Annotated in this window: 42 protein-coding genes and 1 pseudogene; 29 read left to right on the forward strand and 14 right to left on the reverse strand. The window is 69.8% G+C overall.

Annotation, left to right across the window (positions count from 1 at the left end):
- Window positions 1–586: 586 nt before the first annotated feature.
- The 6 genes from ACTWQO_RS42980 to ACTWQO_RS43005 all read left to right on the forward strand — a co-directional run bounded on the left by ACTWQO_RS42980 (window position 587) and on the right by ACTWQO_RS43005 (window position 6,884).
- Window positions 587–2,212 carry a peptide ABC transporter substrate-binding protein gene (locus tag ACTWQO_RS42980; protein WP_443242821.1) on the forward strand — a complete coding sequence of 542 codons (1,626 nt, stop codon included), beginning with the start codon at window positions 587–589 and terminating at the stop codon, window positions 2,210–2,212.
- A gap of 140 nt (window positions 2,213–2,352) precedes the next feature.
- Window positions 2,353–3,285 carry an ABC transporter permease gene (locus ACTWQO_RS42985; protein ID WP_328438703.1) on the forward strand — a complete coding sequence of 311 codons (933 nt, stop codon included), beginning with the start codon at window positions 2,353–2,355 and terminating at the stop codon, window positions 3,283–3,285.
- Window positions 3,278–4,228 carry an ABC transporter permease gene (locus ACTWQO_RS42990; RefSeq protein WP_443242822.1) on the forward strand — a complete coding sequence of 317 codons (951 nt, stop codon included), beginning with the start codon at window positions 3,278–3,280 and terminating at the stop codon, window positions 4,226–4,228. The genes ACTWQO_RS42985 and ACTWQO_RS42990 overlap by 8 nt, the downstream gene beginning before the upstream one ends.
- An 11-nt stretch (window positions 4,229–4,239) precedes the next feature.
- Window positions 4,240–5,289, forward strand: coding sequence for an ABC transporter ATP-binding protein (locus tag ACTWQO_RS42995; RefSeq protein WP_443242823.1), 1,050 nt, complete (start codon window positions 4,240–4,242; stop codon window positions 5,287–5,289).
- A complete protein-coding gene (locus tag ACTWQO_RS43000; protein WP_443242824.1) occupies window positions 5,282–6,430 on the forward strand; it encodes an ABC transporter ATP-binding protein in 1,149 nt (382 codons plus the stop codon). The genes ACTWQO_RS42995 and ACTWQO_RS43000 overlap by 8 nt, the downstream gene beginning before the upstream one ends.
- A 70-nt stretch (window positions 6,431–6,500) precedes the next feature.
- Window positions 6,501–6,884: a VOC family protein gene (locus tag ACTWQO_RS43005; RefSeq protein WP_443242825.1), complete on the forward strand. Its 384-nt coding sequence runs from the start codon at window positions 6,501–6,503 to the stop codon at window positions 6,882–6,884.
- On the opposite strand, the gene ACTWQO_RS43010 is transcribed toward ACTWQO_RS43005, so the two are convergent.
- Genes ACTWQO_RS43010 through ACTWQO_RS43035 form a run of 6 tightly spaced genes read right to left on the reverse strand, consistent with a single transcriptional unit; the run spans window position 6,877 to window position 12,751 of the window.
- The gene (locus ACTWQO_RS43010) at window positions 6,877–7,866 is read right to left on the reverse strand and encodes an oligopeptide/dipeptide ABC transporter ATP-binding protein (protein WP_443242826.1); all 990 of its coding nucleotides are present in this window, start codon (window positions 7,864–7,866) and stop codon (window positions 6,877–6,879) included. The genes ACTWQO_RS43005 and ACTWQO_RS43010 overlap by 8 nt on opposite strands.
- A complete protein-coding gene (locus ACTWQO_RS43015; protein ID WP_443242827.1) occupies window positions 7,863–8,948 on the reverse strand; it encodes an ABC transporter ATP-binding protein in 1,086 nt (361 codons plus the stop codon). Before ACTWQO_RS43015 ends, ACTWQO_RS43010 begins: the two co-directional genes overlap by 4 nt.
- Window positions 8,945–9,088 (reverse strand): hypothetical protein, encoded by a 144-nt coding sequence (locus ACTWQO_RS43020; protein WP_443242828.1) that lies wholly within the window; start codon window positions 9,086–9,088, stop codon window positions 8,945–8,947. The genes ACTWQO_RS43015 and ACTWQO_RS43020 overlap by 4 nt, the downstream gene beginning before the upstream one ends.
- A complete protein-coding gene (locus tag ACTWQO_RS43025; protein ID WP_443242829.1) occupies window positions 9,085–9,978 on the reverse strand; it encodes an ABC transporter permease in 894 nt (297 codons plus the stop codon). The genes ACTWQO_RS43020 and ACTWQO_RS43025 overlap by 4 nt, the downstream gene beginning before the upstream one ends.
- Window positions 9,975–11,003 (reverse strand): ABC transporter permease, encoded by a 1,029-nt coding sequence (locus ACTWQO_RS43030; RefSeq protein WP_443242830.1) that lies wholly within the window; start codon window positions 11,001–11,003, stop codon window positions 9,975–9,977. Before ACTWQO_RS43030 ends, ACTWQO_RS43025 begins: the two co-directional genes overlap by 4 nt.
- Window positions 11,004–11,008: 5 nt before the next feature.
- Entirely contained in the window at window positions 11,009–12,751 is a 1,743-nt protein-coding gene (locus ACTWQO_RS43035; protein WP_443242853.1) for an ABC transporter substrate-binding protein, read from the reverse strand.
- A 363-nt stretch (window positions 12,752–13,114) separates the two neighbouring features.
- Between ACTWQO_RS43035 and ACTWQO_RS43040 the strand changes: the two genes are divergently transcribed.
- From ACTWQO_RS43040 to ACTWQO_RS43060, 5 genes are read left to right on the forward strand one after another with little or no spacing between them, the layout of a single operon-like run.
- Window positions 13,115–14,746: a peptide ABC transporter substrate-binding protein gene (locus ACTWQO_RS43040; protein ID WP_443242831.1), complete on the forward strand. Its 1,632-nt coding sequence runs from the start codon at window positions 13,115–13,117 to the stop codon at window positions 14,744–14,746.
- A 6-nt stretch (window positions 14,747–14,752) separates the two neighbouring features.
- The gene (locus ACTWQO_RS43045; protein ID WP_443242832.1) at window positions 14,753–15,676 is read left to right on the forward strand and encodes an ABC transporter permease; all 924 of its coding nucleotides are present in this window, start codon (window positions 14,753–14,755) and stop codon (window positions 15,674–15,676) included.
- Entirely contained in the window at window positions 15,669–16,646 is a 978-nt protein-coding gene (locus ACTWQO_RS43050; protein WP_328438693.1) for an ABC transporter permease, read from the forward strand. The genes ACTWQO_RS43045 and ACTWQO_RS43050 overlap by 8 nt, the downstream gene beginning before the upstream one ends.
- Window positions 16,647–16,652: 6 nt before the next feature.
- The gene (locus ACTWQO_RS43055) at window positions 16,653–17,627 is read left to right on the forward strand and encodes an ABC transporter ATP-binding protein (protein WP_443242833.1); all 975 of its coding nucleotides are present in this window, start codon (window positions 16,653–16,655) and stop codon (window positions 17,625–17,627) included.
- On the forward strand, window positions 17,620–18,651 hold the full coding sequence (locus ACTWQO_RS43060; protein WP_443242834.1) for an ABC transporter ATP-binding protein: 1,032 nt from the start codon (window positions 17,620–17,622) through the stop codon (window positions 18,649–18,651). The genes ACTWQO_RS43055 and ACTWQO_RS43060 overlap by 8 nt, the downstream gene beginning before the upstream one ends.
- 119 nt (window positions 18,652–18,770) lie before the next feature.
- On the opposite strand, the gene ACTWQO_RS43065 is transcribed toward ACTWQO_RS43060, so the two are convergent.
- Window positions 18,771–20,927: a prolyl oligopeptidase family serine peptidase gene (locus ACTWQO_RS43065; RefSeq protein ID WP_443242835.1), complete on the reverse strand. Its 2,157-nt coding sequence runs from the start codon at window positions 20,925–20,927 to the stop codon at window positions 18,771–18,773.
- Between the two features lie 156 nt (window positions 20,928–21,083).
- Between ACTWQO_RS43065 and ACTWQO_RS43070 the strand changes: the two genes are divergently transcribed.
- From ACTWQO_RS43070 to ACTWQO_RS43105, 8 genes are all read left to right on the forward strand, one after another.
- The gene (locus ACTWQO_RS43070) at window positions 21,084–21,278 is read left to right on the forward strand and encodes a hypothetical protein (protein ID WP_443242836.1); all 195 of its coding nucleotides are present in this window, start codon (window positions 21,084–21,086) and stop codon (window positions 21,276–21,278) included.
- 23 nt (window positions 21,279–21,301) lie between these two features.
- Complete coding sequence (mshB, locus tag ACTWQO_RS43075) at window positions 21,302–22,150, forward strand: N-acetyl-1-D-myo-inositol-2-amino-2-deoxy-alpha-D-glucopyranoside deacetylase (protein WP_443242837.1); 849 nt, start codon at window positions 21,302–21,304, stop codon at window positions 22,148–22,150.
- Complete coding sequence (locus ACTWQO_RS43080) at window positions 22,147–22,563, forward strand: DUF6113 family protein (RefSeq protein WP_443242838.1); 417 nt, start codon at window positions 22,147–22,149, stop codon at window positions 22,561–22,563. Before mshB ends, ACTWQO_RS43080 begins: the two co-directional genes overlap by 4 nt.
- Window positions 22,564–22,725: 162 nt before the next feature.
- Complete coding sequence (locus tag ACTWQO_RS43085; protein ID WP_443242839.1) at window positions 22,726–25,218, forward strand: hypothetical protein; 2,493 nt, start codon at window positions 22,726–22,728, stop codon at window positions 25,216–25,218.
- Window positions 25,219–25,312: 94 nt separating this feature from the next.
- On the forward strand, window positions 25,313–26,224 hold the full coding sequence (locus ACTWQO_RS43090) for an ABC transporter ATP-binding protein (RefSeq protein ID WP_443242840.1): 912 nt from the start codon (window positions 25,313–25,315) through the stop codon (window positions 26,222–26,224).
- Entirely contained in the window at window positions 26,221–26,961 is a 741-nt protein-coding gene (locus ACTWQO_RS43095) for an ABC transporter permease (RefSeq protein ID WP_443242841.1), read from the forward strand. Before ACTWQO_RS43090 ends, ACTWQO_RS43095 begins: the two co-directional genes overlap by 4 nt.
- A complete protein-coding gene (locus ACTWQO_RS43100; RefSeq protein WP_443242842.1) occupies window positions 26,958–28,121 on the forward strand; it encodes a sensor histidine kinase in 1,164 nt (387 codons plus the stop codon). The genes ACTWQO_RS43095 and ACTWQO_RS43100 overlap by 4 nt, the downstream gene beginning before the upstream one ends.
- A complete protein-coding gene (locus tag ACTWQO_RS43105; protein WP_443242843.1) occupies window positions 28,118–28,732 on the forward strand; it encodes a response regulator transcription factor in 615 nt (204 codons plus the stop codon). The genes ACTWQO_RS43100 and ACTWQO_RS43105 overlap by 4 nt, the downstream gene beginning before the upstream one ends.
- Before the next feature lie 84 nt (window positions 28,733–28,816).
- Here the strand turns inward: ACTWQO_RS43105 and ACTWQO_RS43110 are convergent, their stop codons facing one another.
- Window positions 28,817–29,668 carry a transglutaminase family protein gene (locus tag ACTWQO_RS43110; RefSeq protein ID WP_443242844.1) on the reverse strand — a complete coding sequence of 284 codons (852 nt, stop codon included), beginning with the start codon at window positions 29,666–29,668 and terminating at the stop codon, window positions 28,817–28,819.
- Window positions 29,669–29,685: 17 nt separating this feature from the next.
- Complete coding sequence (locus ACTWQO_RS43115; protein WP_443242845.1) at window positions 29,686–30,735, reverse strand: GNAT family N-acetyltransferase; 1,050 nt, start codon at window positions 30,733–30,735, stop codon at window positions 29,686–29,688.
- 140 nt (window positions 30,736–30,875) lie between these two features.
- Between ACTWQO_RS43115 and fdxA the strand changes: the two genes are divergently transcribed.
- Together fdxA and ACTWQO_RS43125 are read left to right on the forward strand one after the other, a co-directional pair.
- Entirely contained in the window at window positions 30,876–31,196 is a 321-nt protein-coding gene (gene fdxA / locus ACTWQO_RS43120; protein ID WP_030929316.1) for a ferredoxin, read from the forward strand.
- 120 nt (window positions 31,197–31,316) lie between these two features.
- Window positions 31,317–32,411 (forward strand): bifunctional succinyldiaminopimelate transaminase/glutamate-prephenate aminotransferase, encoded by a 1,095-nt coding sequence (locus ACTWQO_RS43125; RefSeq protein WP_443242846.1) that lies wholly within the window; start codon window positions 31,317–31,319, stop codon window positions 32,409–32,411.
- A gap of 181 nt (window positions 32,412–32,592) precedes the next feature.
- Here the strand turns inward: ACTWQO_RS43125 and ACTWQO_RS43130 are convergent, their stop codons facing one another.
- Window positions 32,593–33,042, reverse strand: coding sequence for an ATP-binding protein (locus tag ACTWQO_RS43130; protein ID WP_443242847.1), 450 nt, complete (start codon window positions 33,040–33,042; stop codon window positions 32,593–32,595).
- 353 nt (window positions 33,043–33,395) lie between these two features.
- On the reverse strand, window positions 33,396–34,385 hold the full coding sequence (locus ACTWQO_RS43135; protein ID WP_443242848.1) for a heavy metal transporter: 990 nt from the start codon (window positions 34,383–34,385) through the stop codon (window positions 33,396–33,398).
- A gap of 84 nt (window positions 34,386–34,469) precedes the next feature.
- On the opposite strand from ACTWQO_RS43135, the gene dapE reads away from it, so the two are divergent.
- The gene (dapE, locus tag ACTWQO_RS43140; RefSeq protein WP_443242849.1) at window positions 34,470–35,549 is read left to right on the forward strand and encodes a succinyl-diaminopimelate desuccinylase; all 1,080 of its coding nucleotides are present in this window, start codon (window positions 34,470–34,472) and stop codon (window positions 35,547–35,549) included.
- 100 nt (window positions 35,550–35,649) lie between these two features.
- The gene (locus ACTWQO_RS43145) at window positions 35,650–36,408 is read left to right on the forward strand and encodes an LOG family protein (protein WP_362951824.1); all 759 of its coding nucleotides are present in this window, start codon (window positions 35,650–35,652) and stop codon (window positions 36,406–36,408) included.
- Between the two features lie 158 nt (window positions 36,409–36,566).
- Here ACTWQO_RS43145 and folP read toward each other — a convergent pair whose 3' ends face one another.
- On the reverse strand, window positions 36,567–37,427 hold the full coding sequence (gene folP / locus ACTWQO_RS43150) for a dihydropteroate synthase (protein ID WP_443242850.1): 861 nt from the start codon (window positions 37,425–37,427) through the stop codon (window positions 36,567–36,569).
- Window positions 37,428–37,565: 138 nt separating this feature from the next.
- Here folP and ACTWQO_RS43155 point away from each other — a divergent pair, with 138 nt between their 5' ends.
- Together ACTWQO_RS43155 and ACTWQO_RS43160 are read left to right on the forward strand one after the other, a co-directional pair.
- Window positions 37,566–37,913, forward strand: coding sequence for a DivIVA domain-containing protein (locus ACTWQO_RS43155; protein WP_362951826.1), 348 nt, complete (start codon window positions 37,566–37,568; stop codon window positions 37,911–37,913).
- Window positions 37,910–38,497 (forward strand): DNA-3-methyladenine glycosylase I, encoded by a 588-nt coding sequence (locus ACTWQO_RS43160; protein WP_443242851.1) that lies wholly within the window; start codon window positions 37,910–37,912, stop codon window positions 38,495–38,497. Before ACTWQO_RS43155 ends, ACTWQO_RS43160 begins: the two co-directional genes overlap by 4 nt.
- A gap of 69 nt (window positions 38,498–38,566) precedes the next feature.
- On the opposite strand, the gene ACTWQO_RS43165 is transcribed toward ACTWQO_RS43160, so the two are convergent.
- The gene (locus ACTWQO_RS43165) at window positions 38,567–39,370 is read right to left on the reverse strand and encodes an enoyl-CoA hydratase/isomerase family protein (protein ID WP_362951828.1); all 804 of its coding nucleotides are present in this window, start codon (window positions 39,368–39,370) and stop codon (window positions 38,567–38,569) included.
- 381 nt (window positions 39,371–39,751) lie between these two features.
- On the opposite strand from ACTWQO_RS43165, the gene ACTWQO_RS43170 reads away from it, so the two are divergent.
- Window positions 39,752–39,919: a DUF3117 domain-containing protein gene (locus ACTWQO_RS43170; RefSeq protein ID WP_003966491.1), complete on the forward strand. Its 168-nt coding sequence runs from the start codon at window positions 39,752–39,754 to the stop codon at window positions 39,917–39,919.
- 99 nt (window positions 39,920–40,018) lie between these two features.
- Here ACTWQO_RS43170 and ACTWQO_RS43175 read toward each other — a convergent pair whose 3' ends face one another.
- Complete coding sequence (locus ACTWQO_RS43175) at window positions 40,019–40,717, reverse strand: O-methyltransferase (protein WP_443242854.1); 699 nt, start codon at window positions 40,715–40,717, stop codon at window positions 40,019–40,021.
- 235 nt (window positions 40,718–40,952) lie between these two features.
- Between ACTWQO_RS43175 and sigE the strand changes: the two genes are divergently transcribed.
- The 3 genes and pseudogenes from sigE to ACTWQO_RS43190 form a co-directional block, all read left to right on the forward strand.
- Window positions 40,953–41,654 (forward strand): RNA polymerase sigma factor SigE, encoded by a 702-nt coding sequence (gene sigE / locus ACTWQO_RS43180; RefSeq protein WP_210577209.1) that lies wholly within the window; start codon window positions 40,953–40,955, stop codon window positions 41,652–41,654.
- A complete protein-coding gene (locus tag ACTWQO_RS43185; RefSeq protein ID WP_443242852.1) occupies window positions 41,651–42,646 on the forward strand; it encodes an anti-sigma factor family protein in 996 nt (331 codons plus the stop codon). Before sigE ends, ACTWQO_RS43185 begins: the two co-directional genes overlap by 4 nt.
- Before the next feature lie 134 nt (window positions 42,647–42,780).
- A pseudogene (locus tag ACTWQO_RS43190) lies at window positions 42,781–43,165 on the forward strand (hypothetical protein); the annotation flags it as partial.

Raw genomic sequence — 43,165 nt, forward strand, 5'->3', positions numbered from 1 at the left:
ACAACCGCACGGGTCCCCTTCTTTGTGGAGGGGCCCCGTCGCGGCTGCGTAGACACAGAGAGCACAGACATAGAGAGAAGGCGAAGGCATAGGGAAAACCCTCGTCTTCGCTCAGGAAGCTCACAGGCCGCACGAAACGGATTACCCTGCTGCCGACGCGCCCTTCTCTCGTCCTGACGTCTCGTCAAGGACCGCGCGTCCGGGCCTCGCGGGCATGCCGATGGCACCCCGCGCATGGATCACCGTAACCGCAACTGGTTTTCTCCTCCGGATCGTCCGGTATACGGACGCCTGCGACCGATAGATGTGTAACAAGTCCGTTTCGCAGGGATCTTTCGGCAAACCCTTTGTCCGGATTTTGGAAGATGTACGCACGAGGTGTGATCGAACCGAGACCTTGAGGGTGTGGTTCGGCCATCGGCCCATGGCAGATAGTTAGGCGCGTAGAGCTCGGACTAACGGGTCACGCGCTGCAGCGGCGCCGACTCACGAGCGTGGGGGCACCTGACTATTTCCGGCACCGGTGACGGTGGCGTGTCGTGTGCTCCCCCTTGCGGTGAACCAATGGACTCATGAGGAGGAACCCATGCGTGGTGCCAAGAGCGCCAAGTGGGTCGCGATAGCCGCGGTTGTGGCGCTGGCCGCGACCGCCTGTGGTGGCAGTGACGGCGACAGCGGCGACGACAGCAACGCCGCCATCGATCCGAACGGCAAGTTCTCGATCGAGGTCGGCGAGCCGCAGAACCCGCTGCAGCCGGCCAACACCATGGAGTCCAACGGCAGCATCGTCACCAAGGCGCTGTTCACCGGGCTCGTGGACTACGACTCCACCGGCAAGATCGAAATGATGAACGCCCAGTCGGTGGACTCCACCGACAACAAGACGTTCACGGTCAAGCTGAAGCCCGGCTGGAAGTTCCACGACGGCACCCCGGTGACCGCCGAGTCCTACGTCAAGGCGTGGAACTGGGCCGCCGCCCCGGCGAACAAGCAGACCAACAGCTTCTGGTTCTCCGACATCGACGGCTATGCCGACGTCGCGCCCGAGAAGGGCAAGGCGAAGGCCACGGAGATGAAGGGCCTGAAGGTCGTCGACGACAACACCTTCACCATCACGCTCACCTCCCCGCTGCCCTACTTCGTCTACAAGCTGGGCTACGAGGTCTTCTCGCCGCTGCCCGAGTCCTTCTTCAAGGACCCGAAGGCCGCGGGCGAGAAGCCGGTCGGCAACGGCCCCTACAAGTTCGTCAGCTGGGACCACAAGAAGCAGATCGAGGTCGCCCGCAACGACGACTACCAGGGTCCGAACAAGGCCAAGAACGGTGGTGTGATCTTCAAGAACTACACCAACCTGGAAACGGCCTACGAGGACCTGAAGTCCGGCAACGTCGACGTCCTGCGTCAGCTCGCCCCCCGCGACCTGCCCGTGTACAAGCAGGACCTCGGCGACCGCGCCGTCGACCAGGCCTACTCCGCGGTCCAGACGATCGCCCCGGCCTTCTACACCAAGCAGTGGAAGGGCATCGACCCGAAGGTCATCCAGGGCCTGTCGATGGCGATCGACCGCAAGACCATCACCACCACCGTGCTCCAGGGCACCCGCGAGCCCGCCACCGGCTGGGTCGCCAAGGGCGTCCTCGGCTACCAGCCGAGCCTGGGCACCGACATCTTCAACTACGACCCGGCCAAGGCCAAGGCGCTCATCAAGGAGGGCGGCGGCGTTCCGGGCAACAAGATCTCCATCCAGTTCAACGCGGACGGCGGTCACAAGGAGTGGGTGGAGGCCGTCTGCGGCTCCATCACCAAGGCCGTCGGCGTCGCCTGCACCGGCGACTCCAAGGCGGACTTCCAGGCCGACCTCGACGCGCGTGACGCGCAGGAGGTCAAGTCGATGTACCGCTCCGGCTGGGTGCTCGACTACCCGTTCAACGCGAACTTCCTGCGCGACCTGTTCGGCACCAACTCGTCCGGCAACCAGAGCGGCTTCTCCAACCCGGAGATCGACAAGCTGATCAAGGAAGCCGACGCCGCCAAGTCGCAGGACGAGTCGGAGAAGCTGTACCAGGAGCTCGAGAAGAAGCTCCCCGAGTACATGCCGAGCATTCCGCTCTGGTACTACAAGGTCAACGCGGGCTACTCGGAGAAGGTCACCGGCGTCAAGTACGCCCAGGACGGCGACCCGATCCTGACCGGTGTTCAGGTCAAGAAGTAACCGCAACGGACCGTTGTCCCGGGCGTGGCTGATTCCGCCCGGGGAACGGCAGCGGCCGGGGGGCCCTTTCCACCCGCATCTTCAGGTGATGCGCGGGGAAAGGGCCCGTCGGCTGCCGCCGTCACTGACATGGAGGCACGATGGGGCGCTACGTCGCACGACGACTGCTCCAGATGATCCCGGTGTTCATCGGGACAACTCTGCTGATCTTCCTCATGGTCTACGCCCTGCCCGGTGACCCCGTGCGCGGGCTCTTCGGCGACAAGGCCGGCAGCCCGCAGGTCATCGCGGCGCTGAGACATGAGTACGGCCTGGACCAGCCGATCCTGGTGCAGTACTGGAATTACATGAAGGACATGATCCTGCATGGCGACTTCGGCACGCAGATCGCCAGCGGACGGCCCGTCACGGACGTACTGGGCGATGCCTTCCCGGTGACCTTCCGCCTCGCCTCGCTGGCCTTCGCCATCGAGGTCGTCCTGGGTATCGCCCTGGGCGTGGCCGCGGGTCTGCGCGCCGGGCGGTTCACCGACAACGCGGTCCTCGCGGTCGCCCTGCTGTTCATCTCGATCCCGGTCTTCGTGCTCGGTTTCATCTGCAAGCTGGTCTTCGCCGAGCAGCTGGGGTGGCTGGAGCCGAACGTCAACGACTCCTCGGACTACGGTCAGTTGCTGATGCCGGCCATTGTGCTGGCGACCGCGTCACTGGCGTATGTGACGCGGCTGACCCGGACCTCGATCGCCGAGAACCGGCGCGCCGACTACGTCCGCACCGCGATCGCCAAGGGTCTGCCCAAGAGCCGTGTGGTGGGCGTCCACCTCATGCGCAACTCGATGATCCCCGTGATCACCTACCTGGGTACCGACATCGGTGCGCTGATGGGCGGCGCGGTCGTCACCGAGGGCCTGTTCAACATCCAGGGCGTCGGTCTCACGATCTATCAGTCGATCGTGCGCCGCGAGGGAACCACCCTGGTCGGCCTGGTGACAGTCCTGGTGCTCATCTATCTCCTCGCCAACCTGCTCGTCGACCTGCTCTACGCGGTCCTTGACCCGAGGATTCGCTATGCCTGATGTGACCAAGACCGACGTCAAGGCCGGTGCGGTGAATCCAGCGGACTCCGCGTATCCGGATCTGACAGCAGAGTCCAAACCGGAGAAGACCCGCAGCCTGTGGGGCGACGCCTGGGCCGACCTGCGCCGCAGCTGGATCTTCATCATCTCCAGCGTGCTGATCTTCATCCTGCTGCTGATCACCTTCTTCCCGGGATGGTTCACCAGCGCGCAGCCGTACCTCGGTGACCTGTCCAAGCACTACCTGCAAAAGCCCAAGCTGGGTGAGGTCGGTTCGCAGGACTGGCTCGGCTACGACCAGCAGGGCCGCAGCGTGTACGCCCGTGTCATCTACGGCACCCGGGCCTCCATAGCCGTCGGCTTCGGCACCACCCTGGTCGTCACGCTGGTGGGCGGCACGGTCGGCATGATCGCCGGTTACTTCGGCGGCGTCGTCGACTCGATCCTGTCGCGCCTGACGGATGTGTTCTTCGGTATTCCGTTCCTGCTCGGCACCATGGTCTTCCTCAACTCCTTCGCGGAGCGCACGACCTGGATCGTCATCGGCGCACTGGGCTTCTTCGGCTGGACGCAGATCTCCCGGGTGATGCGCGGTGCGGTGATCACCACCAAGCAGTCCGACTACGTGCAGGCGGCCAAGGCCCTCGGCGCGAGCACCCCGCGGATCATGTTCCGGCACATCCTGCCGAACACCCTCGCCCCGGTGATCGTCGTCGCCACCATCTCGCTCGGCGTCTACATCACGGCCGAGGCCACACTGTCGTTCCTGGGCCTCGGTCTCAGCGGCGTCTCGTGGGGCAACGACATCTCCGACGGCGGCAACCAGATCCGCGTGGCCCAGTGGATCATGCTCTACCCGTCGATCATGCTCAGCATCACGGTGCTGGCGTTCATCATGCTCGGTGAGGCCGTACGCAACGCCCTCGACCCGAAGATGCGCTGAGGGAGGCGTACGTGACCGTCATCGAAGAAACAGCCGTGCCCTCGCCCCGCGACGGCGACGGCTCCCCGTTGCTCGAAGTGCGTGACCTGCACGTCGAGTTCCACACCCGCGAGGGCCTGGCCAAGGCCGTCAACGGCGTCAACTACAGCGTCAGCGCGGGCGAGACGCTCGCCGTGCTCGGCGAGTCCGGCTCCGGCAAGTCCGTGACCGCGCAGGCGATCATGGGCATCCTCGACATGCCCCCGGCGCGGATCCCGAAGGGCGAGATCCTCTTCCGCGGCCAGGACATGCTGACCATGTCGGGCGAGGAGCGCCGCAAGATCCGCGGACAGAAGATCGCCATGATCTTCCAGGACGCGCTCAGCTCGCTGAACCCGGTGCTCAGCGTCGGCTACCAGCTCGGCGAGATGTTCCGCGTCCACCAGGGCCTGTCCAAGAAGGCCGCCAAGGCCAAGGCGATCGAGCTGATGGACCGGGTGAAGATCCCGGCCGCCGCGGCGCGAGTGGGCGACTACCCGCACCAGTTCTCCGGCGGTATGCGCCAGCGCATCATGATCGCCATGGCGCTGGCCCTGGAGCCGGACCTGATCATCGCCGACGAGCCGACCACGGCCCTCGACGTGACCGTCCAGGCCCAGGTCATGGATCTGCTCGCGGAGTTGCAGCGCGAGTACAACATGGGTCTGATCCTGATCACCCACGACCTCGGCGTGGTCGCCGACGTCGCGGACAAGATCGCCGTGATGTACGCGGGCCGCATCGTGGAGCGCGCGCCGGTCCACGAGCTGTACAAGCGCCCCGCGCACCCGTACACGCGGGGTCTGCTGGACTCGATTCCGCGCCTGGACCAGAAGGGCCAGGAGCTCTACGCGATCAAGGGTCTGCCGCCCAACCTGCTGCGCATTCCGTCCGGTTGCGCCTTCAACCCGCGCTGCCCCAAGGCGACGGACCTGTGCCGTACGGAGATCCCGGACCTCAAGCCGGTCACCGAGCAGGACGGCACCGAACTGGTGGGCCGCGGTTCGGCCTGCCACTTCTGGAAGGAGACGATCCATGGCTGAGATCGGCAAGAACGACGAGCCGCAGGACGCCACGCCGAACGTCTCCGAGGTGGAGACCGTGGCCGCCGACACCGAGTCGGAGGCCGTCGCGGCCATCGAGGCCCCGGTCGAACGCGGTGAGCCGATCCTCCAGGTGCGCAACCTGGTGAAGCACTTCCCGCTCACCCAGGGCATCCTGTTCAAGCGGCAGATCGGCGCCGTCAAGGCCGTCGACGGCATCTCCTTCGACCTGTACCAGGGCGAGACCCTGGGCATCGTGGGCGAGTCCGGCTGCGGCAAGTCCACCGTCGCCAAGCTCCTGATGAACCTGGAGAAGGCGACCGCCGGCGAGATCTTCTACAAGGGCCAGGACATCACCAAGCTGTCCGGCCGCGCGCTGAAGGCGGTCCGCCGGAACATCCAGATGGTGTTCCAGGACCCGTACACCTCGCTCAACCCGCGGATGACGGTCGGCGACATCATCGGTGAGCCCTTCGACATCCACCCCGAGGTGGCCCCGAAGGGCGACCGGCGCAAGCGGGTCCAGGACCTGCTGGACGTCGTGGGCCTGAACCCGGAATACATCAACCGCTACCCGCACCAGTTCTCGGGCGGCCAGCGCCAGCGCATCGGCATCGCCCGTGGCCTGGCCCTCAACCCCGAGATCATCATCTGCGACGAGCCGGTGTCGGCCCTCGACGTGTCGGTCCAGGCGCAGGTCATCAACCTGATGGAGCGCTTGCAGGACGAGTTCAACCTCTCCTACATCTTCATCGCGCACGACCTGTCGATCGTCCGGCACATCTCGGACCGGGTCGGGGTGATGTACCTCGGGAAGATGGCCGAGATCGGCACGGACGAGCAGATCTACGACCACCCGACGCACCCCTACACCCAGGCGCTGCTCTCCGCGGTCCCCGTCCCGGACCCGGACGCCCGCGACCACCGCGACCGGATCATCCTGACCGGCGACGTCCCGTCCCCGGCCAACCCGCCCTCCGGTTGCCGCTTCCGCACCCGCTGCTGGAAGGCGCAGGACAAGTGCGCCGAGGAGGTCCCCCTCCTCGCCGTCCCCGAGCGGTTCCGCACCGAGGACACCCCGGCCGCCCACGAGTCGGCCTGCCACTTCGCCGAGGAGAAGGACGTCGTCCACGCGGCGTGACCCACCTCCACACCGGTTCCCGGCACCGCATCCAGGGTGCCGGGAACCGGCATTTTCACGGGAGAGGCGGATGCTCCATCACATCGAGCTGTGGGTACCCGACCTGCCGCGCGCGGCACGAGAGTGGGGCTGGCTGCTCGGCGGGCTCGGCTACCACCTGTACCAGGAATGGGAGCACGGTCGCAGCTGGCGGCACGGGGCGACGTATCTCGTCGTCGAGCAGTCGTCGGCCATGACCGATGGTGCACACGACAGGATGCGTCCGGGGCTCAACCACCTCGCGTTCCACTCCGGAAGCCATGAGCAGGTCGACGCGCTCGTGGCCGAAGCCCCCGCCCACGGCTGGGCGCCCCTCTTCGCGGACCGCTACCCGTATGCGGGCGGTCCGGAGCACTACGCGGCCTACCTTGCCAACACGGACGGGTTCGAGGTCGAGTTGGTGGCCGTCAGGTAGCGACCCGCGCCCGTGCCCAATGACACGCCACCTGCGCGCCGCCACTCCCGTCGAGAACCTCCAGATCCCGCGTCCGGCACGCGTCCGCGACGCCCGCCACCTCCGCCTCGCCGCCGGCCAGGATCTGGCAGCGGGCGTGGAAGCGGCAGCCGGAGGGGATGCGGGAGGGGTCGGGGGGCTCGCCGGTCAGGACCACCGGGGTGCCGGGGGACTCGGGGACGACGGACAGCAGGGCCTGGGTGTACGGGTGTCGGGGCGCCGTCAGGACATCCTCGACCGCGCCCGTCTCCACGATCCGGCCCAGGTACATCACCGCGACCCGGTCGGCGATGTTCCACGCCAGGCCGAGGTCGTGGGTCACCACCAGCGCCGCCAGGCCCAGTTCGTCGCGGAGCCGTAGCAGCAGGGCGAGGATCTCGCCGCGGACGGAGGCGTCGAGGGAGGCCACCGGCTCGTCCGCGATGATCAGTTCGGGGTTGAGGACCAGCGCTCCGGCGATCACCACGCGTTGCCGCTGGCCGCCGGACAATTCGTGCGGGTAGCGCAGGAAGAAGCGCTCGGGTGGGCGCAGTCCGGCCCGGGAGAGGGCCTGCGTCACCGCCTCGCGCTCGTCACCGTCGTAGCCATGGATCCGCAGGCCCTCGGCCACCGCGTCGTACACGGTGTGCCGTGGGTTCAGCGAGCCGGACGGGTCCTGGAGCACCAACTGCACGCGCCGGCGGTAGGACTTGAGCGCCCGGGAGGTGTACGACAGCGGCTCACCGGCGAAGCCGACGCGCCCCGCCGTCGGAGTCACCAGCCCGAGCAGCGCCCGCGCCAGCGTCGTCTTGCCGCATCCCGACTCGCCGACCAGCGCCACGATCTCCCCGGCCCGGATGTCGAGGTCGACACCGTCCACGGCCCGGGCGGGAGCGGCGCCGTGGCGGCCGGGGAAGGTGACGTGCAGCCCTTGGGCGGTGAGCAGGGGCGGGGATGTCGTCATGAGGCGCTCCTCTTCGGGTCTCCGGCCGCGGTCGCCGACCCGTTCGTCTCCGCAGCCGACCCGGCGGTCGGGCCACCGGCGTCGCCCTTCGTGGCGGCCCCTCCGCCGACCGTCGCGGGCCCCCCGGAACCCGGTGGCCCCACATGCACACACGCCGCCCTCCGCCCCGGTCCCGCCTCCCGCAGTACCTGGTCCTCCGTCGTGCACTCCGCCAGCGCCACCCCGCACCGGGGATGGAACGCACACCCGGAGGGAAGGTCCGAGGGATCCGGTGGGTCGCCTGCCAGGCCGCGTGGGGCGAACCGCGACGACGGGTCGCCGATGCGTGGGAACGCGGACGACAGGGCCTTGGCGTACGGGTGGCGCGCGTTCTCGTAGACCTCCTGGGCCGGTCCTTCCTCGACCACGCGGCCCGCGTACATCACCGCGAGCCGGTCGCAGGTGTCGGCGAGCACCGCCAGGTCGTGGCTGATCATGATGAGGCCGAGGTCCTGCTCGGCGACGAGGCCCTCGATGAGCCGCAGGATCTGCGCCTGGATCATCACGTCGAGGGCGGTGGTCGGCTCGTCGGCGACGACCAGCAGGGGGTCGCAGGCCAGTGCCATGGCGATCATCACCCGTTGCCGTTGGCCACCCGAGAGTTCGTGCGGGTACGCGCTCGCCCTGGCCGCCGGAAGGCCAACGTGCTCCAGCAGCTCACCCGTCCTCTTCCGCGCCGCCGCCGCGGTCCCCCCGCCGTGCAGCAGGATCGGCTCGGCGATCTGGTCGCCGATGCGGTGGACGGCGTTGAGGGAGTGCATCGCCCCCTGGAAGACGATCGAGGCGCCCGCCCAGCGCACCGCCCGCACCCGGCCCCACTTCATGGTGAGCACGTCCTCACCGTCCAGCAGCACCGATCCGCCGATCCCGGTCCCGGCCGGCAGCAGCCTCAGCAGCGCAAGCGCCAGCGTCGACTTCCCGCACCCGGACTCCCCGGCGAGACCGAGCTTCTGCCCGGCAGCCAGCGTCAGGTCGACACCCCGCACGGCGGCTGCCCCGCCGGGGTAGGTGACTTCCAGGTTCCGGACTTCGAGCAGTGTCACTGGGCCGCCTCCTTGCCGCACCTGGAATCCTCCGCGATGCCGTGCCTCGGCCGCGCCGCCGGCGTCAGGTCGACACCCCGCACCGCGGCTGCCCCGCCCGGGTAGGTCACCTCCACGTTCCGGACCCCCAGCAGCGTCAACGGGACACCCCCAGCCTCGGGTTGAGCACGGTCTCCACGGCACGCCCGCACAGTGTGAACGCCAGCGCGACCACGGCGATCGCGATGCCCGGCGGTACCAGGTACCACCAGTCGCCGGAGCTGACCGCGCCCGCCTCGCGTGCCTCCTGGAGCATGCCGCCCCAGGACACGACCGTCGGATCGCCCAGGCCCAGGAAGGCGAGCGTGGCCTCGGCGAGGATGGAAGTGGAGATCATCAAGGTCGTCTGCGCCAGGATCAGCGGCATGACGTTCGGCAGGACGTGCCGGGACATGATGTGCCAGTGCCCGCCGCCGAGCGCCTTCGCGCGTTCGATGTACGGCCGTGATTCGACGGCCAGTGTCTGCGCCCGCACCAGCCTCGCCGTCGTCGGCCAGATGGTCACACCGATCGCCAGCACGACCGTACCGAGCGACCGGGACATCACCGTGGCCAGCGCGATCGCCAGCACCAGTGTCGGCATCACGAGGAACCAGTCCGTGATCCGCATGACCACGGTGGCGTACGGTCCGCGGAAGTGTCCGGCCGTGATGCCGACCAGCCCGCCGATCAGCACCGACAGCACCGCCGCCAGCAGCCCCACCAGCAGTGAGACACGCGAGCCCCACACCAGCAGGCCCAGCAGATCGCGCCCGAACCGGTCGGTGCCCAGCGGGAATTCGGCGCTCGGGCTCTCCATCGGGTTGCCCGGCGCGTCGGTCACGCTCGCGACGTCGGAGCCGACCGTCAGCGGCGCGGTCAGCGCGACCAGCACGAAGAGGGCGAGGGCCGCCAGGCCCAGCAGGCTCGCGCGGTGCGTCCGGTACTGCTTCCAGAAGCGGGCGGCGGAGTCCCGGCGCCGCTGCCAGGTAAGCGTCGCAGCCGTCGTCATCGGCCCACCCTCGGGTCGAGCAGCGGATAGACCAGATCCGCCACCGTGTTCATCACGATCACCGCCGCCGCGAAGACGAAGAACAGGCCCTGGACCAGGGGCAGATCGGGGACACTCAGCGCCTGGTAGAAGAGCCCGCCCAGGCCCGGCCACGAGAACACGGTCTCCACCAGGATCACGCCCGCGACCGTCCGGCCCAGGTTCACGAAGATCAGCGTCACCGTCGGCAGCATCGCGTTGGGCACGGCGTGCCGCCGCCGGACCAGGTCGTCCCGGAGGCCCTTGGCCCGCGCGGTCGTCAGATAGTCGCTGCCCATCTCGTCCAGCAGCGCCGAGCGGGTGACGAGGAGCGTCTGGCCGTACTCGACCGCGACCAGGGTGATCACGGGCAGTACGAGATGGTGGGCGACGTCGATGACGTACGCGAAGCCCTCCTCGCTCCCCGACTCCATGCCTCCGGTCGGGAACAGGCCCGGGATCGGGCCGATGCCCACCGCGAACACGATGATGAGCAGCAGGCCGAGCCAGAAGGAGGGGATGGAGTAAAGGGTCAGCGCCAGGCCCGTGTTCAGGCGGTCGCCGAGCCCGCCGCGCCGCCAGGCCGAGCGCGTACCCAGGAAGATGCCCAGCGCCGTGTACAGGACGAAGGCCGTCCCCGTGAGGATCAGCGTGTTCGGCAGCGCCTCGGTGATCTTGTCGATCACAGGGGCCCGGAACTGGTACGACGTGCCCAGGTCGCCGGTGAGTGCCTTGCCGCAGTAGTCCGCGAACTGCTCCCACATCGGGAGGTCGAGGCCGAACTCGCGACGGTACGCGGCCAGTTGCTCGTTCGACACCTGACGGCCGCCGGTCATGTACTTCACCGGGTCGCCGGGGATCAGCCGGAACAGGAAGAAGCTGGTGACCAGGACGGCGAAGAGCGAGACCACGGCGCCGCCGACCTTGCCCGCCCCGTAGCGGAGATACCCCGTGCCCGGGCGTTCGGCCTTCTTCGGCGCCGCCGCGGCTGCCGTGTCAGTGGCCATGGACGCTACTCACGGTCGTCGGCGGTCGCCCGCCGCCGCAGCCCGAAGAACACGCCCGCCCCCACGAGGACCACGGCTCCGGCCACGATGCCCACGACCACGCCCGTCGAGCTCGACGAGTCGTCGGAACCGGACGCGGCCGGCACCGCCGACCACCAGCTCCAGTAGCCGTCCTGGCCGAAGATGTTGCCCGCCTTCGCCGGCATGGTGGTGATCGACTCGATCTGGTCCGTGCGGTACGCCTCGACCGCGTTCGGGTACGCCATGACGTTCATGTACCCGAGGTCGTACAGCCGCGACTCCATCTGCTTGACGAGATCGGCCCGTTTGGCGGGGTCGTACTCGGCGAGCTGCTGGGCGTAGAGCTTGTCGTAGGTCTTGTCGCAGATGAAGTTGTCGGTCGCGCCCACGTCGTCCGGGGTCGCGGGCAGGGCGCCGCAGGTGTGGATCGACAGCACGAAGTCCGGGTCGGGGTTGACGGACCAGCCGTCGAAGGCGAGGTCGTACTCGCCGGCGAGCCAGGGGTCGCTCACGTTGTCCAGGCAGTCGAGCGTGATGCCGATGCCGAGGTCGGCCCACCACTCCTTGAGGTACTGGCCGACGGCCTTGTCCTCCGGGTCGGTGGCGTGGCACAGGACGCGGTAGTTGATCGGCTTGCCGTCCTTGCCGACCCGCTTGCCGTCGCCGTTCTTCTTGTAGCCCGCCTGGTCGAGGAGCTGGGCCGCCTTCGCGGGGTCGTAGCCGATCTCCTGGTCGGCCGACGGTTTCCAGTAGTACGTCGAGAAGCGCGGCGGGATGTAGCCCTCGCCCTGCACGGCGTGGCCCTGGAAGACCTTGTCGATGATGGTCGTGCGGTCGACCGCCATGAACAGCGCCTGCCGTACCCGCTGGTCCAGCAGGGAGGCGTCGCCGTTGCCGAACTTCTCGCCGTTCGCGGCGCGGGCGCCCGGGTTGGTGGCGAGGGCGTAGAAGCGGCGGCCGGGCGCGTCGTTGACCTTGATGTTCTGCTGGCCCTTGAGCGCGGACGCCTGAGCGGGCGTCAGGTCGCCGACGAAGGACACCTCGCCCTTCTGCAGGGCCGCCACGGCCGCGTCACCGTCCTTGTAGTACTTGAACAGCAGCTCGTCGAACTTCGGGGCGCCGCGCCAGAAGCTCTTGTTGGGCTCCAGGCGTACATAGCTGTCGGCCTTGTAGCCGGTGAGGACGTACGGGCCGTTGCCGACGACGGGGAAGTCCTTGTCGTTGTTGAACTTGGAGAAGTCCTTGACCTTCTCCCAGATGTGCTTGGGCACGATCGGCACGTCGAGGGCGGCCATCGTGGCCTGCGGCTTGTTCAGCTCTATGACGAGCTGGGTGGGGCTGGTGGCCGTCACCTTCTTGAAGTTGGAGACGAAGCTGCCGTTGGCGGTCGCGGCGTTCTCGTCGGTCATCATCTTGTTGAACGTCCAGGCCGCGTCCTCGGCGGTGACCGGCTTGCCGTCCGACCACTTGGTGCCGGAGCGGATCGTGTACGTCCAGGTGAGCTTGTCCGCGGACGGGGTCCACTTGGTGGCGAGACCCGGGATCGCGTGGGCGTCCTTGGGGTCGTAGTTGGTGAGGTACTCGTACATCAGCCGGTGGACGCTGGTGCTGAGCAGACGGCTCGCCAGGAAGGGGCTCAGCGAGTCCACGCTCTGCGAGACGGCGACGGTGAGGACCTTTTTGTCGTCCGCGGCGGTGGCGGGCTGGGGTACCAGGACCGCCGACATCGTGAGGAGTGCGGCGACCATCAGGGGAATGCGGGTCCGGAGTCTGACATTTCTCTTCAGCTGCATGAAACCTGACCTCGCGTCATCGCTCGCACCGGCGGACAGTTTTCCGGTGTCTATCAGCGCCGCTCCGGGGCCGTCAATGGCGCCTGCACCCCTGGTGGCCTGCGGAAATAACAAGTTGATACGACCGACACCCTCAGAGGTCCAGACCGGTGAAGCCTCCCTGGTGAGGGGCTGACGGCCTGTTTGGGCCGGGTCCGCACCCGGACGGGTGGCGCCGACGTGCGAGTGATCCATTCCGGGCCGATATTGGCCGATAACGAACGGATCTTCACTCGGACCCGCACCGGGAGGCACTCCATGCGCAGAGCCACGCACGCCAAGTGGGCCGCATGCGCGGCGGCGGCAGCGCTCGCGGCGACGGCCTGCGGAGGTGAGGACAGCGGCGGCGGCAGTGACAGCGGCGCGGTGCTCTCCTCCTCCTGGGGCGACCCGCAGAACCCGCTGGAGCCCGCCAACACCAACGAGGTGCAGGGCGGCAAGGTCCTCGACATGATCTTCCGGGGACTGAAGCGCTACGACCCCGAGACCGGCGAGGCGAACGACATGCTCGCCGAGAAGATCGAGACGTCCGACTCGCAGAACTTCACCATCACCATCAAGGACGGCTGGACCTTCAGCAACGGCGAGAAGGTCACCGCGAAGTCCTTCGTCGATGCCTGGAACTACGGCGCCAGCCTGAAGAACAACCAGAAGAACGCGTACTTCTTCGGCTATATCGAGGGCTACGACAAGACGCACCCGGAGGACGGCAGCAAGCAGTCCGCGGACACCCTCTCCGGCCTGAAGGTCGTCGACGACAAGACCTTCACCGTCAAGCTCAGCCAGAAGTTCTCGACCTTCCCCGACACCCTCGGCTACCCCGCCTACGCCCCGCTCCCGCAGGCCTTCTTCGACGATCACGCGGCCTGGCTGAGCAAGCCCGTCGGCAACGGCCCGTACACCATCGACTCGTACACCAAGGGCTCGCAGATGTCGCTGCGCGCCTGGGACGCCTACCCCGGTACGGACAAGGCGCAGAACGGCGGCGTCGACCTCAAGGTCTACACCGACAACAACACCGCCTACACCGACCTGATGGCCGGCAACCTCGACCTCGTCGACGACGTCCCCGCCTCCCAGCTGAAGAACGTCAAGGCCGACCTCGGCGACCGCTACCTCAACACGCCCGCCGGCATCATCCAGACCCTCGCCTTCCCGTTCTACGACAAGAACTGGAACAAGGCCGGGATGGAGAAGGTCCGTACGGGCCTGTCCCGGGCCATCGACCGCGACCAGATCACCGACACCATCTTCCAGAAGACCCGCACCCCGGCCACCGACTGGACCTCCCCGGTCCTCGGTGAGGACGGCGGCTTCAAGGAAGGCCTGTGCGGTGACGCCTGCGAGTACGACGCCGCCGAGGCGAAGAAGCTCATCGAGGAGGGCGGCGGGCTTCCGGGCGGGCAGGTCAAGATCACGTACAACGCGGACACCGGCTCGCACAAGCAGTGGGTCGACGCGGTCTGCAACTCCATCAACAACGCGCTCGGCAACGACCGGGCCTGCGTCGGCAACCCGGTCGGCACCTTCGCCGACTTCCGCAGCCAGATCACCGACCTGAAAATGAGCGGTCCGTTCCGGGCGGGCTGGCAGATGGACTACCCGCTCATCCAGAACTTCCTCCAGCCGCTCTACTACACCAACGCCTCCTCCAACGACGGCAAGTGGTCCAACAAGGACTTCGACAAGCTCGTCGACCAGGCCAACGCCGAGACCGACACCGCCAAGGCCGTCGGACTCTTCCAGGACGCCGAGGAAGTCGTCCGGGACAACATGGCCGCCATTCCGCTCTGGTACCAGAACGGCAGCGCCGGCTTCTCCGAGCGGCTGTCGGACGTGAAACTCAATCCGTTCAGCGTCCCCGTCTACAACGAGATCAAGGTCAGCTGACCCGCCGTGGGACGGTACGTCGCCCGGCGGCTGCTCCAGATGATCCCGGTCTTCATCGGAGCGACGCTGCTGATCTTCCTGATGGTGAACGTGATGGGCGACCCCATCGCGGGCCTGTGCGGCGACCGGCAGTGCGACCCGGCGACAGCAGCCCAGCTGCGCAAGGAGTTCGGCCTCGATAAGCCGGTCGTGCAGCAGTACCTGACCTACATGGGCAACGTCTTCACCGGCGACTTCGGCACCGCCTTCAACGGCCAGCCCGTCACCGAGCTGATGGCGTCCGCGTTCCCTGTGACCATCCGACTGACGATCGTCGCCATCCTCTTCGAGATCGTCATCGGCATCACCCTGGGCGTGGTGACGGGCCTGCGCCGCGGCCGTCCGATCGACACGTCGGTCCTCCTGATCACCCTCGTCGTCATCTCCGTCCCCACCTTCGTCACCGGTCTGCTGCTCCAGCTGCTCCTCGGCGTCGAGTGGGGCTGGATCAAACCGTCGGTCTCCACGGACGCGACCTTCGGCGAGCTGATCGTGCCCGGCCTGGTCCTCGCCTCGGTCTCCCTCGCCTATGTCACCCGCCTGACCCGCACGTCGATCGCGGAGAACAAGCGGTCCGACTACGTTCGTACGGCGATCGCCAAGGGCCTGCCCCGGCGCCGGGTCGTCACGAAACACCTGCTGCGCAACTCGCTCATCCCCGTCGTCACCTTCATCGGCACCGACATCGGCGCGCTGATGGGCGGCGCGATCGTCACCGAGCGGATCTTCAACATCCATGGCGTCGGCTACCAGCTCTACCAGGGCATCCTCCGCCAGAACACCCAGACCGTCGTCGGCTTCGTGACCGTCCTCGTCCTGGTCTTCCTGGTGGCCAACCTGCTCGTGGACCTCCTGTACGCCGTACTCGACCCGAGGATCCGCTATGCCTGAGCCGAAGGAGCCCGAGGGCGTCATCGCAGGCACCGGCGCGGGAGGCGCGATGGACCTGGCGGCAAGCGAGGCGGAGACGCTGGAGAAGACGCCGGGCGGCCCGGAAGGCACCGGCCCTCAGGGCAAACCCCGCTCCCTCTGGTCCGACGCCTGGCGCGACCTGCGCGGCAACCCCGTCTTCATCATCTCCGGTCTGGTGATCCTCTTCCTGGTCGTCATCTCGATCTGGCCGTCCCTGATCGCCTCCGGCAGTCCGCTCAAGTGCGACCTCGCCAAGGCCCAGGAGGGCTCCCAGCCCGGTGCGCCCTTCGGCTACGACGGCCAGGGCTGCAACGTCTACACACGCGTCGTCTACGGCGCCCGTACGTCCGTCTCGGTCGGCGTGTGCGCCACGCTCGGGGTCGCGCTCCTCGGCTCGGTCCTGGGCGGGCTCGCCGGGTTCTTCGGCGGGCTCTCGGACTCGTTCCTGTCCCGGATCACCGACATCTTCTTCGCGATCCCGGTGGTGCTGGGCGGCCTGGTCCTCCTGTCGGTGGTCACCAGCAGCACCATCTGGCCGGTCATCGGGTTCATGGTGCTGCTCGGCTGGCCGCAGATCTCCCGCATCGCCCGGGGCTCCGTCATCACCGCCAAGCAGAACGACTACGTCCAGGCGGCCCGCGCCCTGGGCGCCTCCAACTCCCGCCTCCTCCTACGCCACATCACACCCAACGCCGTAGCACCGGTCATCGTCGTCGCGACCATCGCGCTCGGCACGTACATCGCGCTGGAGGCGACCCTGTCGTACCTGGGCGTAGGCCTCAAACCTCCGACGGTCAGCTGGGGCATCGACATCTCCGCCGCGTCCCCGTACATCCGCAACGCCCCCCACGCCCTCCTCTGGCCCTCCGGCGCCCTCGCCCTCACCGTCCTCGCGTTCATCATGCTCGGCGACGCGGTACGCGACGCCCTCGACCCGAAGCTGAGGTGACGCCGGATGCTGCTCGAAGTGCGGGATCTGCACGTGGAGTTCAGGACTCGAGACGGGATCGCCAAGGCGGTCAACGGGGTCAGCTACGAGGTCGATGCCGGCGAGACGCTCGCCGTGCTCGGGGAGTCCGGGTCCGGGAAGTCCGTGACCGCGCAGACGATCATGGGGATCCTCGACATGCCGCCGGGGCGGATCACCGGCGGTGAGGTTCTTTTCCAGGGCAGGGACCTGCTCACGCTGAAGGAGGAGGAGCGGCGGAAGGTCCGCGGTGCCGAGATGGCGATGATCTTCCAGGACGCGCTGTCGTCGCTGAACCCCGTGCTCTCCGTGGGCGACCAGCTCGGCGAGATGTTCGTGGTCCACCGGGGCATGTCGCGCAAGGACGCGCGGGCCAAGGCGATCGAGCTGATGGACCGCGTCCGTATCCCCGGCGCCGGCCAGCGCGTACGCGACTATCCCCACCAGTTCTCCGGCGGTATGCGCCAGCGCATCATGATCGCGATGGCGCTGGCCCTGGAGCCCGCGCTGATCATCGCCGACGAGCCGACCACCGCTCTCGACGTCACCGTCCAGGCCCAGGTCATGGATCTGCTCGCCGAGTTGCAGCGCGAGTACAACATGGGGCTCATTCTGATCACGCATGATCTCGGCGTCGTCGCCGATGTCGCCGACCGCATCGCGGTGATGTACGCGGGCCGGATCGTCGAGTCGGCGCCGGTCCACGACATCTACAAGGCGCCCGCCCACCCGTACACCCGCGGTCTGCTCGACTCCATCCCGCGCCTGGACCAGAAGGGCCAGGAGCTCTACGCCATCAAGGGCCTGCCGCCGAACCTCATGAACATCCCGCCGGGCTGCGCCTTCCACCCCCGCTGCCCGCTGGCCCAGGACGTGTGCCGCACCGACGAGCCCCCGCTGTACGAGGTCTCCGAAGACCGGGGCAGCGCCTGCCACTTCTGGAGGGAGTGCCTGCATGGCTGAGCAGATCCTGGAAGTGCGCGGGCTCGTCAAGCACTACCCGCTCACCCAGGGCATTCTCTTCAAGAAGCAGGTCGGCGCCGTCAAAGCCGTGGACGGCGTGGACTTCGAACTCGCCCGCGGCGAAACCCTCGGCATCGTGGGCGAGTCCGGCTGCGGCAAGTCGACGGTCGCCAAGATGCTGGTCAACCTGGAGAGACCGACGTCCGGGTCGATCAAGTACAAGGGCGAGGACATCACCAAGCTGTCCGGCAAGGCCCTCAAGACCGTCCGCCGCAACATCCAGATGGTGTTCCAGGACCCGTACACCTCGCTCAACCCGCGGATGACGGTCGGCGACATCATCGGAGAGCCGTACGACATCCACCCCGAGGTGGCCCCGAAGGGCGACCGGCGGGGGCGCGTCCAGGATCTGCTGGACGTCGTCGGCCTCAACCCCGAGTACATCAACCGCTATCCGCACCAGTTCTCCGGAGGCCAGCGCCAACGCATCGGCATCGCAAGGGGGTTGGCGCTGCGCCCCGAGGTGATCGTCGCCGACGAGCCGGTGTCCGCCCTGGATGTCTCGGTCCAGGCGCAGGTGATCAACCTGATGGAGCGGCTGCAGGACGAGTTCGAGCTGTCGTACATCTTCATCGCGCACGACCTGTCGATCGTCCGGCACATCTCGGACCGGGTCGGGGTGATGTACCTCGGGCGGATCGTGGAGACCGGACGGGACGCCGAGATCTACGACCATCCGACGCACCCCTACACCCAGGCGCTGCTCTCCGCGGTGCCCGTCCCGGACCCCGACGCGCGCGAGCACCGGGAGCGGATCATCCTCGCCGGCGATGTCCCGTCCCCGACGAACATCCCCTCCGGCTGCCGCTTCCGCACCCGCTGCTGGAAGGCACAGGAGCGCTGCGAACTGGAGGTACCGCCGCTCGCGGTGCCCCCGGAGTTCACGGCAGGCCCGGCGGCGCACGACTCCGCATGCCACTTCGCGGAGGAGAAGCAGGTCGTACCGGCCGAGAACACGGAGTAACACAGAGGCAACTCGGCCGACCCGTTTCCGATATACGGACGCGTCAATCTCTACAACGTACGGCCGTGCGGGTGCCGTAAACGGGCCGGGGCGCGCCATGTCGCCCCGGCCCGTTGCCGTCAGCGCAGGCCCAGCGAGCGCTTCAGGAAGTCCACTTGGAGCAGCAGCAGGTTCTCGGCGACCTGCTCCTGCGGCGTCATGTGCGTGACCCCTGACAGTGGCAGCACCTCGTGCGGGCGGCCGGCGGCCAGCAGGGCCGAGGAGAGGCGGAGGGCGTGGGCGACGACCACGTTGTCGTCGGCCAGGCCGTGCACGATCATCAGCGGGCGGTGCGGCTCGGCGGGGGAGGACAGACCGTCGTCCGTCACCAGGGAACTCTTCGCGTACGACTCCGGGTGCGCGGCCGGGTCGCCCAGGTACCGCTCCGTGTAGTGCGTGTCGTACAGCCGCCAGTCGGTGACCGGGGCGCCCGCGATGCCCGCGTGGAAGACGTCCGGGCGGCGCAGCACCGCGAGCGCGGCGAGCCAGCCGCCGTAGGACCAGCCGCGGATCGCCACCCGGGAGAGGTCCAGGGGATGGCTCTTCGCGAGGTCCTGCAACGCCTCGATCTGGTCGTCGAGGGAGACGGTGAGGTCGTGGTGGACCGCCTTCTCCCAGGCGGGGGAGCGGCCGGGGGTGCCGCGGCCGTCGGCGACGACCACCGCGAAACCCTGGTCGGCGAACCACTGCGAGGTGAGGTGCGCGTTGTGCGCGGCGACCACGCGGGGCCCGTGCGGACCCCCGTACGGATCCAGCAAAACCGGAAGAGGGGCATCCCCTTGGTGGTCCTGAGGCAACAGCACGGCGCACGGGATGCGCCGTGCGCCCCCCTCGGTGAGGATCATGCGCGGCGACATTCCGGGATCTTCGGCGTACGAGGGGATGATCGCCGCCCTCCCCCAGCCTCCGGCCGGGGGGACCCCCATCTCCCTTCGGTCGCCGTCCCGCAGCACCTGTGCCTGCGCCCCCGGCTTGTCCGGCACCGCCGACACCAGGACCGTCACGCCCCCGGAGCGCACGGCCGAGTGCACGCCGGGCTCCTGGGAGACGCGCTCCATGCCGAGCTCGTTCACCCGGTAGACGTGCACTTCACCGGTCTCCGGGGCGGCCGCGTCCTCGCCCGCCGACGCCGAGACCAGCACGTCGTCGTCGGAGACGTCGAGTACGGCTCGCAGGTGCAACTGCGGCCCCGTCAGCGGCCGTTCACCGACCGCGAGGACCCGGGCGCCGCCCTCGTCGGCGATCCGCACGAGCTGTCCGGAGGGGCTCCAGCAGGGCACCCCGGGGAAAAGTTCAAGCCATGTTGGATCTTCGTCCGCGTGCACCATACGGGTGGCCCCGGTGTCCGGGTCCACGGCCAGGAAGAGCTGGCTGCGCTGGTCCCGGGCCTGGACGAGCAACAGCGGTGCACCCGCCGCTGACCAGTGCACATGCGCCAGATACGGGTAGCGCGCCCGGTCCCAGACGACCTCCGTGCGGGTCCCGTCGAGGCCGATCACGAACAGCCGGACCTCCGCGTTGGAGCTGCCCGCCACCGGATACGCGACGTGGTTCGGATCACGTTCCGGATGGGCCGGGTCCGAGATCCACCAGCGCTGCACCGGCGTGTCGTCCGCGCGAGCGACCAGCAGCCGGTCCGCGTCCGGCGCCCACCAGAAACCCCGTGACCGGCCCATCTCCTCGGCCGCGATGAACTCGGCGAGTCCGTACGTCACTTGCTCCGACTCCGGCTGCGCGAGCGCCCGGTCACCCTCGCCCTCGGCCCCCACGATCCGCAGGGCGCCCCGGACGACGTAGGCGATATGCCGTCCGTCGGGGGCGGGGCGCGGGTCGATCACCGGGCCGGGGACGGGGAGTTCGCGTGCCGTGCCGGCCCGTAGCTCGGCCGTGAAAAGCCGCCCTGACAACGCGAAAGAGGCCAACTCGACGGCCGTGTCGGTGGCGTAGCCGACGATGCCGGCGCCGGACTCGCGGCTGCGCTCACGGCGCGCGCGTTCCTCGGGCGACAGGTTCTCCGACGTACCGCCGAGCAGGGCGCGCGGGTCGGCCGCCACGCGCTCCCCGCCGTCCGGAAGGTCCAGCACCCAGAGCGAATTCGCCCGGTCTGTACCGGAACCCGAGCGCAGGAACACGACACGGGAACCGTCGGGTGCCACGGTGAACGAACGCGGCGCGCCGAGCGTGAACCGCTGGGTGCGCGCGTGCCGTCGGGGGAAGGAGTCGGGCTCTGTCGTCATGCCCCGACCATATTGGCCATGCGCCCCCTTGTGCGGCCGTGCGCCGACGGATGCGCACGCACCGATAGTTATGATCACTAGCGCTGCGTGGGTATGAACCTGCTGGCTGTCGTATGGATTTACAAGGTGCCCTGCTCTGACTGGAGGTGAGCCGCCGTGGCACTCTCGATCTCGGCGGTGGTGCTGCTGGCGATCATCGTCTTCCTGCTGATCAAGAAGTCTGGCCTGAAGGGAGGACACGCGATCGTCTGCGTGTTGCTGGGCTTCTACCTCGCTTCCTCGACTGTCGCCCCCACCATCAGCGATCTGACGACGAACATCGCCGGGATGATCAGCAGCATCAAGTTCTGATCCACACCTTTAGGGTGGGTGCCATGACGGACCTGCCCGCTCGGCGTCTGCTGCTGGTGCACGCGCACCCGGACGACGAGTCGATCAATAACGGCGCCACCATGGCCAAGTACGCCGCCGAGGGCGCCCGGGTGACCCTGGTCACCTGCACCCTCGGTGAACTCGGCGAGGTCATCCCGCCCGCACTGCACCACCTGACCGGCACCGCCCTCGGCGAGTACCGGCAGCGTGAGCTCGCCGCCGCCATGGCCGAGCTCGGCGTCGAGGACTTCCGTCTCCTCGGCGGCCCCGGCCGCTACCGCGACTCCGGGATGATGGGCCTGCCCGACAACGACGACCCCGCCTGCTTCTGGCAGGCCGACGTCGACGAGGCCGCCGCCCATCTCGTCGAGGTGATCCGCGAGGTACGGCCCCAGGTCCTCGTCACCTACGACTCGGGCGGCGGCTACGGGCACCCCGATCACATCCAGGCCCACCGGGTGGCCATGCGCGCCGCCGAGCAGACCGGCCTGGGAATCCGGAAGGTCTACTGGAACCGCGTGCCGCGCCCCGTCGCCGAGGCCGCCTTCGCCCGGCTCCAGGACGACCTGCCCGGCCTGCCCTTCGACAAGTCGGCCGCCGTCGACGACGTACCGGGTGTGGTGGACGAGACAGAGGTCACCACCGCGATCGACGGCACACCGTACGCCGCCGCGAAGGCCGCCGCGATGCGCGCGCACGCCACGCAGATCGACGTGGCCGAGCCCTACTTCGCGCTCTCCAACGAACTCGCGCAGCCCATCTTCACCACGGAGTACTACCAACTCGTCCAGGGGGAACCCGCCCTTCCGGGAGAGACCGACCTGTTCGCCGGAATCGAGGAGGCGTCATGAGTTCGGCCGACCGGACCTCGATGCTCGCCCAGCCCCTGCACCGCCCGTCCGCCGTGCGGGCCGCCGCCTATCTGGGCCTCTTCGTGCTCGGCGCGGTCGTCGGCGTGGCCGGGGCGCTGGTGCAGTCAGCGTGGATGCCGGGCGGGCTGCTGCTCGCCCTCGCCGGTGAGGCCGGGGCCTGTCTCGGCGGGGCGCTCGCCGCGCGCAGCAGAGGCGGGGCCGTCGCGCCGGCCGGCGGCTGGATGCTCGCCGTCATCCTGCTCACCGCCAGCCGCCCCGAGGGCGACTTCGTGTTCGCCGCAGAAGGCGGCTCCTATCTATTCCTGCTCGGCGGTATGGCTGTAGCTGTGATCTGCGCCACCCTTGGCCCGGGGCGGCAACCGGGCGGCGACCCCGTCCGACTTGGGAAATGACGTAACACTTCGCCGTTTCGTGCTCGTGTTGGTCCGGTGTGGGTTTCCCAGGCGGTCGTGGGATACGGGCCGGAAGTGGCCAGTATGGTTGGTGCCGCCGCCGAGCCGCCCGAGCAGTGTTGAGGACGAAACGGGCGGCGGAGCCAACCGGGAGAACCTGCCTTGAGTCGTGAAACTGACAGTCCGTCCTCCGGGCCCAACGGGCGCGGCGGAGCCGCCTACCCCTCGGGCACGCCGCCGTACGGGACCCCCGCGGTCTCCGGCGACGGTCCGGACACGGGCCGCGCGGCCACGCAGCCGGAGGAACGCAAGACCGAGACCACGCTGACGACCCGGGTGCGGATCAACATCCCCGGGTCACGGCCCATTCCGCCGGTCGTCGTGCGCACACCCGTCGCGGACTCCGGCCCCGCGGACGACACCGACGCCCCCGCGCCGGGGCCCGGTTCCGCCACGTCCATGGGCACGGGCACCGTCGATGCTCCCGCCGAGCGCACGGCCCCCCAGCCGGTCGCCGAGGAGAAGACGAGCGACTGGTTCGCGCCGCGCCCGACCTCCAAGGGCAAGGGCGGTCCCAGTGGCCCCTCCTCCAACGGGGGCGCACCGTCCGGCGGTTCGGGTACGCCCGGTGGCGGTGCGGGTGCGGGCGCTCCCGGTCGTACGGGCGCTCCCGGCGGTCCGCGGCCGGGTGCTGCCGGTGCCGGTCGGCCCGGTGGTGTGGTCGGATCCATGGGCGCGCCGGGCGGGTCCCGTCCCGGCGCCACGAACGGCTCCGGGCTGCCCGGCGCCACCGGTGGACCCGTCGCTCCCGGGCATGGCGGCGGCACCGGTTCCTTCGATGTGACCGAGGCGCTGGCGGCCGGGCCGCGGGGCAACGGTGCGCGACCGGGTCCGGGCGACGGCGAACCGACCCGCGACGACCTGCCGTACTTCTCGAACAACGACCGCGGCGGCCAAGGCGGTTCGGGCGGCTACGGCGCCCAGAACGGTCAGGCCGGCCCGGCGGGACCCGGCGGGCCGAGCGGCTTCAACGGACCGGGCGGCCGTGGCGGCTCCGGCGGCCCCCAGGGCCCCGCGGGCCCGACCGGCGGTCCGGTCACCGGCGACGGCCCGATGGTGCCGCCGATCGGCGTCGGCCCGGGCGGTGGCCCGGACGGCTTCGGTGGCGGGCCCGGCAACGGTCCCGACGGTTTCGGCGGAGCGCCGGGCGGCCCAGGACGTGACTTCGGCGCTCCGGGTGGACGGGGCGGCGACTTCGGCGGCCCGGGCGGCGCTCGGGGCGGCGCGGGCAGTGCGTCCGGTGGTTACGGCGGCCCGGGCGGCGCGCCTGGCAGTCCAGGCGTGTTCACCGGTCCCGGCGGCCCCGCTGGCCCCGGCGGCCCCGGTACGCCCCCTCACGGCGTCCCCCAGGCCGGCATCGGCGCTCCGGGGTCCGGCCCCGGAGGGCTCGGCCCCGGCGGCGGTCTGAGTGACGACACGGCGATCCTCACCCCGCAGAAGCCCGCCCCCGAGCCGGGCCCGCAGGGCTACCCCGCCCCGGACAACGTGTCCGGACACACCGTCACCAGCGGCATCCCCGTGGTGCCGCCCGGCGCCGCGAACTCCCCGTTCGCGCCCGGCACGCACCCCGACGGTCCGCTGCCGCACACGCCCCCGAAGCTGCCCGAGCCGGACGAGAAGAAGGCCGCGCCCGCGGCGGCGCCCAGGAAGAAGAAGGGCCGCAACAAGCTGGCCCTGGTCGGCGTTGGCGTGTTCGTCGTCGCCGGTGTCGCCTACGGCGCCGGCCTGCTGATGAACCACTCGGACGTACCCAAGGGCACCAGCGTGCTCGGCGTCGAGATCGGCGGCGGCACGCGCGACGACGCCGTCAAGAAGCTCGACGACGCCTTCGGCGACCGTACGAACCAGGCACTCAAGCTGTCCGTCGACGGCAAGACCGTGTCGCTCAAGCCGGACCAGGCGGGCCTCCAGTTCGACGAGCAGGCCACCGTCCGCGCGGCTGCGGGCAGCGACTACAACCCGGTCTCCGTCATCGGCTCGCTCTTCGGCAACCACCGCGTCGTCGACCCGGTCATGCCGGTCGACGAGGAGAAGCTGAAGGCCGCCCTGGAGGACGCCGCGGGCGGCGCCGGCTCGGTGACCGAGGGCACGATCAAGTTCGAGTCCGGCAAGGCCGTCGCCGTCTACGGCAAGGCAGGCAAGGGCATCGCCGTCGGCCAGTCGACCGACGCGGTCGAGGAGGCATACCGCGACCAGGTGGAGACCGGCAAGGCCACCCCGGTCGAACTGCCGACGACCACCCAGCAGCCGACGGTGTCGAATGCCGAGGTCGACCGGGTGATGAAGGAGTTCGCGGAGCCCGCGATGTCCGATCGGGTCACCATCCAGACCGACGCGGCGCACTCCATCCCGTTCGGCCCCGTGTCCCTGCCGAAGATCCTCGGCTTCAAGGCCATCGACGGCAAGCTCGTGGAGACGTACGACCTCAAGGCGCTTCAGGAGGCGTACGGCACCACCTTCGACGGCGTGCAGATCACCACCGCCACCGGCCAGCGTGACGTGCTGCCGCAGGACGTCGTCTCCGCGCTGCGCAAGGCGCTGCGTGGCAAGACGGCGGAGGAGCGCATCGGGGTCATCGAGACCAACGGGAGCTGACTCGCGGGAGTGCCGCCTGACATGACATCTGTCATGCGGCACTCCGGACGGCCGACACTGCCCGAGTCCGAACGCCCGACGCCACCATGGCCGTATGACTACGACAGCCTCGGTGGTCGCATTCGACCAGGTGAGCAAGACATACGGCACCGTCCGGGCCGTGGACGGACTGAGTCTGAGCCTGCGCCCGGGGGAGACCGTGGCGCTGCTGGGACCCAACGGTGCCGGTAAGTCGACGACGCTCGATCTGCTGCTCGGTCTCAAGCAGCCCGACAGCGGCACGGTGCGGGTGTTCGGGACGGGGCCGCGTGAGGCCATCGTCGCCGGGCGGGTGGGCGCGATGCTGCAGAGCGGTGGGCTGATGGACGAGGTCACGGTCGTGGAGCTGGTGCGGCTGGCCTGCGCGCTGCACCCGAAGCCTTGCCCGGCGAAGGACGTTCTCGCCCGCGCCGGGATCGCGCAGATCGCCGACCGCAAGGTCAACAAGCTCTCCGGCGGCCAGGCCCAGCGCGTCCGCTTCGCCCTCGCGACCGCCGGCGACAGCGACCTGATCGTCCTGGACGAGCCGACCACCGGCATGGACGTCACCACCCGCCAGGCCTTCTGGGCGACCATGCGCGAGCAGGCCGACCAGGGGCGGACCGTGCTGTTCGCCACGCACTACCTGGAGGAGGCCGACGCCATCGCCGACCGGGTGCTGGTGCTGCACCGGGGCCGGCTGCTGGCCGACGGTACGGCGGCCGAGATCAAGGCGAAGGCGGGAGCACGGAGGATCTCCTTCGACCTGCGGGATGCCATCGACGAGACCGCGCTGCGGGCGCTGCCCTTCCTCACGCATCTCGACGTGTCCGGCCACACCGTCCGTATCCAGTCCACCGACGCCGACGCCACCGTCCACGCCCTCTACGGCCTCGGCGCCTACCCCCGCAACCTCGAAGTCGCCGGGCTCGGCCTGGAGCAGGCGTTCGTGGCCATCACCGAGGCCGAGGAGGCCCGTACGCGATGAACAGTCTCATCGGGCTCGAGCTGACCCGCGCCCTGCGCAACCGCAAGTTCCTGTTCTTCTCGGTGCTGTATCCGTCGGTCCTCTTCCTGCTCATCGCGGGCAGCGCCGACAGCACCACGAAGGTCGACGGGACAGGCCTGACGCTCCCGACGTACATGATGGTCTCCATGGCCTCCTTCGGCGCTCTCACCGCCGTCCTCATGGGCAACAGCGAGCGCATCGCCAAGGAGCGGGAGAGCGGCTGGGTACGGCAGTTGCGGCTGACGCCGTTGCCGGGTCGCGGGTACGTCCTCGCGAAGACGGCGAGCGCGGCCGTGGTGAGTCTGCCGTCGATCGTGATCGTCTTCGTGGTCGCCGCTGTGGTGAAGGGCGTACGTCTGGACGCCTGGCAGTGGCTCGCCCTGACCGGCGCGATCTGGGCCGGCAGCCTCGTCTTCGCGGCGCTCGGCGTGGCCATCGGCTATCTCGCGAGCGGGGACGCGGTCCGCCCGATCACGATGATCACGTACTTCGGGCTGTCCATCCTCGGCGGTCTGTGGATGCCGACGACGACCTTCCCGGCCTGGCTGCAGGACATCGCCAAGTGGGTGCCCACGCACGCGTACGCTGCCCTGGGGCAGGCGATCGAGCAGAGCCAGGCCCCGCACGCCAAGGACATCGCCGTCCTCGCCGTCTTCTTCGCCCTGTTCACCGGCGGCGCGGCCTGGCTGTACCGGAAGGACACGCTGAAGGCGTGAGCGGCATCGGCATCGGGCAGCGCCCGCAGAACCGCCGGCAGAAGGCCGTCAAGCTGCTGTGGATCGGCATCTGGCTCGCCTATCTGAGCGCGCCCGTCTCCGACCTGCTGCACGGAGGCCACAGCGACGGCGTCCGCGTCCTCGGCTGGATCGGCCTGGTCGCCTTCGTCGCCTGGTACTTCGCCCTGATCTTCCGCACCGGACGCGGCGAGACCAACGGCGTCGTCCTCGGCTCGGTGGCCGTCCTGGCCACCCAGTCGACCGTCCTCTCCCTCACTCTGGGCCGCGAATGGCTCGTCCTGTTCGTGTACGTCGCGATCTCCTCCGGCGCGGCCCTCCCGTTCCACCTCGCCCGCTGGACCATCCCGGCCGTGTCCGCCCTGCTCACCGGCGTCGCCCTCGCCGTCCCCGGCGGCACGTCCTACCTGGCCGGACTGCTCTTCCCGGCCCTCCTCGGCGGCTTCTCCATGACCGGCATCCGCGAACTCGTCCGTACGACCCTCGAGTTGCGCGAGGCCCGCGCCACGGTCGCCCAACTCGCCGCCAACGAGGAACGCCTGCGCCTGGCCCGCGACCTGCACGACCTGCTGGGCCACTCCCTGTCCCTGATCACGCTGAAGAGCGAACTCGCTGGCCGTATGCTCCCCGACCACCCCGACAAGGCGGCCCAGGAGGTCGCCGACATCGAACACGTCAGCCGCCAGGCCCTCGTCGACGTACGCGAGGCGGTGTCGGGCTACCGTCGCCCCCGACTCTCCGCCGAACTGGCAGGAGCCCAGGTCGCGTTGACCACCGCCGGAATCACCGTCGACCTGCCGCCCGCCGAACCCGACCTCACCGACGTCCCGGAGGACAGTGAGACAGCCCTCGCCTGGGCCCTGCGCGAGGCGGTCACCAACGTCGTACGCCACAGCGGCGCCCACCGCTGCACGGTGGAACTCCTCCGCCGCCAGACCCTCGACGGCCCGGTGCTCGAACTCTCCGTGGAAGACAACGGCTCCGGCAGCCCCGGCAGCAGCCCCGGCCACGGCCTCACGGGCCTCACCGAGCGCCTGGAGAAGGCAGGCGGCAGCCTTGAGGCGGGCCGCGTCGGACACGGCTTCCGCCTGGTCGCGCGGGCCCCCGCCGACCGGACCACCGACGTAGGATCCGGCACATGAGCCGCACGATCAAGGTCCTGCTGGCCGAGGACCAGTCGATGGTCCGCGAGGCCCTGGCCGCTCTGCTGGGCCTGGAGGACGACATCGAGGTCGTCGCCCAAGTGGCGCGGGGCGACGAGGTACTGGCGGCGGCCCGCGCCCACGACGTCGACGTGGCCCTCCTGGACATCGAGATGCCGGGCATGACGGGCATCGAGGCGGCGGCCCACGTCCACCGGGAACTCCCGGCCGTCAAACTGGTCGTCCTCACCACCTTCGGCCGCCCCGGCTACCTCCGCAGCGCCATGGAGTCCGGTGCCGACGCCTTCCTCGTCAAGGACGCCCCGGCGGCCCAGTTGGCGGAGGCGGTGAGGAAGGTACTGGCGGGGGAGCGGGTCATCGATCCGACCTTGGCGGCAGCGGCACTGGCGGAGGGCGCGAACCCGTTGACCGACCGCGAGCGAGAGGTGCTGCGAGCGGCGGAGGACGGCTCGACGAACGCGGAGCTGGCGAAGGCCATGCATCTGTCGCAGGGCACGGTCCGCAACTACCTCTCGACGGCGATCCAGAAACTGGCGGTGCGGAACAGGGCGGAGGCGGCGCGGCTGGCAAGGGAAAAGGGCTGGCTGTAACCCCCCCCAGGGGCGCGGGGCTGTATCAATTTGCGGCTCCGCCGCGTGGGCGCGACGAGCCCCAACGCACCCGCACCCGCCCAATCAGTTCAACATCGCACGAGCAGCCTGCGCCTGCCCCCGCACCCGCTCAGCCGCACCTTCGTCAACCGCCCCCACCACCTCGGCATACGCCTCCAACTCCGTGGCTCCATCGACGAAGTCACCCCGCCGCACCAGCAACTGCGCCCGTTCATACCGCAACCGAGCCGGATGCGAAGGCAACAGCAACGACAACTCCACCCCCCACAACGCCACATCCGACCGCTCCGGCCGAGCCGCAGCCCAGGCCCGCACGTTGTTGAGAATCCGCACCACCACCTCCAACGGATCGGCCGGCGCCAACATCGACGGATGCAGCGCGGCCCCCGTCGCTCCCGCGACCATCAACTCCACATCACCCCCGCTCAACACCCGCCCCCCATCAAAGGGATCGGCCAGCACTTGCTCGTCCGCCTCCCCGAACCCGACCACGAAGTGCCCCGGCAACGCGACGCCGTACACATGCGCCCCCGCCCGCCGAGCCACCTCCATCCACACCACCGACAGCAGAATCGGCAACCCACGCCGCCGCCGAAGCACCTCATGCAGCAACGACGACTCAAGCCGCCGATAGTCCGCGGCGGAGCCGCGAAACCCGCACCGGTCCCCGAGCAGCTCCCGCAACGCCACCGCCCACGACCGCGGCCCCCCGGGCCGGAACGGCAGCTGCCCCGCCAACTCGTCCAGCTCGATCTGCGCAGCGTCGATCCCGGCCTCGTCCAGCGCCCCGTCCGCCTCCGCGCCGACCAGCAGGCACAGCGTCGACAGGTCGGGCCGTTCGGAACGTGCCTCTTCGGAGAACCGCCGCCGCAGCTCGGCGGACCGTTCCGGCGGGGGAGGGTAGGGGGGACGCATAGCTGGCTCGTGCCCTCTCACGGCGATTCGTACCGGTCGGCGTCGTTCGCCACGTCCGTCGCCACCTCGTCCGAGGCCGGCTCGCGATAGTGGTGGTACGAGTGATGCGCACCGAAGCCCATCCCGCCGTACAACGCCCGCGCCCCCTCATTGTCCGCCTCGACCTGCAGCCACGCAGCCGACGCGCCCTCGTCGAGGGCCTGCCGGGCCAGCGCGGCCATGACCTCGGTGGCCAGCCCTTCCCGCCGCCGCTCGGGATCCACCTCGACGGCGGCGAACCCGGCCCACCGCCGGTCCACGACCAACCGCCCGATGGCGGCGGGCGCGGCCCCGCCCGCACCGGGCACCGTCGCGAACCACACCGACGGCCCGCTCCCCAGCACCTTCAAGGCGACCTCACTCACGCCCTTGCGCTGATAACGCCCGAGCCACTGATCATCGGCGGCCCTGGACAGCACGACCCCGGCCCCCGCCGCCCGGTCGGCGACCGGCGCCAGAGCGCCGATCCACAGCTCGGCCGTCACCTCCCGGGCCCACCCCCGCCGCTCCAACTCGGCGCACAGCAGCTCCTGCGTGCCCTCGGCCCCGGTCGCGGTCTGGATGTACGCGGGCAGCCCACGGTCGCCGTACCACCGCCGTACGACGGTGAGCGCCTCGTCGAGCGGCAGGCCGGGGTCGCCGAGCGGCAGCACGGAGTTGGCCCGCCGGGTGAACCCGGACGCGGCCCGCAGCTCCCACTCGCCGAGCTGCTCGCTCTCCACCGGGCGCCAGGCGCGGGCGGCGACCCGGGCCAGCTCCTCGTACGAGGCGGCGGGACCGCGCCGACGGGCGGGCGCGGGCGGCACTACCTTGCCCGCCACCAGCGAGGACTCCGGAATCCGGACGGACTGCCCGTCCCGCCGTGTGATCACCAGCTCACCGGTGTCCCATGATGTGAGAACACCCACCGTGTCGGTGAATTTCTCGTGCGTGCTTCCAGGCGTGCTCAAGCACCGCACCGAGACGCGTTTGCCCACGTCAGCAGTGGTGATACGGATCTCAAGGCGCCCGGCCGCGGAGATTTCCACAGGTCAGTTCACCCCTCCTGTTCGGATCATGCCCAAGAACGGAGATACTAGGTGCGGGCATCGACGACGCCGCGCTCCCGCGCGCCAGGCGGCGGAGCCTGAGGAGGCCCGCCAGCGCCCTATCGAGGAGGAACGACAGCGTGACCTACGTCATCGCGCAGCCTTGTGTCGACGTCAAGGACAAGGCGTGCATCGAGGAGTGCCCGGTCGACTGCATCTACGAGGGCCAGCGGTCCTTGTACATCCACCCGGACGAATGCGTCGACTGTGGTGCCTGTGAGCCGGTCTGCCCGGTCGAGGCGATCTTCTACGAGGACGACACTCCTGAGGAGTGGAAGGACTACTACAAGGCGAACGTCGAGTTCTTCGACGAGCTCGGCTCCCCCGGCGGCGCAAGCAAGCTGGGCCTGATCGAGCGCGACCACCCCTTCATCGCCGCGCTGCCGCCGCAGGCCGAGTAATCAGCAAGCGGCCCCGCACCAGCGCGCCGCCTCGGTCCCGTACGGCCTGATCGCCTTGATCGTCGCGCCGCCGTACGGGACCGAGGCGTTTGCGCCGTTCGAGAAAGTGAGCCAGAACCCGTGTCCGCAGTCTCCGACCGCCTGCCCACCTTCCCGTGGGACAAGCTGGCGCCGTACAAGAAGACGGCCGCAGCCCACCCGGACGGCATCGTCGACCTGTCGGTCGGCACCCCGGTCGACCCGGTCCCCGAGCTGATCCAGAAAGCGCTGATCGCCGCGGCCGACTCCCCGGGCTATCCGACCGTCTGGGGCACCCCCGAGCTGCGCGACGCGATCACCGGCTGGGTGGAACGCCGACTGGGCGCCCGCGAGGTCACCCACCACCACGTCCTGCCGATCGTCGGCTCCAAGGAACTGGTCGCCTGGCTCCCGACCCAGCTGGGCCTCGGCCCCGGCGACCGGGTCGCCTACCCGCGCCTGGCCTACCCGACGTACGAGGTCGGCGCCCGCCTGGCGAGGGCGGAGTACGAGGTGTACGACGACCCGACGGCGCTGGACCCGACGAACCTGAAGCTCCTCTGGCTCAACTCCCCGTCGAACCCGACCGGCAAGGTGCTGTCCAAGGCCGAACTCACCCGGATCGTCGCCTGGGCCCGCGAGCACGGCGTCCTGCTCTTCTCCGACGAGTGCTACCTGGAGCTGGGCTGGGAGGCCGACCCGGTCTCGGTCCTGCACCCGGACGTGAACGGCGGCTCGTACGAGGGCATCGTGGCCGTCCACTCCCTCTCCAAGCGCTCCAACCTGGCGGGCTACCGCGCGGCCTTCCTCGCCGGCGACCCGGAGGTCCTCGGCCCCCTCCTGGAGATCCGCAAGCACGGCGGCATGATGACCTCGGCGCCCACCCAGGCCGCCGTGATCGCCGCCCTCTCCGACGACGAACACGTCCGCATCCAGCGCGACCGCTACGCCGCCCGCCGCGAGTCCCTCCGCACAGCCCTCCTCACCCACGGCTTCCGCATCGAACACAGTGAGGCCAGCCTCTACCTCTGGGCCACGAGAGACGAGTCCTGCTGGGACACCCTCGCCCACCTCGCCACCCTCGGCATCCTGGTCGCACCGGGCGACTTCTACGGAGAGGCAGGCAAAAACTTCGTACGAGTGGCACTCACAGCGACGGACGAGAGGGTGCAGGCAGCGGTGGAACGCCTGGCGTGACCGCTGGTACCGCTGTTCCCGCTGTGGGCAATCGTTCCGCAGGGCGGAACGGGTGGGCACAGCCTGCAGCGCCGGGCACGGCTTGAACACGCCCCGGCCCCTGCCGACGTAGGCACGCAAAACGACGGGGCCCAGGAAACATCCCTGGACCCCGTCGCCGTACAAGCCACGCAGCGAACCGTCAGCCGATCGGGAGACCCTTCACCGGCACGGACGGCGCAGCCGGCAGCCCACCCTGCGTGAGGGACCCCGTCGACACGCCGCTGTCCGCCGCCGCAGCGGTCGCGTCACCGAGGAGGGCCCCGGCCGACCCCGCCGCGGTCCCGGCAGTCTTCTGCGCCGCCGGCGTCGCCTTCTTGACCGCCTTGCCGCCGGTCTTGCCCGCGGCCGGCACCGCGTTCTTGACCGCGTTGCTGCCGGCTTCACCCGCGAGCCCGGTGACGTGCTGCGCCGCACCGTCGACGCTGTCGCCGACACTCGCCCCGTCCAGGGCGGTCAGCCCGCCGAGGTTCGGGGTGGCCGGCAGTTCGGGGGCCGCGCTGGCGGAGCCGGCCGCACCGACCCCGGCTGCCGCTCCCGCTGCGACGAGCAGCGCGGTACGGGCGATCCGGCGGGTCAGGGGGAGGGACATAATGCTCCTTTGACGGGAGAGAACGTTGGAGTGTCCGACCTTGCCCGGCAGTTGATCCCCCTCCGCGACCGACTGGCCGTCGGCCTGCGGTGGTTGATCGAGCGGGCTCGGACGCAGTGACTACCGCTCGAAGCCCGCGAAGGTTGCGGCGGGCCAACGTAAAGAGTTGGCAATGCGTCGCATTATCGGCTGCGGATAAAAACGGGCAAACAGTGCCCCGCTCGAAACTCTGCCGAATCCTTACAGCCCTTTGTCCTCAAGGGATTTGGCGGATACGGGGGTGACGGCGCGAAAACCTGAGCACACCGTCGCCCGCGCGTGCCGCGCATAACTCCCGCGGGCGACCTTCCGTACTACTGCGCGGTCACGACTCGGACCGAGTTGGCCGTGTCCGCCGTGCCCTTCTCTGCTCCGGCGGTACCCGCTCCGACCGCCGGCCGCCACCGGCTGTCCGTGTTCCCGGCGGTCCACACCCGCCCGGCGTAGGAGACGCGTTCGATGTGCAGGTCGGAGGCGTTGGCCACGGCCCAGTGCGCCAGCTGCCAGCCGCGCTGCGTCAGGCTGCGCCCGGTGCCGCTGTCGGAGTCGTCGGTCACGGGCAGTGTCAGGGTCCGTCCGTTGCGCTCGACGCTCGGTGCGGGCGTGGGCGTCGGCGCTGCCGCGTCGCTCACCACCGCGCCGGCCGGCTCCAGCCCGTCGCGCCCGAAGTCCCGGGCGAGCGCGGACCGTACCGCCTCGGCCCCTTCCGCGGGCGTGGTGCCCGGGCGTCCCGCACAGGTCAGCGTCGCCGCCGAGCGTCCGGTGAGAGCGGCGGCAAGCAGTACGGCGTCCGGCTCGTGCTTGGCGTAGGCCTCCGGAAAGCCGCTGCGCTGCACGCGCTGCGCGGCCACGGTGAGCGGGAGACGGGTGTAACCGGAAACCTTGACCAGATGCTCGTAGAAGATGCCCGCCGCGTACGTCGGGTCCATGATCTGCTTCTGTGTGCCCCAGCCCTGCGAGGGCCGCTGCTGGAACAGGCCGAGCGAGTCGCGGTCGCCGTGGTCGATGTTGCGCAGCGCCGACTCCTGGATCGCGGTCGCCAGCGCGATCGCCACCGCCCGCTCGGGCAGGCCGCGCGCGGTGCCGACGGCGGTGATCGTCGCCGCGTTCACCGCCTGCTCGGGCGTGAACTCGTACGCCGTCCCGTCGCCCTGCTCCGACACCACCTTGCAACCCGGTGTGCCTGCGCCGCCGGTGATGTACTGCATCACGAGATAACCGGCGATGGACAGCAGGACCACGAAGGCCGCCCCGGAACGGAAGAGGCGGCCGCGGCGTCGTCGAGCAGGGGATGGCGCTGGCATTCGTACAAGGTAGCCGAGGTTACTGGGGGGTATGGGTCCGGTGGGGAAAGTGGGCCGAAGGCCTGGCGCGTTAGGGTCGACTCCATGGCCGATACCCCGCTTGACCTCACGTTGGACGCCGCGCGGCTGACCGCGCAGCTCGTCGACTTCCCCTCGGAGAGCGGCACCGAGAAGCCCCTCGCCGACGCGATCGAGACCGTCCTGCGCGCCCTGCCGCACCTGACGGTCGAGCGGTACGGCAACAACGTCGTCGCCCGTACGAACCTGGGCCGCGCCGAGCGCGTGATCCTCGCCGGCCACATCGACACGGTCCCGATCGCCGACAACGTCCCCTCGCGGCTCGACGAGGACGGCGTCCTGTGGGGCTGCGGCACCTGCGACATGAAGTCGGGCGTCGCGGTCCAACTGCGCATCGCGGCCACCGTCCCCGCTCCCAACCGCGACCTGACCTTCGTCTTCTACGACAACGAAGAGGTGGCGGCGGAGCTCAACGGCCTCAAGCACGTCGCCGAGGCGCACCCCGATTGGCTGGAGGGCGACTTCGCGGTGCTGCTGGAGCCGTCGGACGGCCAGGTCGAGGGCGGCTGCCAGGGCACCCTGCGGATGCTGCTCAAGACGAGCGGCGAGCGCTCCCACTCCGCGCGCAGCTGGATGGGCTCGAACGCGATCCACGCGGCGGCCCCGATCCTGGCGCGGCTGGCGGCCTACGAGCCGCGCTACCCGGTCATCGACGGCCTGGAGTACCGCGAGGGCCTGAACGCGGTCGGCATCTCGGGCGGCGTCGCCGGGAACGTCATTCCGGACGAATGTGTCGTAACCGTCAACTTCCGCTACGCGCCGGACCGTACGGAGAAGGAGGCGATCGCCCATGTCCACGAGGTGTTCGCGGACTGCGGCGTGACCGAATTCGTCGTGGACGACCACAGCGGCGGCGCCCTCCCCGGCCTCTCCCACCCGGCCGCCGCGGCCTTCATCGAGGCGGTCGGCGGCACCCCGATGCCCAAGTACGGCTGGACGGACGTCTCCCGCTTCAGTGCGCTGGGCGTCCCGGCCGTGAACTACGGCCCCGGGAACCCGCACTTGGCCCACAAGCGCGACGAGCGCGTGGAGACGGCGAAGATCCTGGCGGGGGAGAAGCGCCTGAAGGCCTGGCTGACGGCGTGACGACGCGGCGGATGCGGGCGGCGGACATGCCGATGTCCCCCGTCCGTAACCAGCCTGGATCTACGCTGAGGTGGAAAGACCGCAAGCGGAGGGAGCGCACATGGCTACCGGGAACCCCGAGGGCAAGAAGCAGCCACCGGAGGAGCAGCGCCTGGGACCGGTCCTCCGACGGCGGAGTCAGGTCACGGCGAGCACGACCGACCAGCGGCTGCTGGACGCCGGCGGCCCCTCGGACTGGGTCCACACCGACCCCTGGCGCGTCCTGCGCATCCAGTCGGAGTTCATCGAAGGCTTCGGCACCCTCGCCGAACTCCCGCCCGCGATCAGCGTCTTCGGCTCCGCCCGTACGCCCGTGGACTCACCGGAGTACGACGCCGGCGTCCGCCTGGGTCGCGGTCTGGTGGAGGCCGGCTGGGCAGTGATCACGGGTGGCGGCCCCGGGGCCATGGAGGCAGCCAACAAGGGCGCCTGCGAGGCCAAGGGCATCTCCGTCGGCCTGGGCATCGAGCTCCCCTTCGAACAGGGCCTCAACCCCTACGTCGACATCGGCCTCAACTTCCGCTACTTCTTCGTCCGGAAGATGATGTTCGTCAAGTACGCCCAGGGCTTCGTGGTCCTCCCCGGCGGCCTCGGCACCCTCGACGAACTCTTCGAGGCCCTCACCCTCGTCCAGACCCAGAAGGTCACCCGCTTCCCCATCGTCCTCTTCGGCAGCGCCTACTGGGGCGGCCTGATCGACTGGCTCAGGAACACCCTCATCGCCCAGGGCAAGGCCTCCGAAAAGGACCTCATGCTGTTCCACGTGACGGACGACGTGGACGAGGCGGTGGCGTTGGTGTCGAAGGAGGCGGGGCGGTAAATCAGCCCTCCGGGACACCAGCCCTCCGGCGGTTGGTTCTTTTCAGCCCCTCCGGCGTTTGAGGAGCGGGGGTCCGGGGGCTGGCCCCCGAAACGGGGTCGAAGGGGCGGAGCCCCTTCAGGATGGGACGGGTAGGGGCGGCGGGGGCGAAAAAATGCCTACGCCAGCCCCCGCCGGGCAACAGCCGGAGCCCGATGCCCAGCGATGGACGCAACCATGTCCAGCACCTGCCGCGTCTCGGCAACCTCATGCACCCGATACACCTGCGCCCCGAGCCACGCGGACACCGCAGTCGTCGCCAACGTCCCCACCACCCGCTCCTTCACGGGCCGATCCAACGTCTCCCCCACAAAGTCCTTGTTGGACAAGGACACCAACACCGGCCACCCCGTCCCGACCATCTCCCCCAACCGCCGCGTCGCCTCAAGACTGTGCCGCGTGTTCTTCCCGAAGTCATGCCCAGGATCGATCATCACCGACTCCCGAGGCACCCCCAACGACACCGCCCGCTCAGCCAGCCCCACGGTCACCCGCAGAATGTCGGCCATGACATCGTCGTACGTCACCCGATGCGGCCGGGTCCGCGGCTGAGCCCCACCCGCATGCGTGCACACCAGCCCCACCCGGTACCGCGCCGCAACCTCCGCAAGCCGCGGATCGACCCCGCCCCACGCGTCGTTCAGCACATCCGCCCCGGCCTCGCACACCGCCTCCCCGACGTCATGCCGCCACGTGTCCACGCTGATGATCACGTCCGGGAAGCGCCGCCGCACCTCCGCCACGAAGCCGACCGTCCGCCGCGCCTCCTCCTCGGCCGACACCTCTTCGCCGGGCCCCGCCTTGACCCCGCCGATGTCGATGATCGCAGCACCCTCTGACACCGCCTGCTCCACGCGCGCGAGGGCGGGCTCGTCACGGAAGGTGGCCCCCTGGTCGTAGAAGGAGTCCGGGGTCCGGTTCACGATCGCCATGATCACCGGCTCATGCGACCCGAATTCCCGCCTGCCCAGCCTGAGCATCCCCTGTGACCTCTCCTAGTACTTCCCTGGTACATCCAGGCCTTAGGCCGCCTGCGACCCTAACTGTCAGACTCGCATGGCACGATCGGACCCTGATACACCCGACACATCCGACCGATCTCGTGGGGACCCTCAGCGATGGTTATGTTCTTGTTCCTGGTCGTCGCGCTCGCCGTGGTCGTCGCCGCGGTGACCCTCGCCGTGCTGGGCGGCGGCGAGAACGGCCCGCTGCCGGAGGTCGCCCCCGAGCGCCTCCAGGACCCGCTCCCGCTGGACCGCCCCGTCAGCCGCGGCGACGTGGAGGGCCTCCGCTTCCCGCTCGCCGCCCGCGGCTACCGCATGGCCGACGTGGACGACGCCCTCAGCCGCCTCGGCGCGGAGCTGGCCGAGCGCGACGCCCGTATCGCCGACCTGGAGTCCGCGCTGGCCGGTGCGCAGGCCGCCCGCCACTCCATGGACAAGCACACCGAGGGGGACCAGCAGTGAGCGAGGGGCAGGCCGTCGCCGGCCCGGACGGTGCCCTGCGCTGCCCCTGGGCCCTGTCCACACCGGACTACGTGACGTATCACGACGAGGAGTGGGGCCGCCCGGTCCACGGCGACGACGCCCTCTTCGAACGCCTCAGCCTGGAAGCCTTCCAGTCCGGCCTGTCCTGGATCACCATCCTGCGCCGCCGCCCCGGCTTCCGCACCGCCTTCGCCGGCTTCGAGATCGCCAAGGTGGCCACCTTCACGGACACCGACAGAGACCGCCTCCTCACCGACCCCGGCATCATCCGCAACCGCGCCAAGATCGACGCAACCCTGGCCAACGCACGCGTGCTCGCCGACTGGACACCGGGCGAACTGGACGCCCTCATCTGGTCCCACGCCCCGGACCCGACGACCCGCCCGGCCCCGAAGACACTCGGCGACGTCCCGGCGGTCACTCCGGAGTCGACGGCCCTGTCGAAGGCCCTGAAGAAGAGAGGCCTCCGCTTCGTAGGCCCCACAACGGCCTATGCCCTGATGCAGGCGTGCGGATTGGTGGACGACCACTTGGAAACTTGCGTGGCCAGAAGCGCCCCGTAAGGGGCGCGGGGAACTGCGCGATCAACCCCCACGAACCCGCAGCCCCCGACGGCCCCAACGTCCCGAGCTCTACCGGCCCAAATACTTCGGCTGCTCCTTGTTCACAAAGGCCTGCACAGCAATCGCGTGGTCCTCAGAAGACCCCGCCCGAGTCTGCAACTCGTCCTCCTTCTCCAGCGTCTCGGCAAGAGAGTGCGACATGCCGAAGGCCACCGCTTCCTTGATCGCCGCATACGCCACCGTCGGCCCCGCCGCCAACGCCCGAGCCGTCTTCTCGGCCTCCGCCCGCAGCTCGGCGCTCGGCACGACCCGGTTCGCGATCCCCAGCTCGTACGCCTCCTGCGCCTTGATGCTCCGCGGGAAAAGGAGCAGATCGGCGGCCCTCCCGGGCCCGACGACACGCGGCAGCGTCCACGAGATCCCGGAGTCCGCAGTCAGCGCCACGCCCGCGAACGACGTATTGAAGGCAGCCGAGTCGGCCACGACTCGATAGTCCGCAGCCAGCGCGAACCCGAACCCGGCACCGGCCGCGACGCCGTTCACCCCGGCCACGACGGGCTTGCGCATCTCCGTCAGCGCCCGCGCGATGGGGTTGTAGTGCTCCCGCACCGTGGTCATGGTCTGCCGTGAGCCGGTCTCCCGGTCGGCCGCCAGCAGGCCGATGTGCTCCTTGAGGTCCTGCCCGACGCAGAACGCCCGGTCACCGGCGGAGGTCAGCAGCACGGCCCGTACGGCGTCGTCGGCGGCTGCCGCCAGAACCGCGTCGCGCAGCGCGACCTTCGTCGCGATGTTCAGCGCGTTCATCGCCTCGGGGCGGTTCAGGGTGATCGTCGCGAGCCCGTCGCTGACCTCGTAGAGCACGGTGTCGGCCATGGCTGTCCCCTCCGGTATGCGGCTCCGGCGTACTCGTCGGTACGTCCCTGTCTGAGGACAGCATGGCGTAGATCACCGATGACGGACCGGAACGGACGTGTGACCTGCGTCAAAGAATTCATGACACGATTCGTGCGGCGGCGGTGCCAGCGGCGGCGCAGTATCGCAGTCACATCGCCGAATTGAGTGGTTTTGCTCGCGCGCGTTGCCCAAGCGATGCCGACTGATGTTGGTCATCGGGTCCTGAGATGCGGGATAATGGCTTGGAAGCAATGTGTTCGATGCCGGTGTCGCGAGTCCTGCGCCCTTTGGGCAGGCCCGCGCATGCCCTCCAGGGCCGTCGGCTTTGACGATGAGCTGGTTTCAGGAAGGGGAACGAGCATGGCGGCCATGAAGCCGCGGACGGGCGATGGCCCGCTCGAGGTGACCAAGGAGGGGCGGGGCATCGTCATGCGCGTTCCGCTCGAAGGCGGCGGTCGGCTCGTCGTCGAGCTGACCCCTGACGAGGCCGACGCGCTGGGCGATGCCCTCAAGAAGGTCGTCGGCTGACGCGCAAGCGACCATACCCTTTCAGCCGCCCCGGCATCGTATGAGATGCCGGGGCGGCTGTTTGCCGTACGGCCGTCAGGGCCGGACCGGAATGTCGGGTCAGCGCTTGACCGCGCAGAGCAGCCCGTCGCCCACCGGCAGCAGCGACGGCACCAGCTCCTGACTCTCGCGCACCGCGCGCAGCAGTTCCCGCAGCCGCAGCACCTCGGTCGGCTGCGGTCCGGAGTCCATCGTCCGGCCGTTGGCGAAGACTCCCTCGAAGACGACCAGGCCGCCGGGGCGCAGCAGGCGCAACGATTCAGCGAGGTAGTCCATGACCTCCTGCCGGTCACCGTCGCAGAAGACGAGGTCGTAGCCGACGTCGGCGAGACGGGGCAGGACGTCGAGGGCGCGGCCGGGGATGAAGCGGGCCCGGTTGCTGGCGAAGCCGGAGGCGCGGAAGGCCTGGCGGGCGAACTGCTGGTGCTCCGGCTCGGGGTCGACGGTGGTCAGCACGCCGTCCGGCCGCATACCGTGCAGCAGATGGATCCCGGAGACGCCGGTGCCGGTACCGATCTCCGCGACCGCCTTGGCGTCCACGGTGGCGGCGAGCATCCGCAGCGCGGCGCCCGCGCCGGGGGACACCGAGCGCAGCCCCGCCTCGCGGGCCCGGTCACGGGCCCAGCGCAGGGCTTCGTCCTCGGCGACATAGGCGTCGGCGAACGCCCAGCTCGTCTGCCGGTTGCCGGTAATGACCCTCTCCTGTCCCCGTGTGTGCCTGGGCGTGACTGTATCCGTTGCGCCCGGGAACCCGCAGATGGGACCGGGCGTTTAAGGGGGTGGGAGACAAGAGCGGGGGACACGGATGGATCACGAAGAGGCGCGGGACGGCGAGCAAGTGGTGACGCAGCCGCATGAGCCGTATCAGCCCAGATCAATTTCTCGTAAAACCGCTTATCCGGAGCTAACGGGCGAGGTGGCTATGGTAGGGGCTCCACTGGACACCACCAGAGCCGACAGGGGAGGTGCGGCTGCGCCCGGGGATCGGGGAGGAGTGCTGCGGCGCTTTCTCGGATCGGCGGGCAAGCCGAAATCCGTGAACGACACCGCTGCTGACCACCGCCACGCCGGCGACTACGCCCAGACCGCGACCTTCTCCAGCGACGCGGACGGGCAGGCGTGGACTCCGCCCACCTGGGAGGAGATCGTCAGCACCCACAGCGGCCGGGTCTACCGCCTGGCCTACCGCCTCACCGGCAACCAGCACGACGCCGAGGACCTCACCCAGGAGGTCTTCGTCCGCGTATTCCGCTCCCTGTCGACCTATACACCGGGCACCTTCGAGGGCTGGCTGCACCGCATCACCACGAACCTGTTCCTGGACATGGTCCGCCGCAAGCAGCGCATCCGTTTCGACGCGCTCGGCGATGACGCGGCGGAGCGCCTGCCCAGCCGCGAGCCCAACCCGCAGCAGATCTTCAACGACGCGCACTTCGACGCGGACGTCCAGCAGGCCCTCGACACCCTCGCGCCCGAGTTCCGCGCCGCGGTCGTCCTGTGCGACATCGAAGGCCTGTCGTACGAGGAGATCGCCGCGACCCTCGGGGTCAAGCTCGGCACGGTCCGGTCCCGTATTCACCGCGGCCGCTCGCAGCTGCGCAAGGCCCTGGCGCACCGGTCGCCCGAGGCCCGGGCCGAGCGCCGCTCCTTCGCGGCCCGTGTCCCGGTACTGGGGGGAGGGGGCGCGTCCGCGTGAGTGGATCACGGCCCAAACCCGTCGAGGGGCACCTCGCAGAACAGCACCTGGGAGACCGACTCGCCGCGCTGGTCGACGGCGAGCTCGGTCATGAGGCGCGCGAGCGTGTGCTCGCGCATCTGGCCACCTGCTCGAAGTGCAAGGCAGAGGCCGACGCGCAGCGCCGTCTGAAGAACGTCTTCGCGGAAGCGGCCCCGCCGCCCCCTTCCGAGAGCTTCCTGGCCCGCCTCCAGGGGCTGCCGGGGGGAGGTGACGGCGACGGTGGCTCACCGCTGGACGGGTTCGGTGACGGACTCTCCGGACGGCCCGCGGCTGCCGGCGTCTTCGGGATGAAGCGGAGCGAGCGCTTCGAGTTCGGCTACGTCCCCGCCCGCGCGCATGACTCCATGCTTCCGTCGGCGGGCCGTGGCTTCCGTATACATGACGTCAGCCGCCATGAGGCCGAGCGGTCGGCCTCGCGCGGCATGCGGTTCGCGTTCGTCGCGGCCGGGGCGGTGTCGCTGGCCGCGATCGCGCTCGGCGGGGTCACCACCGGCACCGGCGAGACCACGAACACCGCGCGTGACGGCTCCGGCGGCAGCAATGTGACCCCGATGCGGACACAGGGCTCGGGAGCCTCGACGACGCCCGAGAACCAGCGCCGCCGGGGCGTCGGCGTCGGCCCACTGCTCGCCCAGGGCGGCCAGCAGACGCCGCTCGGCCAGACCCCGGTCGCCCCGACCACCGTCTCGGCCCCACTGCTGCCCGGCGTTCCGGCCCCCGGCGGCGGACACGTCCAGCAGGCCGCGGCACATCCGCTGACCACGCCGGTGGTCGCCGGTGCGGCCGCCATGTCTCCGCTGATACGTCCGCTCAGCTCCACCCCGCCGCTCACCCTCACCTCGTGGTCCACCGTCCCGGAGATCACGCACCCCGGCCTGTTCGCCGCGCCCGTCCCCGACACGACCTCGTCCCCCACAGCCCCGTCCGGCTCCCCCGGCACGGGCCACTGACCCGACCTCTGCGCCACGGCGCGTGAACCTGGTTGAATCCAGGGTGGGCCGCGCCCAGGCAGGCAGCCGGGCGCGGAGTAGACGATCTGCGGCCACCGCCGAGGAGCTGTGCCGCGGCCAGCTGTGGGGAGAGCATGGACGAGGGGAAGCCCACGAAGGCGAAGTGGTGGAGCCGGCCTCGCCCGCAGCCCCCTGCGGGCCAGGCCCAGGACGCTTCCCCGACGCAGACCGAGGCGACGCAGACCGAGGCGACACCGCCCGAGTCGGCCGACGGCGACTTCGAGTCGGCCCCGCTGTCGGGGGCAAGCGGCGGTGACAGGGCCTCGGGGGACGGGGACTTCGAGCTGGCGCGGCCTGCGAGGGGTCGCGGTGGTGACGCGGCTTCGGCTGGGGGCGACTTCGAGTTGGAGCGGCCTGCGGGAGGTCGGGGCGACGCGGGCTCGTCCGACGGGGACTTCGAACTGCGGCTTCCTGAGGAGACGGAGCCGGGGGCCGAGGACGACTTCGTGCGGGCTCAGC

The sequence above is a fragment of the Streptomyces sp. 4N124 genome, from assembly GCF_052245395.1.
GTDB lineage: Bacteria > Actinomycetota > Actinomycetes > Streptomycetales > Streptomycetaceae > Streptomyces.

What these genes read in the sequence shown, in the direction of transcription:
- ACTWQO_RS43010 (WP_443242826.1), bottom strand. Translation starts at nt 7,866, where the DNA reads ATGACGACATCCCCGCCCCTGCTCACCGCCCAAGGGCTGCACGTCACC.
- ACTWQO_RS43105 (WP_443242843.1), top strand. Translation starts at nt 28,118, where the DNA reads ATGAGCCGCACGATCAAGGTCCTGCTGGCCGAGGACCAGTCGATGGTC.
- ACTWQO_RS42980 (WP_443242821.1), top strand. Translation starts at nt 587, where the DNA reads ATGCGTGGTGCCAAGAGCGCCAAGTGGGTCGCGATAGCCGCGGTTGTG.
- dapE (WP_443242849.1), top strand. Translation starts at nt 34,470, where the DNA reads ATGGCCGATACCCCGCTTGACCTCACGTTGGACGCCGCGCGGCTGACC.
- ACTWQO_RS43000 (WP_443242824.1), top strand. Translation starts at nt 5,282, where the DNA reads ATGGCTGAGATCGGCAAGAACGACGAGCCGCAGGACGCCACGCCGAAC.
- folP (WP_443242850.1), bottom strand. Translation starts at nt 37,427, where the DNA reads ATGCTCAGGCTGGGCAGGCGGGAATTCGGGTCGCATGAGCCGGTGATC.
- ACTWQO_RS43025 (WP_443242829.1), bottom strand. Translation starts at nt 9,978, where the DNA reads ATGACGACGGCTGCGACGCTTACCTGGCAGCGGCGCCGGGACTCCGCC.
- ACTWQO_RS43080 (WP_443242838.1), top strand. Translation starts at nt 22,147, where the DNA reads ATGAGTTCGGCCGACCGGACCTCGATGCTCGCCCAGCCCCTGCACCGC.
- ACTWQO_RS43055 (WP_443242833.1), top strand. Translation starts at nt 16,653, where the DNA reads ATGCTGCTCGAAGTGCGGGATCTGCACGTGGAGTTCAGGACTCGAGAC.
- mshB (WP_443242837.1), top strand. Translation starts at nt 21,302, where the DNA reads ATGACGGACCTGCCCGCTCGGCGTCTGCTGCTGGTGCACGCGCACCCG.
- ACTWQO_RS43065 (WP_443242835.1), bottom strand. Translation starts at nt 20,927, where the DNA reads ATGACGACAGAGCCCGACTCCTTCCCCCGACGGCACGCGCGCACCCAG.
- ACTWQO_RS43135 (WP_443242848.1), bottom strand. Translation starts at nt 34,385, where the DNA reads ATGCCAGCGCCATCCCCTGCTCGACGACGCCGCGGCCGCCTCTTCCGT.
- ACTWQO_RS43035 (WP_443242853.1), bottom strand. Translation starts at nt 12,751, where the DNA reads ATGTCGGCGGTCCTGGTACCCCAGCCCGCCACCGCCGCGGACGACAAA.
- ACTWQO_RS43050 (WP_328438693.1), top strand. Translation starts at nt 15,669, where the DNA reads ATGCCTGAGCCGAAGGAGCCCGAGGGCGTCATCGCAGGCACCGGCGCG.
- ACTWQO_RS43165 (WP_362951828.1), bottom strand. Translation starts at nt 39,370, where the DNA reads ATGGCCGACACCGTGCTCTACGAGGTCAGCGACGGGCTCGCGACGATC.
- ACTWQO_RS43110 (WP_443242844.1), bottom strand. Translation starts at nt 29,668, where the DNA reads ATGCGTCCCCCCTACCCTCCCCCGCCGGAACGGTCCGCCGAGCTGCGG.
- ACTWQO_RS42990 (WP_443242822.1), top strand. Translation starts at nt 3,278, where the DNA reads ATGCCTGATGTGACCAAGACCGACGTCAAGGCCGGTGCGGTGAATCCA.
- ACTWQO_RS43155 (WP_362951826.1), top strand. Translation starts at nt 37,566, where the DNA reads ATGGTTATGTTCTTGTTCCTGGTCGTCGCGCTCGCCGTGGTCGTCGCC.
- ACTWQO_RS43095 (WP_443242841.1), top strand. Translation starts at nt 26,221, where the DNA reads ATGAACAGTCTCATCGGGCTCGAGCTGACCCGCGCCCTGCGCAACCGC.
- ACTWQO_RS43040 (WP_443242831.1), top strand. Translation starts at nt 13,115, where the DNA reads ATGCGCAGAGCCACGCACGCCAAGTGGGCCGCATGCGCGGCGGCGGCA.
- ACTWQO_RS43005 (WP_443242825.1), top strand. Translation starts at nt 6,501, where the DNA reads ATGCTCCATCACATCGAGCTGTGGGTACCCGACCTGCCGCGCGCGGCA.
- ACTWQO_RS43060 (WP_443242834.1), top strand. Translation starts at nt 17,620, where the DNA reads ATGGCTGAGCAGATCCTGGAAGTGCGCGGGCTCGTCAAGCACTACCCG.
- ACTWQO_RS43145 (WP_362951824.1), top strand. Translation starts at nt 35,650, where the DNA reads ATGGCTACCGGGAACCCCGAGGGCAAGAAGCAGCCACCGGAGGAGCAG.
- ACTWQO_RS43090 (WP_443242840.1), top strand. Translation starts at nt 25,313, where the DNA reads ATGACTACGACAGCCTCGGTGGTCGCATTCGACCAGGTGAGCAAGACA.
- ACTWQO_RS43130 (WP_443242847.1), bottom strand. Translation starts at nt 33,042, where the DNA reads ATGTCCCTCCCCCTGACCCGCCGGATCGCCCGTACCGCGCTGCTCGTC.
- ACTWQO_RS42985 (WP_328438703.1), top strand. Translation starts at nt 2,353, where the DNA reads ATGGGGCGCTACGTCGCACGACGACTGCTCCAGATGATCCCGGTGTTC.
- ACTWQO_RS43170 (WP_003966491.1), top strand. Translation starts at nt 39,752, where the DNA reads ATGGCGGCCATGAAGCCGCGGACGGGCGATGGCCCGCTCGAGGTGACC.
- ACTWQO_RS43030 (WP_443242830.1), bottom strand. Translation starts at nt 11,003, where the DNA reads ATGGCCACTGACACGGCAGCCGCGGCGGCGCCGAAGAAGGCCGAACGC.